General features: G+C 68.1%; 58 protein-coding genes and 2 pseudogenes (1 of these 60 only partly in view). 44 read left to right on the forward strand and 16 right to left on the reverse strand.

Annotated elements, in window-relative coordinates; translation table 11 throughout:
* The 3 genes and pseudogenes from G531_RS26230 to G531_RS0118310 form a co-directional block, all read left to right on the forward strand.
* Positions 1-258, forward strand: a pseudogene (locus G531_RS26230) (2-oxoacid:ferredoxin oxidoreductase subunit beta); the annotation flags it as partial.
* Positions 255-1,025, forward strand: a complete 771-nt coding sequence (locus G531_RS0118305; RefSeq protein ID WP_026928334.1) for an SDR family NAD(P)-dependent oxidoreductase — start codon at positions 255-257, stop codon at positions 1,023-1,025. The pseudogene G531_RS26230 and the gene G531_RS0118305, both read left to right, overlap by 4 nt.
* A gap of 64 nt (positions 1,026-1,089) precedes the next feature.
* The gene (locus G531_RS0118310; RefSeq protein WP_026928335.1) at positions 1,090-1,698 is read left to right on the forward strand and encodes an SDR family NAD(P)-dependent oxidoreductase; all 609 of its coding nucleotides are present in this window, start codon (positions 1,090-1,092) and stop codon (positions 1,696-1,698) included.
* 82 nt (positions 1,699-1,780) lie between these two features.
* Here the strand turns inward: G531_RS0118310 and G531_RS0118315 are convergent, their stop codons facing one another.
* The gene (locus G531_RS0118315) at positions 1,781-2,719 is read right to left on the reverse strand and encodes an alpha/beta hydrolase (RefSeq protein WP_026928336.1); all 939 of its coding nucleotides are present in this window, start codon (positions 2,717-2,719) and stop codon (positions 1,781-1,783) included.
* A 189-nt stretch (positions 2,720-2,908) separates the two neighbouring features.
* On the opposite strand from G531_RS0118315, the gene G531_RS0118320 reads away from it, so the two are divergent.
* Genes G531_RS0118320 through G531_RS0118330 form a run of 3 tightly spaced genes read left to right on the forward strand, consistent with a single transcriptional unit; the run spans position 2,909 to position 6,360 of the window.
* Positions 2,909-4,531: a flavin-containing monooxygenase gene (locus G531_RS0118320; RefSeq protein ID WP_026928337.1), complete on the forward strand. Its 1,623-nt coding sequence runs from the start codon at positions 2,909-2,911 to the stop codon at positions 4,529-4,531.
* A 53-nt stretch (positions 4,532-4,584) separates the two neighbouring features.
* The gene (locus G531_RS0118325; protein ID WP_026928338.1) at positions 4,585-4,881 is read left to right on the forward strand and encodes an EthD family reductase; all 297 of its coding nucleotides are present in this window, start codon (positions 4,585-4,587) and stop codon (positions 4,879-4,881) included.
* Between the two features lie 30 nt (positions 4,882-4,911).
* Positions 4,912-6,360, forward strand: coding sequence for an aldehyde dehydrogenase (locus G531_RS0118330; RefSeq protein ID WP_026928339.1), 1,449 nt, complete (start codon positions 4,912-4,914; stop codon positions 6,358-6,360).
* 159 nt (positions 6,361-6,519) lie between these two features.
* Here G531_RS0118330 and G531_RS0118335 read toward each other — a convergent pair whose 3' ends face one another.
* Both G531_RS0118335 and G531_RS0118340 read right to left on the reverse strand, forming a co-directional pair.
* The gene (locus G531_RS0118335) at positions 6,520-7,734 is read right to left on the reverse strand and encodes a M15 family metallopeptidase (protein ID WP_026928340.1); all 1,215 of its coding nucleotides are present in this window, start codon (positions 7,732-7,734) and stop codon (positions 6,520-6,522) included.
* A 164-nt stretch (positions 7,735-7,898) separates the two neighbouring features.
* Entirely contained in the window at positions 7,899-9,017 is a 1,119-nt protein-coding gene (locus G531_RS0118340; protein ID WP_026928341.1) for an NDMA-dependent alcohol dehydrogenase, read from the reverse strand.
* A 185-nt stretch (positions 9,018-9,202) separates the two neighbouring features.
* Between G531_RS0118340 and G531_RS0118345 the strand changes: the two genes are divergently transcribed.
* The 3 genes from G531_RS0118345 (at position 9,203) to G531_RS0118355 (ending at position 12,607) form a co-directional block, all read left to right on the forward strand.
* On the forward strand, positions 9,203-10,693 hold the full coding sequence (locus G531_RS0118345) for an aldehyde dehydrogenase family protein (RefSeq protein WP_026928342.1): 1,491 nt from the start codon (positions 9,203-9,205) through the stop codon (positions 10,691-10,693).
* Positions 10,694-10,778: 85 nt separating this feature from the next.
* Positions 10,779-11,540: an SDR family NAD(P)-dependent oxidoreductase gene (locus G531_RS0118350; protein WP_026928343.1), complete on the forward strand. Its 762-nt coding sequence runs from the start codon at positions 10,779-10,781 to the stop codon at positions 11,538-11,540.
* A 32-nt stretch (positions 11,541-11,572) separates the two neighbouring features.
* Positions 11,573-12,607 carry an LLM class flavin-dependent oxidoreductase gene (locus G531_RS0118355; protein ID WP_026928344.1) on the forward strand — a complete coding sequence of 345 codons (1,035 nt, stop codon included), beginning with the start codon at positions 11,573-11,575 and terminating at the stop codon, positions 12,605-12,607.
* Positions 12,608-12,716: 109 nt separating this feature from the next.
* Here the strand turns inward: G531_RS0118355 and G531_RS0118360 are convergent, their stop codons facing one another.
* Genes G531_RS0118360 through G531_RS0118375 form a run of 4 tightly spaced genes read right to left on the reverse strand, consistent with a single transcriptional unit; the run spans position 12,717 to position 17,192 of the window.
* Entirely contained in the window at positions 12,717-13,451 is a 735-nt protein-coding gene (locus tag G531_RS0118360; RefSeq protein ID WP_026928345.1) for an SDR family NAD(P)-dependent oxidoreductase, read from the reverse strand.
* 51 nt (positions 13,452-13,502) lie between these two features.
* Positions 13,503-14,741: an MFS transporter gene (locus G531_RS0118365; RefSeq protein ID WP_026928346.1), complete on the reverse strand. Its 1,239-nt coding sequence runs from the start codon at positions 14,739-14,741 to the stop codon at positions 13,503-13,505.
* Positions 14,738-15,922, reverse strand: coding sequence for an NAD(P)/FAD-dependent oxidoreductase (locus G531_RS23905; protein ID WP_211221907.1), 1,185 nt, complete (start codon positions 15,920-15,922; stop codon positions 14,738-14,740). The genes G531_RS0118365 and G531_RS23905 overlap by 4 nt, the downstream gene beginning before the upstream one ends.
* 10 nt (positions 15,923-15,932) lie before the next feature.
* Positions 15,933-17,192, reverse strand: a complete 1,260-nt coding sequence (locus G531_RS0118375; RefSeq protein ID WP_035759769.1) for a cytochrome P450 — start codon at positions 17,190-17,192, stop codon at positions 15,933-15,935.
* Positions 17,193-17,354: 162 nt separating this feature from the next.
* On the opposite strand from G531_RS0118375, the gene G531_RS0118380 reads away from it, so the two are divergent.
* Positions 17,355-17,549: a ferredoxin gene (locus G531_RS0118380; RefSeq protein ID WP_026928348.1), complete on the forward strand. Its 195-nt coding sequence runs from the start codon at positions 17,355-17,357 to the stop codon at positions 17,547-17,549.
* Between the two features lie 339 nt (positions 17,550-17,888).
* Here the strand turns inward: G531_RS0118380 and G531_RS0118385 are convergent, their stop codons facing one another.
* Both G531_RS0118385 and G531_RS0118390 read right to left on the reverse strand, forming a co-directional pair.
* Complete coding sequence (locus G531_RS0118385) at positions 17,889-18,371, reverse strand: MaoC family dehydratase (protein WP_026928349.1); 483 nt, start codon at positions 18,369-18,371, stop codon at positions 17,889-17,891.
* Between the two features lie 27 nt (positions 18,372-18,398).
* The gene (locus tag G531_RS0118390; protein ID WP_026928350.1) at positions 18,399-19,292 is read right to left on the reverse strand and encodes an HpcH/HpaI aldolase/citrate lyase family protein; all 894 of its coding nucleotides are present in this window, start codon (positions 19,290-19,292) and stop codon (positions 18,399-18,401) included.
* Positions 19,293-19,637: 345 nt separating this feature from the next.
* Between G531_RS0118390 and G531_RS23910 the strand changes: the two are divergent.
* The 21 genes and pseudogenes from G531_RS23910 (at position 19,638) to G531_RS0118495 (ending at position 41,594) form a co-directional block, all read left to right on the forward strand.
* Positions 19,638-20,516, forward strand: a pseudogene (locus G531_RS23910) (amidohydrolase family protein).
* 207 nt (positions 20,517-20,723) lie between these two features.
* Positions 20,724-21,593, forward strand: a complete 870-nt coding sequence (locus G531_RS23915) for an SMP-30/gluconolactonase/LRE family protein (RefSeq protein ID WP_081684263.1) — start codon at positions 20,724-20,726, stop codon at positions 21,591-21,593.
* An 82-nt stretch (positions 21,594-21,675) separates the two neighbouring features.
* Positions 21,676-22,503, forward strand: coding sequence for an enoyl-CoA hydratase/isomerase family protein (locus G531_RS0118405; RefSeq protein WP_026928351.1), 828 nt, complete (start codon positions 21,676-21,678; stop codon positions 22,501-22,503).
* Positions 22,503-24,152, forward strand: coding sequence for an AMP-binding protein (locus tag G531_RS0118410; RefSeq protein WP_026928352.1), 1,650 nt, complete (start codon positions 22,503-22,505; stop codon positions 24,150-24,152). The genes G531_RS0118405 and G531_RS0118410 overlap by 1 nt, the downstream gene beginning before the upstream one ends.
* A 9-nt stretch (positions 24,153-24,161) precedes the next feature.
* Positions 24,162-25,286, forward strand: coding sequence for an acyl-CoA dehydrogenase family protein (locus G531_RS0118415; RefSeq protein ID WP_026928353.1), 1,125 nt, complete (start codon positions 24,162-24,164; stop codon positions 25,284-25,286).
* Complete coding sequence (locus G531_RS0118420; protein ID WP_026928354.1) at positions 25,286-26,038, forward strand: SDR family NAD(P)-dependent oxidoreductase; 753 nt, start codon at positions 25,286-25,288, stop codon at positions 26,036-26,038. Before G531_RS0118415 ends, G531_RS0118420 begins: the two co-directional genes overlap by 1 nt.
* A complete protein-coding gene (locus tag G531_RS0118425; RefSeq protein WP_211221908.1) occupies positions 26,035-26,850 on the forward strand; it encodes an amidohydrolase family protein in 816 nt (271 codons plus the stop codon). Before G531_RS0118420 ends, G531_RS0118425 begins: the two co-directional genes overlap by 4 nt.
* A 46-nt stretch (positions 26,851-26,896) precedes the next feature.
* Positions 26,897-27,664: an SDR family NAD(P)-dependent oxidoreductase gene (locus G531_RS0118430; RefSeq protein ID WP_026928356.1), complete on the forward strand. Its 768-nt coding sequence runs from the start codon at positions 26,897-26,899 to the stop codon at positions 27,662-27,664.
* 26 nt (positions 27,665-27,690) lie between these two features.
* Positions 27,691-28,851 carry an acyl-CoA dehydrogenase family protein gene (locus tag G531_RS0118435; protein WP_026928357.1) on the forward strand — a complete coding sequence of 387 codons (1,161 nt, stop codon included), beginning with the start codon at positions 27,691-27,693 and terminating at the stop codon, positions 28,849-28,851.
* 29 nt (positions 28,852-28,880) lie between these two features.
* Positions 28,881-30,077: a CaiB/BaiF CoA transferase family protein gene (locus tag G531_RS0118440; RefSeq protein ID WP_035759774.1), complete on the forward strand. Its 1,197-nt coding sequence runs from the start codon at positions 28,881-28,883 to the stop codon at positions 30,075-30,077.
* Between the two features lie 14 nt (positions 30,078-30,091).
* Positions 30,092-30,826, forward strand: a complete 735-nt coding sequence (locus G531_RS0118445; RefSeq protein WP_026928359.1) for a FadR/GntR family transcriptional regulator — start codon at positions 30,092-30,094, stop codon at positions 30,824-30,826.
* 252 nt (positions 30,827-31,078) lie between these two features.
* Positions 31,079-32,779 carry an FAD-dependent oxidoreductase gene (locus tag G531_RS0118450; protein WP_026928360.1) on the forward strand — a complete coding sequence of 567 codons (1,701 nt, stop codon included), beginning with the start codon at positions 31,079-31,081 and terminating at the stop codon, positions 32,777-32,779.
* Between the two features lie 158 nt (positions 32,780-32,937).
* Positions 32,938-34,113 carry an ABC transporter substrate-binding protein gene (locus tag G531_RS0118455; RefSeq protein ID WP_026928361.1) on the forward strand — a complete coding sequence of 392 codons (1,176 nt, stop codon included), beginning with the start codon at positions 32,938-32,940 and terminating at the stop codon, positions 34,111-34,113.
* A 32-nt stretch (positions 34,114-34,145) separates the two neighbouring features.
* Positions 34,146-35,030, forward strand: coding sequence for a branched-chain amino acid ABC transporter permease (locus tag G531_RS0118460; RefSeq protein ID WP_026928362.1), 885 nt, complete (start codon positions 34,146-34,148; stop codon positions 35,028-35,030).
* Positions 35,027-36,010: a branched-chain amino acid ABC transporter permease gene (locus G531_RS23920; RefSeq protein WP_051215708.1), complete on the forward strand. Its 984-nt coding sequence runs from the start codon at positions 35,027-35,029 to the stop codon at positions 36,008-36,010. The genes G531_RS0118460 and G531_RS23920 overlap by 4 nt, the downstream gene beginning before the upstream one ends.
* Positions 36,007-36,741: an ABC transporter ATP-binding protein gene (locus G531_RS0118470; protein WP_026928363.1), complete on the forward strand. Its 735-nt coding sequence runs from the start codon at positions 36,007-36,009 to the stop codon at positions 36,739-36,741. Before G531_RS23920 ends, G531_RS0118470 begins: the two co-directional genes overlap by 4 nt.
* Positions 36,734-37,546: an ABC transporter ATP-binding protein gene (locus tag G531_RS23925; protein WP_081684264.1), complete on the forward strand. Its 813-nt coding sequence runs from the start codon at positions 36,734-36,736 to the stop codon at positions 37,544-37,546. The genes G531_RS0118470 and G531_RS23925 overlap by 8 nt, the downstream gene beginning before the upstream one ends.
* Before the next feature lie 79 nt (positions 37,547-37,625).
* The gene (locus tag G531_RS0118480) at positions 37,626-38,807 is read left to right on the forward strand and encodes an ABC transporter substrate-binding protein (protein WP_026928364.1); all 1,182 of its coding nucleotides are present in this window, start codon (positions 37,626-37,628) and stop codon (positions 38,805-38,807) included.
* Between the two features lie 4 nt (positions 38,808-38,811).
* Positions 38,812-39,318: a nuclear transport factor 2 family protein gene (locus G531_RS0118485; protein WP_026928365.1), complete on the forward strand. Its 507-nt coding sequence runs from the start codon at positions 38,812-38,814 to the stop codon at positions 39,316-39,318.
* Positions 39,319-39,379: 61 nt separating this feature from the next.
* Positions 39,380-39,979, forward strand: a complete 600-nt coding sequence (locus G531_RS0118490; protein ID WP_035759777.1) for a nuclear transport factor 2 family protein — start codon at positions 39,380-39,382, stop codon at positions 39,977-39,979.
* Positions 39,972-41,594, forward strand: a complete 1,623-nt coding sequence (locus tag G531_RS0118495) for an FAD-dependent oxidoreductase (RefSeq protein ID WP_026928367.1) — start codon at positions 39,972-39,974, stop codon at positions 41,592-41,594. The genes G531_RS0118490 and G531_RS0118495 overlap by 8 nt, the downstream gene beginning before the upstream one ends.
* Before the next feature lie 98 nt (positions 41,595-41,692).
* Here G531_RS0118495 and G531_RS0118500 read toward each other — a convergent pair whose 3' ends face one another.
* The 4 genes from G531_RS0118500 to G531_RS25875 all read right to left on the reverse strand — a co-directional run bounded on the left by G531_RS0118500 (position 41,693) and on the right by G531_RS25875 (position 43,173).
* Positions 41,693-41,953, reverse strand: coding sequence for a hypothetical protein (locus G531_RS0118500; RefSeq protein ID WP_026928368.1), 261 nt, complete (start codon positions 41,951-41,953; stop codon positions 41,693-41,695).
* Between the two features lie 240 nt (positions 41,954-42,193).
* Positions 42,194-42,565, reverse strand: coding sequence for a hypothetical protein (locus G531_RS0118505; RefSeq protein WP_026928369.1), 372 nt, complete (start codon positions 42,563-42,565; stop codon positions 42,194-42,196).
* A gap of 16 nt (positions 42,566-42,581) precedes the next feature.
* Positions 42,582-42,983 (reverse strand): DoxX family protein, encoded by a 402-nt coding sequence (locus G531_RS23930; RefSeq protein ID WP_035759781.1) that lies wholly within the window; start codon positions 42,981-42,983, stop codon positions 42,582-42,584.
* Positions 42,984-43,023: 40 nt separating this feature from the next.
* Positions 43,024-43,173 (reverse strand): DUF2200 family protein, encoded by a 150-nt coding sequence (locus G531_RS25875; protein ID WP_345917488.1) that lies wholly within the window; start codon positions 43,171-43,173, stop codon positions 43,024-43,026.
* Positions 43,174-43,256: 83 nt separating this feature from the next.
* Here G531_RS25875 and G531_RS0118520 point away from each other — a divergent pair, with 83 nt between their 5' ends.
* From G531_RS0118520 to G531_RS0118545, 6 genes are read left to right on the forward strand one after another with little or no spacing between them, the layout of a single operon-like run.
* On the forward strand, positions 43,257-43,661 hold the full coding sequence (locus G531_RS0118520) for a nuclear transport factor 2 family protein (RefSeq protein ID WP_035759784.1): 405 nt from the start codon (positions 43,257-43,259) through the stop codon (positions 43,659-43,661).
* A gap of 27 nt (positions 43,662-43,688) precedes the next feature.
* Positions 43,689-45,254, forward strand: coding sequence for an AMP-binding protein (locus G531_RS0118525; RefSeq protein ID WP_035759787.1), 1,566 nt, complete (start codon positions 43,689-43,691; stop codon positions 45,252-45,254).
* Positions 45,247-45,714 carry a hypothetical protein gene (locus G531_RS0118530; protein WP_051215709.1) on the forward strand — a complete coding sequence of 156 codons (468 nt, stop codon included), beginning with the start codon at positions 45,247-45,249 and terminating at the stop codon, positions 45,712-45,714. Before G531_RS0118525 ends, G531_RS0118530 begins: the two co-directional genes overlap by 8 nt.
* Positions 45,711-46,130: a MaoC family dehydratase gene (locus tag G531_RS0118535; protein ID WP_026928373.1), complete on the forward strand. Its 420-nt coding sequence runs from the start codon at positions 45,711-45,713 to the stop codon at positions 46,128-46,130. The genes G531_RS0118530 and G531_RS0118535 overlap by 4 nt, the downstream gene beginning before the upstream one ends.
* Positions 46,127-46,591: an acyl-CoA thioesterase gene (locus tag G531_RS0118540; RefSeq protein WP_051215710.1), complete on the forward strand. Its 465-nt coding sequence runs from the start codon at positions 46,127-46,129 to the stop codon at positions 46,589-46,591. Before G531_RS0118535 ends, G531_RS0118540 begins: the two co-directional genes overlap by 4 nt.
* A gap of 1 nt (position 46,592) precedes the next feature.
* Complete coding sequence (locus G531_RS0118545) at positions 46,593-47,186, forward strand: nuclear transport factor 2 family protein (RefSeq protein ID WP_051215711.1); 594 nt, start codon at positions 46,593-46,595, stop codon at positions 47,184-47,186.
* Between the two features lie 204 nt (positions 47,187-47,390).
* Here the strand turns inward: G531_RS0118545 and G531_RS0118550 are convergent, their stop codons facing one another.
* Both G531_RS0118550 and G531_RS0118555 read right to left on the reverse strand, forming a co-directional pair.
* A complete protein-coding gene (locus G531_RS0118550; RefSeq protein ID WP_026928376.1) occupies positions 47,391-48,026 on the reverse strand; it encodes a DUF305 domain-containing protein in 636 nt (211 codons plus the stop codon).
* On the reverse strand, positions 48,023-48,646 hold the full coding sequence (locus G531_RS0118555) for a thioredoxin-like domain-containing protein (RefSeq protein ID WP_026928377.1): 624 nt from the start codon (positions 48,644-48,646) through the stop codon (positions 48,023-48,025). The genes G531_RS0118550 and G531_RS0118555 overlap by 4 nt, the downstream gene beginning before the upstream one ends.
* A gap of 77 nt (positions 48,647-48,723) precedes the next feature.
* Between G531_RS0118555 and G531_RS23935 the strand changes: the two genes are divergently transcribed.
* The 7 genes from G531_RS23935 (at position 48,724) to G531_RS0118590 (ending at position 55,456) form a co-directional block, all read left to right on the forward strand.
* Positions 48,724-49,839 carry a PucR family transcriptional regulator gene (locus G531_RS23935; protein ID WP_051215712.1) on the forward strand — a complete coding sequence of 372 codons (1,116 nt, stop codon included), beginning with the start codon at positions 48,724-48,726 and terminating at the stop codon, positions 49,837-49,839.
* 187 nt (positions 49,840-50,026) lie between these two features.
* Entirely contained in the window at positions 50,027-50,749 is a 723-nt protein-coding gene (locus G531_RS0118565; RefSeq protein ID WP_026928378.1) for a CoA transferase subunit A, read from the forward strand.
* A 1-nt stretch (position 50,750) separates the two neighbouring features.
* Complete coding sequence (locus tag G531_RS0118570) at positions 50,751-51,392, forward strand: CoA transferase subunit B (RefSeq protein ID WP_026928379.1); 642 nt, start codon at positions 50,751-50,753, stop codon at positions 51,390-51,392.
* Between the two features lie 18 nt (positions 51,393-51,410).
* A complete protein-coding gene (locus G531_RS0118575; RefSeq protein WP_026928380.1) occupies positions 51,411-52,172 on the forward strand; it encodes a 3-hydroxybutyrate dehydrogenase in 762 nt (253 codons plus the stop codon).
* 159 nt (positions 52,173-52,331) lie between these two features.
* Positions 52,332-53,876 (forward strand): AMP-binding protein, encoded by a 1,545-nt coding sequence (locus G531_RS23940; RefSeq protein WP_051215713.1) that lies wholly within the window; start codon positions 52,332-52,334, stop codon positions 53,874-53,876.
* Entirely contained in the window at positions 53,869-54,636 is a 768-nt protein-coding gene (locus G531_RS23945; protein WP_051215714.1) for an enoyl-CoA hydratase/isomerase family protein, read from the forward strand. Before G531_RS23940 ends, G531_RS23945 begins: the two co-directional genes overlap by 8 nt.
* 85 nt (positions 54,637-54,721) lie before the next feature.
* Entirely contained in the window at positions 54,722-55,456 is a 735-nt protein-coding gene (locus G531_RS0118590; RefSeq protein WP_035759791.1) for a FadR/GntR family transcriptional regulator, read from the forward strand.
* A 12-nt stretch (positions 55,457-55,468) separates the two neighbouring features.
* On the opposite strand, the gene G531_RS23950 is transcribed toward G531_RS0118590, so the two are convergent.
* A protein-coding gene (locus tag G531_RS23950) for a GNAT family N-acetyltransferase (protein ID WP_051215715.1) crosses the window boundary here: on the reverse strand, positions 55,469-55,758 show its 3' portion. The gene runs 247 nt beyond the window's last position; only the last 290 of its 537 coding nucleotides appear in the window; its start codon lies off the right edge, out of view — the gene reads right to left on this strand; its stop codon occupies positions 55,469-55,471.

A 55,758-nucleotide genomic window follows, 5' to 3' on the forward strand; every position in this document is an offset into this window, starting at 1 on the left:
GTCGCCGAGGTCGGCGCCGAGGCGGTGCTGGTCCATGATGCGCACAACCCGGACCCGGCGTACGCGTTCGCGTTGTCCCGGCTGACCGATGCCGGGGTCCTGCGCCGGGCCCCGATCGGGATCTTCCGGGACGTGGACCGGCCCGCCTACGACGACCTCGCTCGCGCGCAGGTCCGTGCCGCCCAGGGCGAGACCCCCGTCACCGATGCCGACCTCCAGGCCCTGATCAACGGCAACGACACCTGGACCCTGGCATGACCGGGCTGCTCGAGGGCCGCGTCGCCGTCGTCACCGGAGGTGCCAGCGGCATGGGCCGGGCCACCGTCGAGCTGTTCGCGCAGGAGGGGGCGGCAGTGGCCGTACTTGATGTGGCCGACGAGCTGGGGCAGGAGACGGTGGGCGCGGTCACCGCAGCGGGCGGACGCGCGATCTACGTGCCCACCGATGTCACCGGCAGCGCCTCGGTGGCCAGGGCGGTCGCCGACGTACTGGACGCGTTCGGGAGTCTGGATATCGCGGTGAACAACGCTGCCGTCATGCCGGACGATCTGCCCGTGCACGACATGGACGAGGAAGTGTTCCGCCGGATCGTGTCGGTCGACCTGGTCGGGGTTGCGGTCTGCCTGAAGCACGAGGTCAGGCAGCTGCTGGCCCAGGGGACCGGGGGCGCGATCGTCAATATCGGGTCCACCCGGTCGCGCAGGGCTTCCGGCCTGGCCCCGGCGTACAGTGCGGCCAAGTACGGGGTGATCGGCCTCACCGAATCGGCGGCCCAGCAGTACGGATCGGCCGGCCTGCGCATCAACGCGGTCCTGCCCGGGGTGGTCAATACTCCCATGGTGGCCGCTCGACGCGCTGTGTCCGGCGACTCCGACGCGCAGTACCTCGCCCGGGTCGGCGGCGTCATGCCACGCATCGGTGACCCCATCGAGGTAGCCCGCGCCACCCTCTGGCTCTGCTCCGATCAGGCCTCGTACGTCACCGGTCACTCCCTCGTGGCAGATGGCGGCTACCTCGTCAAATGAAATGGCGCCGGCGCCTGTTGCGCGGGGCCACTGACGCACCACAACACCGAACCGGGAGCTCGCCATGGGGCGATTGCAGGACAAAGTATCGATTCTCACCGGCGCCGGATCAGGCTTGGGCCGGGCCGGCGCGGAGATCTTCGCCCGGGAGGGTGCCCTGGTCGGCTGCGTGGATCTCGACGGTGCGGCGGCCGAACAGACTGCGGCAACGATCGTGGCCGGCGGGGGAAGGGCGATCGGCCTCCGGGCCGATGTCACCGACTCGGGCGCAGTCGCTCGTGCGTTCGATCGTGTCCGCAGCGCCTTCGGCCCCATCGAGGTGCTGTTCTGCAACGCCGGGATCGCGGGTGCGGGCTCGGCGACGGAGATCACGGAAGAGTTGTGGGACCGGGTCATCGCCGTGGACCTGAAGAGTGTCTGGTTGTGCGCCCGCCAGGCGATGCCGGACATGCTGGAGCGGGGCGCCGGAAGCATCATCAACACCGCCAGCGTGGGCGGCCTGGTGGGCGTCGGACGCATCCTCCCGTACGCGGCCGCGAAGGGTGGCGTGATCGCCATGACCAGACAAATGGCCGTCGACTTCGGCCACCTGGCCCTGTTTCTGGCCAGCGATGAAGCCAGTTGGATCACCGGAGTCGCCATCCCGGTCGACGGCGGCTACACCGCAGCCTGATCGGCCGGAGAGACCGATCGGGCCCTGTCACCGTGCGGTGACAGGGCCCGACCCAGCGGTGCGATCGGCCGACCGCGGGCGGTCAGGCGGTCTGCTTCGCGGTGGCCTTCTTCACCGCAGCGACAAACAGGTCCATCCCGGTGGCCGCGCCCGGCAGCACGTTCGGGAAGGTGAAGAAGCCGTGCATCTGCCCCTCGACCAGGTGTTCCTCGGTGAGTACGCCGCTGTCGCGCAGCTTGGCGGCGTACGCCTGCCCCTCGTCGCGCAGCACATCGTGCTCGGCGATCAGGACCAGGGCCGGCGCCGTACCGGTGGGATCACCCTGCAGCGGGGAGGCGTCGGGGTTGGCCCGCTCCATCTCGTCGGGGGCGTACAGGTCCCAGAACAGCACCATCGATTCCTTGTTGAGCATCAGCGCATTGGCCGGGTCGTTGTAGGTGGCGGTGGCGAAGTCGGCATCGGTGACCGGGTAGATCAGACCCTGCAGCGCGAGCTGCGGGCCACCCTCCTTGACTGCGCGCTGGGCCACGATCGCCGACAGGTTGCCGCCGGCGGAGTCGCCGGCCACGATCAGCTTCGCGTTCTCCCCCGCCAGGTCGGCCTGGTTCGCCACGACCCACTGCAGGGCGGTCCACGCGTCCTCGGCGGCGGTGGGGTAGCGGTACTCCGGTGCCTTGCGGTACTCGACCAGCACCGTGGTCGCGCCGGTCCGGTCGGTGATCTGGCGGCACAGGGTGTCGAACCCGTCGAGGTCCCCGATCACCCAACCACCACCGTGGTAGTAGACGATGATCGTGTCGGTCTCGCCCTTGGGCTTGAAGACCCGGACGGGGAAGGACTCGTGGTCGGCGGTCGGGATGCTGATGGTGTCGACCGAGCCGACCTCGGGGCCCGCTCCGAACAGCGGGGTCAGGCCTCCGTTCATCTCACGCATCTGCTCGGGGGTCATCTCGTGGAGTGCGGGCCCACCCTGCTCGGCGGCAGCGGCGAGGAATCCAGCGGTTGCTTCGTCAAGAGCCATGTCAAACCTCATTGTTCAGGCGCCGTCACCGGCGCTGGCCTATTAAGAACAATCATAGGCATCAATCGGATGATCTGCCAGAGGTTGCTGACATTCGATGGTAACTATGCCTATGATTACTAGAGAGACCTCGTCGAAGCGGTCGCCCCCGACCGTCGAGGTCCGACAACACTCAATGAGGAGCGTTCTATGTCGAAGGAAAACTCGAACTCCGCCGAGCTGGATGTACTGATCGTCGGCGCCGGATTCTCCGGTCTGTACCTACTGCACAAACTTCGCGGCGACGGCTACAACGTGCGTGCCGTCGAGGCCGGACCCGAGGTGGGCGGGACCTGGTTCTGGAACCGCTATCCCGGCGCGCGATGTGATGTGGAGAGCGTGGACTACTCGTACTCCTGGGATCCGGAAATGGATCAAACCTATGAATGGACCGAGAAGTATCCCGCTCAGGCCGACATCCTGAAGTACTTGAAGGCGGTCGCGGACAAGAACGACCTGCGCAAGGACATCGACTTCAACACCCGCGTCACCCAGATGACCTGGGACGAGCAGACCAAGCGGTGGACCTCGACCACCGACACCGGCCGGAGCATCACCTCCCAGTACGTGATGATGGCGGTCGGCTGCCTCAGCGTCCCGAAGGAGCCCAGCGATCTGCCGAACTTCGACCGATTCACCGGCGAGGTCCTGCGTACCTGGAACTGGCCCGAGGACGCCGACCTCACCGGCAAGAAGGTCGCGGTGATCGGCACCGGGTCCACCGGTGCCCAGGTGATCCCCGCCCTGGCCGAGATCGTGGACAGCCTGCTGGTCATCCAGCGCACCCCGAACTTCGTCATCCCGACCCGGAACCGGCCGCTGAACGACGGCGAGCTCGACGAGATCCGCGCCGACTACCCCGATCGCCGGCGCCGCAACCGCGCCCACCCCGCGGGCGTGTTCCGGTCGGACAACCCGAAGAACGCGATGGAGGTGGACGCCCAGGAGCGCCACGACACCTTCCAGGAGCGCTGGGAGGGCGGTGGCATCAACTTCCTCGGTGCCTTCGCCGACCTGATGTTCAACAAGGAGGCCAACGACGCAGTCTGCGAATTCGTCCACGAGAAGATCGACGAGACCGTCACCGACCCGGCCGTGGCCGACCTGCTGAAGCCGCGCTCGTACCCGATGGGGGCCAAGCGTCCGGTGATCGCGACCGATTACTACGAGACCTTCAACAAGCCGAACGTCACCCTGGCTGACGTGCGGACGAATGCGCTGGCGACCTTCACCGAGACCGGCGTCGAGTTCGTCGACGGCAGCACCTACGACTTCGACGTGCTCGTGCTGGCGACCGGCTTCGACTCCTTCACCGGGGCGTTCACCCAGATCGACATCACCGGCCGGGACGGGCGCAAGCTCGCCGAGGAATGGACGCACCAGGGTCCGGCCACCTACCTGGGGCTGTCGACCGCCGGATTCCCGAACATGGTGCTGGTCGCCAATGTCGGCAGCCCGTCGGTGCTGGCGAACATGATCACCGCGATCGAGCAGCACGTCGAGTGGGTGTCGCACATGCTCGCCGACCAGAAGGCGAACGGGCGTACCACCATCGAGGCGGAGCCGATCGCGCAGAAGCAGTGGGTCGAGACCGTCGAGGCCATCGCCAACATGACCCTGTGGCCCCAGGGCGATTCCGGCTCCTGGTACCGCGGAGCCAATATCCCCGGCAAGCCGCAGCTGTTCATGCCGTACGCCGGCGGCGTCGTCGAGTACGAGAAGGCCATCGACGCCACCCGGGAGAACAACTACTCCGGCTTCGTCACCGCCTGAAACCCGTCACCTCACCACTTCCACATCACGGCCCGCACCCGAAAGGACCGCCCATGTTCCGCATTGTCGTCACCTACAACCACCCCGAGAACACCGATGCCTTCCTCGAGCACTACCGCACCTCGCATGCGGTGAAGGCCGGGAAGATGCCCAACCTGGCCGGCTACACCTGGGGCCAGTGCGAGAGCCTGGATGGCTCCCGGCCCGAGCACTTCCTGGTCGCGGTCATGGACTACGAGTCCAAGGAGGCCGCCGGCGCCTCACTCGGCTCGCCCGAGGGGCAGGCTGCTACCGCCGACATGGCGGACCTGCCGCATGCCGGTTTCACCATGAACTCCTACGCCTACTGAACCAGCCCGCGCAGCAGAGAGAACAGAGCAATGACTGACGTAGAACAGATCCGCAGCTTCGACAAGCTGTTCATCGGTGGCGAGTGGGTCGAACCCGCCACGGACAAGAAGATCGAGGTCGTCTCTCCGATCAACGGCAAGGTGATCGCCACCGTGCCCGATGCCCAGCCCGAGGACATGGATCGGGCGGTCGCCGCGGCCCGCAAGGCTTTCGACGAGGGCCCCTGGCCCCACCTGAGCCCGGAAGAGCGCGCCGGATACCTGCGCCGGATCGGCGATGAGGTGAAGAAGCGGATGCCCGACATGGCAGCCGCCTTCACCGTGGAGATCGGCGCCCCGCAGATGATTGCCGACGCCTTCCACGACAACGCCCGCAAGATGTGGGAGGACTCCTCCACTCTGTACCAGCGGTTCACCTTCGAGGAGGAGCGCTCCTGGGAGGGCGGCAAGGGCAAGCTGGTCCGGGAGCCCGTCGGCGTCTGCGCGATTATCATCCCGTGGAACGGTCCGGTCGCGACCGGATCGCTGAAGATCGGGCCGGCCCTGGCCGCCGGCTGCACCGTGGTCTTCAAGCCGGCCCCCGAGGGTCCGGTCAGCGTGATGATGCTGGCCGAGGCGTTCGACGCGGCCGGCCTGCCCCCGGGCGTGATCAATGTCCTGCCGGGCGGACGCGAAGCGGGTCAGCATCTGATCTCCAACCCCGACGTGGACAAGGTCTCGTTCACCGGTTCCACCGCGGCCGGCCGCAAGATCATGGAATCGGTCGCTGGTCGGATCGGCCGGGTCAGCCTGGAACTGGGCGGCAAGTCGGCCGCGATCGTGACCGAGGACGCCGACCTGGAGAAGACGCTCGGCTCGGTGGTGTTCGCCGGGTTGGGCAACTCCGGCCAGGTCTGTGCCGCGCTGACTCGCGTCCTGGTGCCGCGCAGCCGGCAGGAGGAGTTCGTCACCGCGATGAAGGCCGCCTACGAGGGGATCAAGGTCGGGGACCCGCGCGAAGAGGGTGTCCTGCTCGGACCCCTGGCCGCCAAGCGGCAGCAGGATCGCGTGCTGGACTACATCGAGGTCGGCAAGAGCGAGGGTGCTCGCCTGGTCACCGGCGGCGGTGTGCCGAAGGGGTTCGAGGAGGGCGCCTTCGTCGAGCCGACGCTGTTCGCCGATGTGACCCGGGACATGCGGATCGCCAAGGAGGAGATCTTCGGCCCGGTGATCGTGGTCATGCCCTACGACACCATCGAGGAGGCCATCGACATCGCCAATGCCACCGAGTACGGCCTCTCGGGGGCCGTGTTCGCCGGCAGTGATGAAGAGGCCGAGAAGATCGCTCGGAAGATCCGGACCGGCCAGATCGGCATCAACAACTGGCAGATGGTGGTCACCGAACCCTTCGGCGGCTACAAGCAGTCCGGCCTGGGCCGCGAGGGCAATGTCGAGGGTCTGAGCGCCTTCGTCGAGAACAAGCTGATCATGACTCCCTGAGAGCGGGACAGAGCCGGGGCCGGTCACCGTTGCGGTGGCCGGCCCCGGTCCTTGGCGAGGTGCGGCCGGAAAGGTGGTCGGATCCTGCCGCCAGTGGGTCCCACAGAGCCGGATGGGACCCGTTTCGGGCTTCTGGTGGCAGGATCGGACCACATCCCGTCAGTGTCCGGTCCGGGCCAACTTCCCACCCGGCCCGGTGTTCTTCGCCGGGATCTCCCCCCCGCTCGGCGCAGGGGCCGGCGGGTCGGCCGGCAGATCGCCCTTGGCATCCGAGCCGTCGACGCCGCGGTCCCTGGGCTCCGGATCCGCCGGCGCGGACTGACTCGACGGCGACCGGGACGGGTCGGGCACCGCGGTCCCGGGTCCGGGCTGGTTCGAGACCGGGCTGCTCGGAGCCGGGGTCCAGGGATTCGAGACGGGCGACTCGGCCGCAAGCGTGGGCCGCTCACCCGTCCGGTGCGCGGTTGCCGTCGGCGCCGTCGAGGGCTCGGCGGGCCCGGTGGGGCCGGCGCTGGTACTCGGCTTCGCGGTTGCGGTGGGCTTGATCGTCACCGTCGGTCGGGTGCTCGGCCTTGCGGTGCTGGTCGACTTGGCGGTGGTGCTGGGCTTGGCGGTGATCGGGGTTTTCGCCGTGCTGCTGGGCTTCCCGGTGCTGCTGGGCTCTGCGGTGATCGAGGGTTTCGCCGTGCTGCTGGGTTTCGCGGTCGTGCTGGGCTTCGCGGTGCTGCTGGGCTTCGCGGGGGTCGGGCTCGGTTGCCGGGGGCTCACGCTGCGCGTGGGTGTCGATTTGTCCGAACTGTTCAGCGTGGCCAGGTTCTGCGCGACGGAGTCCACCGAGCCGATGTACTCGAAGTGCATCGCATCGGGTCGGCTGGAGTACCGACCACCCCAGTAGAAGCCGTGCGTCTCCCACATCGCCACCACGGTGGGCGGGATGTCGGAGACGAACGTGCTGCCCATCGGGTTGCGATTCCAGTTCAGGTCGACAGCCAGCCCGCGGGAATGGTTCGACGGCTTGTCCGAGCCGCGAATCGGACGACAGTCGAAGCCGCCGGTCTGGGCCGGGTCCAGGGCGTACCCCATCGCCTCGGTGCGGATCAGCAACGCGCTGACCAGGGGCGCGAGCGCCTTGCGTACGCCGGCCCGGTCGCCGGTGTTCGACGTTGCCATCACGATGTCGGTGGGGCAATTCGGCCAGGCCTTGTTACCCCAGCTGGCGTGCTCGGCATTGGAGGAGTGCGGGTTCTTGCCGTAGTCGCTGAGCCGGTAGTTCTTCGCGGCCGCGGTGTCGATCAGCCCGGGAGCGGCGACGACGCCGAGGGTCAGCGCCGCAGCGGCAACGCCGCCGATCGCCAGGGTGCGCAGCTTCTTCACGGGGACTCCGTAGGTTCGGGGTGGGGGTGCGCACTGAACGTAACGGCGTCACCGGGGCGACCGCCTCTCCCGGCGGCGGGAAGCTTCCGCCGGAAGTATCCCCCGGGAACGCGACTGCGCCCCCGGCCGGAGCCGGGGGCGCGGATCGCTGGGGGGGGGGGAGCTCAGAACTCGGTGATGACGCCGCGGATGTTCAGTCCGTCGCGCATGTCCTGCACCGCTTGATTCAGGTCGGTCAGCTTGTAGGTCTGGGTGATCAGCTCGTCGAGCTTCATCTCCCCGCGCTGGTAGAGGCCGAGGATCAGCGGCATGTCGAACGGCGCGTTGGTCGAGCCGTACAGGGTGCCCTGCAGCCGCTTGCCCGACATGGCGAAGGTGAACAGGTCGAAGTCGAGGTTCTGCAGGCCCACCTTGGCCGCGGAGGTGAGCACCAGGGTGCCGCCGCGTACGGTCATGTCACCGGCGGGCTGGAGCAGCTTCGGATCGGCCACACCCATGGTGATGATGACCACATCGGCGCCCTGGCCGTTGGTGAGCTCGTCGACGATCTTTCGCGCCTCGTCCTCGTTGCTCGCGGTGTGGGTGGCGCCGAAGTCTTTGGCCCAGTCACGCTTGCGCTGGACGGGGTCGACCGCGACGATCGCCCGAGCGTGCCGCTGCCGGGCGCCCTGGACCGCGTTCATACCGACGCCGCCGACGCCGAAGACCACCACGACCTGGCCCATCTGGACGTTGCCGGCGTAGATCGCCGAGCCCCAGCCGGTGGGAACACCGCAGCCGATCAGGGCGGCCTTGTCCAGCGGGATCTCCTTGGGGATCTTGACCGCGGCCTCGACCGGTACGGTCACGTAGGGGGCGAAGGTGCCCAGGTAGGAGAACTGGCCGACACCCATGCCCCGGGCGTGTACGCGGTGGGTGCCGTCGGGCTGGACACCGCCGAGCGTACCGGCGCCCAGCACACACATGTTGGCCTTGCCCTGGATGCACATGTAGCACTTGCCGCACGAGGGCAGGAAGGAGAGGGCGACGTGGTCGCCGACCTGGACGGTGGTGACCGAATCGTCGACCTTGGTCACCACGCCGGCGCCCTCGTGACCCCCGATGATCGGGGCCCAGTTCAGCGGGATGTCACCGGTGTCGACGTGGTCGTCGGAGTGGCACAGGCCCGACGCGGCGATCTCGACCTGGATCTCACCGCGTTTCGGGTCGTCCAGCTCGACTTCCTCGATGGTCCATCCGGAGTTGGTTCCGGGCTCAAAAATCAGGGCACCTGGGATCTTCATTGATTCCTCCTTGGGTGGATGCAGACAACGCCGTCTACGTTCGAATCATAATCATAGTAACCCTGGATTAGTCCACCCCTCGAAGCAAGGTCGCGGATTCTGTCGCCGGCATTGCTCTTCGGGTCGCAATCTAGTATAACGATTACTATCTACTTCAACGTTGAAGGTACCGAGGGGACAACCTGATGACTGAAACCAGGACCAAGAGCACCTACTTCGACGGCCAGTGGCATGAGGGCCAGGGGGCCCCCTACGAGTCGAAGAGTCCGTCGCGCGTGGAAACGATCGGCACCACCATTACCAGCAGCATCGAGCAGGTCGATGAGGCGGTCGCGTCGGCCAAGCAGGCCTTCCGCTCGAAGGAATGGCGCGCCTGGACGCCGCAGATGCGCTCGGACGTGCTGATCCGCCTCGCTGAGCGGCTCGAGGAGGAACTCGAACCGTTGGCCCGGACCATGGCCGACGAGGTCGGTACGCCGATCGGCGCCTGCCGCGGGATGCAGGTCGGCGGCCCGATCGAGGTGTTTCGCTGGTACGCCGAGATGGCCCTCAAGGGTCCGCGCGGCGGCTACGAACAGGCGCTGCCGCTGTACTACAAGCCGGTCGCCTCGGCGTCGATCCTGCGCTACGAGCCGGTCGGCGTGGTGGCCTGCCTCCCGGCGTACAACTATCCGCTGAACCTGCTCGCGTGGAAGCTCGGCGGCGCTATCGCCTCCGGCTGCACCGTGGTGGCGCTGCCCTCCCCGCAGGGCCTGTGGACCACCCTGAAGGTGTTCGACATCCTGGACGAGCTCGGACTGCCCGACGGTGTGGTCAACCTGGTCACCGGCGGCCCCGAGATCGGCATCCACCTGACCTCGCACCAGGACATCGACATGGCCTCCTTCACCGGCTCCGACGGCGTCGGCGCGCTGGTGATGGCCCAGGCCGCGACCGGATCGCTGTCGAAGTCGGTCCTGGAGCTCGGCGGCAAGAGCCCGAACATCATCCTCCCCGACGCCGACCTGAAGGCCGTCGTGGGCGCCTCCATCCTGCGCTTCGCCCGCAACGCCGGCCAGGGCTGCGCCGCCTGGAGCCGGGTGCTGGTCCCGGCGGACAAGAAGGACGAGTTCCTCCAGCTCGCCGACGAGTTCATCGACACCGTCAAGGTCGGCGATCCGCAGCAGGAGGACACCATCGTCGGCCCGGTCATCTCCGAGACTCACCGCGCCAAGGTCGAGGGCCTGGTCCAGGCCTCCCTGGACAAGGGGGCGCGCTGGGGCGCCGGTGGCGGCCGGGTGGACGGCCTGGACACCGGCTGGTACCTGAAGCCGGGCATCCTGGCAGACGTCGCCGAGGACGACCCGATCAGCGACACCGAGCTGTTCGCCCCGATCGGCATCCTGCAGACCTACGAAACCGTCGACGAGGCGATCGAGATCGCCAACGACACCGTCTACGGCCTGGCGGCGAATGTGTTCGGGCCGCTGGACCAGGCGATGGAGGTCGCCAAGGAGATCCGCTCGGGCACCGTCACCATCAACGGCGGCGCCGGGATGCGCCCGGACGCTCCCTGGGGCGGCCCCGGCCGCAGTGGCGTGGGCCGCGAACTGGGCGAGGACGGCTTCGCCGAGTTCTTCGAGGTCAAGCACATCCAGTACCCGCTGGCCGGCATCACCCGCCCGCCGGGCACCTGATCCCGCCCCCGGCCGCGGCGCCGGGACCTCTCGGCGCCGCGATCGGCCGTACGCCAGCCACTCACATCACAGATCGGAAACCACCATGTTGCTCGAGAACAGGATCGCCCTGATCACCGCCGCCGGCTCGGGGATGGGCCAGGCCGCGGCCAAACTCTTCGCCAAGGAGGGCGCCCACGTCATCGTCGTGGACGTGAACGAGGACGCGACCAACCAGACCGTCGCCGATATCAAGGCCGCCGGCGGCTCCGCCCAGGGTGAGGTCGTCGACGTCCGCGACCTCGACGCCCTGAAGGCGCTGGCCGACAAGGTCGCCGCCGAGCACGGCAAACTCGACGTGCTCTACAACAACGTCGGAATCCCCGGCGCCGCCGGGATGGACCTCACCCTGGAGGAATGGAACCTCGCCACCGAGATCAACATCCGCGGCTCGTTCTTCCTCTCGGGGTACCTGACCGACCTGCTGAAGAAGTCCGGCAACGCGTCGGTGATCTGGGCCAGCTCCACCTCCGGTCTGGTCGGCTCCCCGTTCAGTCCGATGTACTCCTTCCACAAGGGCGGCGTGATCGCCCTGGTCCGCTCGATGGCGCTGGCGCTGGCCGCCGACGGCGTACGCGTCAACGGCATCGCCCCCGGCACCACCGAGACCCCGGGCCTGCCCGCCTTCTTCCGGGCCAGCGAGGAGGAGACCAAGAAGCGGATGGAGGCCTTCGTGGCGACGATCCCGATGGGACGGGCCGCGCAGCCGTCGGAAATGGCGTCGGTGGCGCTGTTCCTCGCCTCGGACATGGCAAGCTTCGTCACCGGCGTGACGATCCCGGTCGATGGCGGGATGACCGCCAAGTAGGTGCCGGGCGGCGTACGTTCAAAGGAGAACAGATGGATTTCGGCATCCTGATGGGCGACCAGCCCGTCAACGTTTCGGCCACCGAGCACCTCGACCTGATGCTGCGCAAGGTGGAGGCCGCCCAGGCCGCCGGCTTCAAGTACCTCACGATCGGGCAGCACTTCGTCTATGACGGGTTCCGCTGGTTCCAGCCGATCCCGCTGCTGGCCCGGCTGGCTGCCGAACTCGACGATGACGTGAAACTGGGCACCACGGTCCTGATCGGTCCGCTGCACAACCCGGTGATCCTGGCCGAGGAACTGGCCACGCTCGATGTGATCACCCGCGGGCGGCTGGTGATCGGGATCGGCACCGGCTACATGACCAACGAGTACGAGACACTCGGTGCCGACTTCAGCAAGCGCTACGACATGCTCGAGGAGCAGATCGCGCTGATGACCCAGTTGTGGACCCAGGACCGGGTGACCTTCGAGGGGCAGTTCTGGACGGTCCGGGATCAGGCCACCCACCTTCGCCCGGTGCAGCAGCCGCGGCCGCCGATCTGGCTGGGCGCGATGAAGAAGCTCGGGGTCAAGCGCGCGGCCCGGCACGGCGACGTGTGGACCATCACCCCGCAGCAGACGCTGGATCAGGTCGAGGATCTGATCGGGATCTACGTCACCGAGCGGCAGAAGCGCGGGCTGCCGCTGAACAAGCTACCGCTGCGCCGGGAACTGCACCTGGGCACCGACGCCGACGACGCCCTCCAGAAGTTCGCCGCGGTGGCCAGGGTCAAGTACGTCTCCTACGCCGACAAGGGCATGCAGCTGCTGGACAAGGAGCGCGTCGACGCGGAGTTCCTGGAGAACGTCAAGGATCACGTGCTGCTCGGCAACCCCGATCAGGTGCGCCAGGAGATCAGCGACATCGCCGCGCGGCTGCCGATCGGGCCCCTGCTGGTGCGTCCGCACTGGCCGGGGATGGATGCCGAGCAGACCGCGGCGTACCTGAGCGAGGTGGGACGCGAGATCGTCCGGCCGCTGCAGGACCTGGAATCGGTGGCGATGGAGCAGTTCATCGCGAGTTGATTCCGGAACCGGGGTGGGCGCACCGGCCTTCCGCGTTTGCCCCGAAACTGAACCGGCCCCCGGCTTGCTGCCGGGGGCCGTTTCGGTGGATCGCGTCGTGCGGCGTCGCTCAGGCGTGCGCGGCGAGGCCGGCGGCATGCCAGCCCCCGTCGACCTGGATGACCACCCCGGAGACGAAGCTGGCGTCCGGGCCGGCCAGGAAGCTGACCACCGAGGCCATCTCGGACGGTTCGGCGAGTCGACCCAACGGGGAATGCGAGGTGTAGGTGTCCTCGGTCGCCCGGCCGGCGTCGATCATCGACTGCATCATCTCGGTCCGGGTGGAGCCCGGCGCGATCGCGTTCACCCGAATCCCGGCCGGACCCCATTCGGTCGCCAGGGACCGGACCAGCCCGTTCACCCCCGACTTCGTGGCACAGTACGCCGCGCGCTCGGCAAAGCCGCGAACCGCCGAGATCGACGACAGCAGCACCACTGAGGACCCGGCCGCCATGTGCCCCCGGGCCGTCCGGGTTCCGGTGAAGACGCCGGTGAGATTGACCGACACGGTGAGTTCCCACTCGGCCAGGTCCTGTTCGGTGGAGGCGGCCGGCCGGATCACCCCGGCATTGGCGACGAAGGTGGTCAGCGGATCGGTGCCGCGGACCTGGGTACAGGCGCGGTCGATCAGCGCATCGTCGCGGACATCGCCGGGAAACACCTCGATCCCGGGTCCGGCCAGGGCGGCGAGCGCCTCGGCATTCTGATCGACCACGCCGACCCGGTACCCGTCGGCGACGAACCGCTCGACGATGGCCCGGCCGATGCCCTGGGCGCCTCCGGTGATGACTGCAGATGGCGACATTGCTTTCTCCATTCGTGAGGATCCCGTCCGGGACCGGTCGTTGCTGGGTGGTCAACCGACGACGCGGCGCCGGGGATTCAGAAAGGGCACCAGGAGCCCGAAGAGTACGGCGGCGCCGAGCAGGATGGCGTACCCGGGGACGAACGAGCCGGTCAGGTCGCGGGTGAGTCCGATCAGGAAGGGGCCACCGGCGCCCAGCAGGTACGACACCAGCAGCGACATCGCATTGAGCCGGCCGGCCTCGTGCTGGCTGCCGGTGGTGTCGGTGACCACGATCAGCACCAGCGTGGACGCGCCGCCGATGCCGAAGCCCATCAGCAGCATCGCCGGGAGGGCCAGCTCGTGCATGTTGATCAGCAGCAGGATGAACCCGATGGTCGGGGTCAGCGCACACAGCCCCAACAGGGGCCGCCGGTCGGTGGTGAAGTCGGCGATGATCGGCAGCCCGATCATCGAGGTCACCTGGACGAACTGAAAAGCCAGGAAGAGCCCGGCGGCCTCGGTCGCGGAGTACCCGACCGACAGCATGCTCGGCGCGATCCACGCCACACAGCTGAAGCCCAGCAGATACACCAGCATGGCGATCAGCGTGACCAGTTGGGCGGTGCGGTCGGTCCAGGGCAGGCCGCCCTTCTTCAGGCCCTCCTCGAGGGTGGGCAGCGCGTCCGGCTCACCCGCCGGAGGGGTTGTCGCGGACTCGGGGAGTGCCTGGAGCGGCCGGATGAGCAGTAGCCAGCCGGCTGCCACCACAAGCGCGAAGAAGCCCCACACCGCCAGGGCAAAGCGCCACCCGGCGGCATCGGCGAGCGGGGCGGTGATCGCGGCCGCGATCGCGACGCTCATCGCCATGGACAGGCTGAAGATGCCGGTCGCGGTCCCGCGGATCCGCCGCAGGCCGTGCGCGATGAACCCGGGCATAAGCGCCGTGGCAGCCCCCATCCCGGCTCCGGTGAGAGCGGCGGTCACGTACAACACCCACGCACCGTCGGTCCACAGCCGCAGGATGCTGCCGACCGCGAGGAACATCAGCGCGGCGAAGATCGCCCATTCGGGCGTGAACCTCGTGGCGAGTTGATGGCCCAGCGGGGCACAGACCCCCATCACGATCAGGCTGATCGACGAGAGGAGACTCATCCCGGTCGCGGTCAGTCCCAGATCGGCGACCAGGTGGTCGAACAGGACCGGGGCCGCGCCGAGGACCGAGCGCAGATTGAGCCCGATCCCGACCACGATCACCAGCAGGATCCAGTACGGGATCCGCCGCGTGCTCGTGGTGGCCGGCGAGGTCATGCGACCGGCTGTTGCAGGGGCCCGCCGACCGCCTTGCGGTGCTTCACCAGGTCCTTCGGCAGATCGACGCCGAGCCAGGCGGTGAGGTTGTCCTCGGCATTGAACCAGCGCACCGCGCTCAGCTCGCCGTCGACCTCGTCGATCTCGATCCGATCAGCCGGGCCGCGATGGCCGACGTACTGCAGCTTGTGTCCGAACTGGTCGGACCAGAAGTACGGCACCGGGTCGTACACGGCGGCGTTCTCCGGATCGAGCAGGGCCTCGGCCATCAGCATCCCGGCCGTGCTCGCCTCGTCCCAGTGCTCCAGCGACAGCCGGCCGCCGGCCCGCGCGGAATCCCGGGAGGCGATGTCGCCGAGGGCGACAATCCCGGGCGCGGCGATCAGCCGGTCATCGACCACCACCCCGCGCTGCAGGGTGAGGCCCGAACCCTCGAGCCAGCCGGTGTCCGGGCGTACGCCGACCCCGGTGACGACCACATCGGCCGCGAGCACCGTGCCGTCGGCGAGCAGCACCTGCGCGCCCCGGTCGGAGTCGCTGGGGTCGATCCGGGAGACCGCGGTGTCGACCCGCAGGTCGATACCGTCCCACCAGCCGCGGAGCCGGTCGGCGATCTCGCTGCCGAGGGCCTGGGCGAGCGGAGCCGGACCGGCCTCGAGGCAGGTGACCCGGCAGCCGTGTTCCCGGGCGACGGTGGCCACCTCGGCCCCGATCCAGGAACCCCCGATGATCACCACGCGGGCGCCGTCGACCAGCCGGTCGCGCAGCACGAGGGCGTCCTCGATGGTCCGCAGCACGAGCTGCTCCCCGTCCCCGGGCAGCCGGATCGGTGTCGCGCCGGTGGCGATCACCAGTGCGTCGAAGGACTCGGTGCTCTCCCCGTCCGGGCCCCGAGTGGTCAGCTGCCGGGCGGCCGCGTCCAGTCCGGTGGCCCGAGTGTTCAGGCGTACCTCCAGATCGAGTTTGGCCGGGTCGAACGGCAGCGCGGTGGAGTCCTTCTTGCCGCGGAGCACGTCCTTGGACAGTGGGGGTCGGTCGTACGGCAGGTGCGGCTCCCCACCGATCAGTACCAGCCGGCCGGTGAAGCCCTTGCGGCGCAGGGTGGTGCAGGCCCGCATCCCGGCCAGGCCGGCCCCGACGACGATGAACGTACGCCGGTCCGGTGCATCCTGGTCGCTCACGATGCCTCCTTCACTCAGCGTCGGCGAACAGCGGCGTGTCATTGAGCCGCGTGCCCGGGGTGAAGGTTACCGGGATCGAATGGTAGCCGGCATTGGTGCCCTGGTCGGGGTAGGTCACGACCTTGTCCAGGTCCACGACGTAGTCGCCCATCCGGCCGAGCACCTGGCGCAGCATCTCGCGGGCCATCGCCTTGCCGAGGTGGGAGCCGGCGCACCGATGGATCCCCAGGCCGAAGGACACGTGGCGGTTCGGCCAGCGGGTGATGTCGACGGTGTCGGGGTTCTCGAACTGCTCCGGGTCCCGGTTGGCCGAGGCCCAGGCCAGCAGGGCGCGGTCGCCCTTGCGGACCGGGCAGCCCTGGAAGTCGGCGTCCTGCATGATCGTGCGGGCCAGCGCCTGGGTGGGGGAGAAGACCCGCAGGAACTCCTCGGTGGCGACGTCGACCAGCTCCGGGTTGTCGATGAGCCGCTGTCGATCCTCCGGGTTCTGGTAGAGCCAGACCAGAGCCTGGGTGACCAGCGAGGCCGTGGTGCCGACGCCGCCGGAGATCACCAGCTCCAGGATCGAGTAGACCTCGTCGTCGGTCATGTCGCGGCCGTCGACCGGGGTCTTGATGAAGTGCGAGGTGGCATCGTCGGTCGGGTCGGCCCGCCGCTTGGCGATGTGCTCGCGGACGGTGTTCGAGACCCACGGCACGGCCACCTCGGCGGCGTGCCGGTACTCCGCCGAGCCGGGCGCGGCCGAGACGAGCGTGTGCATCGCGTTGACGTAGTTCTGATACTTCGCGGCATCCAGCCCGAGCCAGTGCACGGTCACCGCGGCGGGCACCCCGGCGACGAAGGCCAGGTCGGCCTCGCCGGACTCGATGATCTCGTCGATGAAGCCGGTGACGTAGTGCTTGATCACGCTGTCGAGCTTCTTCACCGCCGCGGGCGCGGTGACCTGGTTGACGGCCTTGCGGAACGGGCGGAAGTCCGGCGGATCCAGCTCGATCGGGATGTGGAAGGCGGTCGGTGCCTTCGGGATGGTGACCGAGAGGCCCTCGCCGCCGTACTCGTCGTGGCGGGCGGAGGAGAACAGGTCGTCATTGCGAGATGCCTCGAAGACGGACTTGTAGTTGGACAGGACCCAGTAGCCGCCGTAGGACTCGGTCCATGCGACCGGGGATTCCGACCGAAGCTTGCTGTAGGCACCCACCGTGTCGGCGGCGTGCTCGGGCGAATGATGATCGAAGTGGATCACGGGGCAACGGGACTGCTGCTCAGACATCATTGTCTCCTTCCCTGGACGCTTTCTATGATAATAGTTATATCATCTGGGTGGTCAAGAGGTGTACGCCTTTCGACGATCCGGATCCCGGTGATCCGGGGCCGTGCCCCACGATGGGGCACGACCGATACGCGTGAGACGACACGGAGCAAAGGAGCCCCCATGAAAGTCATCGCCGATCTCGACAAGTGCCAGGGCCATGGCGTCTGCAACATGTCCTGCCCCGAGGTGTTCGACCTCGCCGAGGAGGACGGTCACGTGATGGTCAAGTACGACGTGATTCCCGTCGAACTCGAGGAGGGCGCGCGCCTGGGCGTGGATTCCTGCCCCGAACTGGCGCTGTCGATCGAGGAGTGATCCGCCCGGTCGTAGGCGGAAATGAACGAACCGGGTCACCTGCCCCGGATGATCGTGGTCTGATCATCCCGGTGCTGGTGGCCCGGCGGGCGGCGTACCAACGGTGACGTGCCCGGGCTCGCGCGTCGTTTTCGATGTAGCAGAACGCGTTGCGGGCCGCTGAAGTGTGCGCTGACTGAGCCGCGCCGAGATTTGCTGCATCGAAAACGACGGTCTGGCCTCGATACCTCGCGCGTGACCCGTGTTGCCACGGAAGTCACGCGCAAGGTTCGCAGCGCCGGGACAGATTGCGCTGCGTCGGCACACCCGCGGGACTCAGGCCGGCGCGGCCCGGGCTGGTCAGCCGGCCGTGGCGGCCGCGGCGTCCTCGGTGGGCCGCTTCAGCATCAGCCCGGCCCGATGGGCGATGTGCACGACCTCGCCCCGTTGATTGATGCCCAGGTGCTCGAAGAAGACAATGCCCGCGTTCGGCCACTTCTTGGATTCCCGCTTGTCCTGGATGGTGGTCTCCGCGCGCAGGGTGTCCCCGTGGAAGACCGGCTTGGGGAAGTCGAACTTGGTGTACCCGAGGTTCCCGATGGTGGTGCCCAGGGTGAGGTCGTTGACGATCATGCCGCCGATCAGGCCGGCGGTGTACAACGAGGGCACGATGCGCTGCTTGAACGGGCTGTTCGCCTTCATGTACTCCTCATCCAGGTGCAGCGCGGCCGGATTCATCGTCAGTGAGGTGTACAAGATGTTGTCGGTCTCGGTGACGGTCCGGCTCCAGGCGTGCTTGAAATGCTGCCCGGGCTCGAACTCCTCGTACCACATACCGGCCATGGTGTCTCCTAGGGAATCGTGCGGAACTCAGATGCCGCCGTTGAGAGCGGCGAGGCGGTCGACGGCGGCCAGCCAGTCGGTCGCCTTGTCGGCGTGGGCCTTGTCGACGTGGATGTCGCCGTACATGACTGCACCGTCACCGCGGGCCTCGGCCTCCTGGTAGGTCGACAGCAGGCCCCGGTAGAAGTCGATCTGCGCGGCATCGGGGGTGTACGCCGCATTCACCACCGACACGTGCGTGGGATGCAGCACGACCTGGCCCCGGAAGCCCATCTTCCGGTTGTTCTCGGTGAACGTACGCAACCCATCCAGGTCGCGGATCCGCTCCCACAGCGCGGTGAGCGGGTGCTTGCCGGCGGCCTTGGTGGCGAGCATGATCTTGGTCCGGTGGAACAGCGACTCGGTGCCCTCGGGGGACCATTCGAAGCCCACCGCCTTGGCGATGTCGGCGTGTTCGGCGGTGGGGCCGATCATCGCGCCGACCCGGTCGGAGGCCGCCGCGATCTCCTCACAGTTCTGGATGCCGTGGATGGTCTCGATCGGGACGATGTACTCCAGCCCGGAGACCCCTGCCTGGGCCTCGAAATGATCGAGCAGGTCGTCGTAGCGGTAGACGTCGCGGGCGGAGTCGATTTTCGGGACGAACAGGCCGGTCAGGCCGGGAACGACCGCCTTCTCGAGGTCGACCCCGGTGAGCCGGGTGGCCCACGAGTTGGTCCGCACGAACAGGCCCAGCCTGGGATACTTCTGCGCCATCTCGGTGATCGCCGCTGCCAGACCCTCGCGGGCCGCGGTCTTAAGCTGCGGCGGCACGGAATCCTCCAGGTCCAGGCACACGGCGTCGGCGCCGGCCTCGGCGGCCGTGGCGATCCAGCCGGTCTTGTGGGCGGGGACGAACAGGATGGTGCGATAGGGCAACATGCGGGCTCCTGCGGAGAGGTGGGAGAGGGGTCAGTGGCTGCGGGGCAGCCCGAGGGAGAGATCACCGACGCAGCTGTGGGACGGCATTGTCACAGTTCGGGCTCCATCATCTCCGGGACGGCTCCGCCGCACGTCTCGTGCCGGTCCGCCTTGGCGGGGTCGTACCTGCTCGCGCTTTGCTCGCACCGCCAAGCTAAATGATGATTATCATTAGAGTCAATAGCCAGGGCGGTCGGTGAACCGGGCACCTGATGAGGCCAGCGGTGCCGAGTCGCGCTCGATGCAGACCGCGAGACCCCGCCCGGGGGGGCATCGGCCGGCCGGGCAGAAGGTGGTGGACCGATGATGCTCGACAGCCATATCCATCTGTGGGACCTGACCCGGCGACCGATCCCGTGGCTCGATCCGGTCAGGCAGGCAGCGATCGATCGGTCGTTCCTGCCGGAGCACTACGTAGCCGAAGCGGACCGGGCGGGGGTCGGGGCGGCGTTCGTGGTCCAGGCGCTCAACGTAGCCGAGGAGACCGAGGACTGCCTGGCCCACGCCGCGGCCCAGCCCCGGTTGCGCGGGGTGGTCGGGTGGGTGGACCTGCGCGCCCCCGGCTGGCGCGACGATCTTGCTCGCCTGCGGGAGGGGCCGGGCGGGACGAAGCTGGTGGGGATCCGGCACCAGGCGCAGGAGGAGGTCGATCCGGCGGCCTGGTTCGCGCATCCGCTGGTCACCGCCGGCGTGCGCGGGTTGGGCGAACTGGGGCTGCCGTTCGACGTGATGGCCCGCGTGGGCCAACTGGCCGTGGTTGAGCGCTTGATCGCCGCGGCCGAGACGACGGTCTGCGTGCTCAACCATGCGGGCAAGCCACCCATCAGCGACGGCTGGGGCAGTCGGCCGATGCAGGCCTGGCGGGACGCGCTGACCTGAATCGCCCGGCTGCCGAACGCCCGGATCAAGCTGTCCGGGTTGACCACGTTGGCCGGGCCCACCTGGCGGCCGGGGGACCTGACTCCGGTGGTCGAGGTCCTGCTCGAGCAGTTCGGCGTGGGTCGGGTCATCTGGGGCACCGACTGGCCGGTCTCGGCCACCGCCGGCGACTACCCCAGCACGGTCGCGGCGTTGCGGGACGTGACGGCCGGCCTCAGCCCGACCGAGTTCGAGGCTGTCTTCGCCGGGAACGCGCAGCAGACCTACGCGTCGCAACCTCGAACGGGGTGGGCGTCCCGATCCTGACTCCAGTCGCCCCTGAAGGGGCGGATTCGATCGATTTCGAGCGTCTGGAGTCAAGATCGGGACAACTCGGGCGGTGCCCGGTTCGGGCGACCCCGACCACGAGCAAATTAGTACGAATCATAGGAATCCTTGCCATGGTCTGGCCCCGTGGTTAGGGTGCCAGGACAGGCAGGGCAGAGCTGCCCCGACACAGATCTCGGGAGGTCGATGAGGATGCGACTCACCGCCCGCGACTGGGTGCCGGTCGGTCCGGCCCGACATCTGCTCGCCGAGGGCCCGCACTGGCGGCCGGACACCGGCACCCTGGCCTACGTCGACCTGCCCGCCCGGACCATCCACACCGGCACCGGCCTCCTCGAACTGCCGCGCCGGGTCAGCTTCGCGATCCCCACGCGGACCGGCTGGGTCGCCGGGCAGGAAACCGAGATCGCCGTCCTCGACGGCGACCGGATCACCCGGACACTTCAGCTGCCGGGGCTCACCTCGCCCGCGGTGCTCAACGATGCCAAGTGCGATCCGGAACGGAATCTGTGGGTCGGCAGTTACGATCCCTCCGGAAACCGGGCCGGGGCCCTCTATCGCCTGGGGCCCGGCGGAACGCAGGTCATCGTGACCGGAGCCGGGGCTTCCAACGGTCTCGCCTGCACCGCCGAGGGGAGCACCGTGCTCTGGATCGACACCCCGACCCGGCAGATCCATGCCCTCACCCTCGACGGTTGGTCCGGCCCGCTGCGCTCCCGCCGCGTCTGGTGCGACCTCCGGCACGAGCCCGGCCTGCCCGACGGAATGGCGCTGGACGCCGAGGGCCATGCGTGGGTCGCCCTGTTCGGCGGCGGCCGGGTGTTGCGGATCGACCCGGTGGGGCGCATCGTCGGGCGGTTTCCAACCCCGGTGACCCACCCGACCAGTCTCGCCTTCGGTGGGTCCGACCTGCGCACCCTCTACCTCACGACCTCCCGGCACCGCCTCACCGCAGCGGAGGTGGTGGCCCAGCCGCTGGCCGGTGCGGTGCTGGCCGCGGTCCCCGGCGTCCCGGGCCTGCCGGTCGCATCGGCCGACGCTCACAAACTGCCCTGATCCTTCCTATCCGTTGACACCAGTTCGTCATAATCCTTATAATCATTTCCATGATAGCGAGACGGAATCGCTGGGAGGATCAATGACGGGATCCGCACCCGAGCACACCGAGGTGCCGGCGATCAAGGTGGAACGCCGCGATGACGTGGTCTGGGTACGCCTCCAGCGCCCCGAACGAATGAACGCGTACGACCTGGCGATGGCCCGGGACATGATCGCGGGCATCGAGGACGCCGACGACGCGTACGCCGTGGTGATCACCGGCACCGGCCGGGCGTTCTGTGCCGGCGGCGCGCTCGGTCAGCTCGAGGACCCCGACCCCCGCCAACTGCGCCAGCTGTTCACCACCTCGCACAAACTGGTCAACGCGATCCGCTCCTGCCCGCGTCCGGTGATCGCCGCGGTCAACGGCGTCGCCGCCGGCGGCGGCAACGAACTCGTTGTGGCCTGTGACTTCGCGATCGCCGCCCGCTCGGCCACCTTCGGCCAGACCGGCCCCAAGGTCGGTTCCGCTCCCGTGCTGGGGGGCACCAACTTCCTCGGCCCGGTCCTCGGGGACAAGCGCGGCAAGGAGATGGCGATGATGTGCCGGCGCTACTCCGCCGAGCAGGCCCTGGAGATCGGGATGGTCAACGAGGTCGTCGACGACGCCGACCTGGTCGCCGCGGTCGACCGTTGGGTCGGCGAGATCAAGCGGCTCAGTCCGCGCTACCTGGAGATCGCCAAGGCGAGCACCAATGTCTGGTGGAACCTGGCCCAGGACAACATGCACCAGGCGCTGGCCACCCTGATCCAGGCCATCGGCAGCGACGACATGACCGAGGGCGCCGCCGCCTTCCTGGAGAAGCGCCGCCCCGAGTTCACCCCGCCTTTCACCCGGCCCGTGTCTTCCGAAAGGAACGAGTCCTGATGGCTCAGCGTTTCTATACCGACCTCACGCCCACCTTTGCCGACCGGACGCAGTGGGCCCTGCCCACGGTGCTGCGCCACTACGCGCAGACCACCCCGGACGCGATCTACCTGGACTGCCCGGAGGAGAACGCCACCTGGACCTACGCCGCCGTGCTGCGCGAGGCCGAACTGGTCGGCCGCTCCCTGCTGGCCGCCGGCGCGGTCAAGGGCGACCGAGTGGTCATCATGGGCGCGAACTCCTCCCGCTTCATCCGTACCTGGCTCGGTACCGCGGTCTCCGGCACCGTCGAGGTCCCGATCAACACCGCCTACGAGCACGACTTCCTGGCCCACCAGGTGCGTACGGTCGCCGCCCGATTCGCGGTCATCGACGACGTGCACGCCGCCAAGTTCCTCGCCGTCGCCGAGGCCGCCTCGACCATCGAGAAGTTCTGGATCATCGACACCGGCAGCGCCCCGCAGGCCGCCGCGAGCCTGCGCGCCCACGGCTGGGAGGTCGCCGACTGGGACGACCTGCTCACCGAGCACCCCGGCGACCTGCCCGAGGTCCGTCACAGCGACCTCGCCTCGGTGTTCTTCACCTCCGGCACCACCGGCCCGTCCAAGGGCGTCGCGATGCCGCACGCCCAGATGTACTTCTTCGGTGATGAATGTGTCTCGCTGACCCGGCTGACCAGCGCCGACGCCTGGCTGACCGTCACTCCGCTGTTCCACGGCAACGCCCAGTTCATGGCCTGCTATCCGGCCCTGATCGCCGGCGCCCGCGCGGTGGTGCGGACCAAATTCTCCGCCTCCCGCTGGATCGACCACATCCGCGACTCCAAGGTCACCGTGACCAACTTCATCGGCGTGATGATGGACTTCCTGTCCAAGCAGGAGCCCCGCGCCAACGACCTGGACAATCAACTGCGTGCCGTCTTCGCCGCCCCGACCGCGGCCAGCCTGGTGCCGATGTTCAAGCAGCGCTACGGCATTGAGGCCTTCGTCGAGGTCTTCGGCCTGACCGAGACCTCCGCCCCGATCATCTCCCCGTACGGGGAGGACCGCCCCGCCGGCGCCGCCGGGCTGGCCTGCGACGAGTTCTTCGACGTACGCCTGGTCGACCCCGACACCGATGAGGAGGTCGGCGTCGGCGAGATCGGCGAGCTCGTGGTCCGCCCGCGCTTCCCGTTCCTGTGCTCGAACGGCTACTTCAACATGCCGGAGAAGACCGTCGAGGCCTGGCGCAATCTCTGGTTCCACACCGGCGACGCGCTGCGTCGCGACGAGGACGGCTGGTTCTACTTCGTCGACCGGTTCAAGGACGCGCTGCGCCGCCGCGGAGAGAACATCTCCTCCTACGAGGTGGAGACCGCGTTGCTGTCCCACCCGGCGGTGACCGAGACCGCGGTGATCGCCGTCCCGGCCGATTCCGAGGCCGGCGAGGACGAGGTGATGGCGTATCTGATCACCAGTGCGAACGTCACCGCCGAGCAGGTCTGGGAGCACGCCGCCGCCCGGATCCCCGCCTTCGCGGTGCCGCGCTACCTGCGCTTCGTCGACGCGATGCCGAAGACGCCGAGTCAGCGGGTGCAGAAGGCCGAACTGCGCAAGCTCGGCGTCACCCCCGACACCCACGACCGCACCGCGCTCGCGCAGCAGGCCTGAGGAGCAGCCATGGAGATCAGTGCCGCCCACCGGGCGATCCAGGAGGAGGCCCGCCGCGTCGCCGACCGGTTCCGCGATGTCGCCGCCGAGGCCGATGAGGCCACCGAACCCCACCGCGGGATGCAGGCCGCCCTGGCCGAGTCCGGGCTGGCCGGGCTGGTGGTGCCGCAGGCGTACGGGGGCCGCCAGGACGGGGTCGACACGCTCGCGGTCACCCTGGTCCGGGAGATCCTGATGGGCGTCAGCGCCCACCTGGATACCCAGTTCTGCATGCAGGGGATCGGCGCGATGTCGCTGGTCCGTGGCGGTACCGAGGAGATCAAGCAGCACTGGCTGCCCAAAGTCGCCACGATGGAGGTCTTCGCCGGGCTGGCGTTGACCGAGGATGAGGCCGGCTCCGACCTGAAGAACGTCTCCACGACCATGGTCCAGCAGGGCGATGAGTTGGTGATCAACGGCAAGAAGTCGTGGATCTCCAACGGTCGCTGGGCCGGGTTCTGGTCGACGCTGGTCAAGGAGGGCGACGGCTACTCGATGGTGCTCATCCCCTCGGATGCCCCCGGCGTCAGCGTCACCGACACCCCGACGATCATCGCCCCGCACCTGCTCGGCGACATCACCCTGACCGATGTCCGGCTCCCGGTCTCGCACCGGCTCGGCGCCCCGGGCAAGGCCTGGTCGCTGGTGTTCGCCACCCTCGGCTCCTTCCGGGTCTCGGTGGCCGGTGCCGCGGTCGGCGTCGCCCAGGCCGCGCTCGACGAGGCGGTGCGCTACACCACGGCCCGCAAGCAGTTCGGCCGGCCACTGATCGAGATCGGTGCCGTCGGCCAGTTGCTCGCCCGCTCCTGGGCCGAGCTGGAGGCCGCGCGCCAGTTCACCTACCACGCCGCCGAGCAGGCCGCGAAGGATCCGCGGGCCGCGCTCGACCTGTCCTCGATGGCCAAGGTGGTCGCGACCGAGACCGCCGGCCGGGTCGCCGACAACTGCCTGCAGACGATGGGCCGCGCCGGCCTGATCCGCGACTCGATCGTCGAGCGCGCGTACCGCGAAACCCGGCCGATGCGGGTCTATGAGGGCGGCACCGAAGTCGTCCTCGACTCGCTGGCCAAGGTCCTGGCGAAGGGAGCCAACTGATGTCGACGGGGGTACTCGAAGGAAAGGTGGCCCTGGTCACCGGCGCCTCGCGTGGCCTGGGGGCCGCGATCGCCCGGGGGTACGCCGCGGCCGGCGCGACGGTGATCTGTGCCGCCCGCAGTGTCGACCAGCTGGCCGATGTGGTGGCGAGCGACCCGGCGCGGCTGTCCGCGCTGGAACTCGACGTCGCCGCCCCGGACTCGCTGCAGCCGGCCATCGACCGGATCGTGGCTGAGCACGGCAGGATCGACATCCTGGTCAACAACGCCGGTGTCGCCCCGGCCGGTGACTTCCTGGTGCACGACCCCGACGTGTGGCGGCGGACCCTCGAGATCAACGTGATCGCGCCGATGCTGCTGGCCCAGGCCGCCGGGAACCACATGGTCGCCACCGGTGGCGGCAAGATCATCAACATCGCCTCGACCACCGGCGTACGCGGGAAGCCCGGGCTGGTGGCGTACAGCACCTCCAAGGGAGCGGTGATGCGCTTCACCGAATCCCTGGCTGCCGAATGGGCCCGGCACAACATCCAGGTCAACACCATCGCTCCCGGCGCGTTCAGCACCGAGGCGCAGAAGGCCGTCACCGACGACCCGGACCTGCTGCACAAGCGGGTCCGGCGGATCCCGGCCAAGCGGATGGGGGACCCGACCGAGATCGTCCCCCTGGCGGTCCTGCTGGCCTCGGCCGGCTCCGATTTCATCACCGGTTCGACCTACGTCATCGACGGCGGAGAGGCAGGAAAACTGTGAGCAGCATCATTTTCGACGCGCACTGTCACGTCTGGCCCGACAAGATCGCCGCCAAGGCCCTCGCCGGCCGGGTCTCGTTCATGGAAGCCGGCTTCGACGGCACGGTCAGCGGCCTCGAGACCAGCCTCGAGCGCTGCGGGATCGACAAGACCGTCGTGATGGGCATCGCCGACCACGCCCGGCACGTCCACCGCACCAACGAGTTCATCGGTGCCCTCAACTCCGCGCGGATGATCCCGTTCGGCACCGTGCACCCCGAACTGAGCGTCGAGGAGAACCTCGACAGCCTGCGCCGCAACAACGTGGTCGGGGTGAAACTGCACCCGCTGTTCCAGAAGTTCCGCCTCGACGACGAACGGATCTGGGCGCTGCTGGAGGCCTTCGGTGACGAGATCCCGGTGATCGCGCACGTCGGCAAGGGCGGTACGCCGGAGACCGACGAGCTCGCCACCCCGCAGATGATCGCCGACATCGCCGACAACTTCCCCGAACTGCGCCTGGTCGCCACCCACTTCGGCGGGTTCCATCGCTTCGACGAGGCCAACGAACTCGTCGTCGGCAAGAACGTCGTACTGGAGACCAGCTGGCCACCCACGCTCAGCGACCTGCAGAAGGAGCGCGTGGTCGAGACCATCCGCCGCCACGGCGTGCACCGGGTCGTGTTCGGCTCCGACTGGCCGATGTCTGATCCGGCGGTCGAAATGGACGTGGTCCGCAACCTCGGGCTCACCACCGAGGAAGTCGACGGGATCCTCGGGGAGAACCTGAACCGGTGGATCAACGGCGAAAACATCAAGGCCGCGCAGGCCTGAGGCCCCGGCACCCGACCAGTTCCGCACCAACGCAGGAGAACCAGACATGCAGATCAAGGACAAGTCATTCGTGGTCACCGGAGGCGCCTCGGGCCTCGGCCTGGCCTCGGCCAAGGCCCTGCTGGAGCAGGGCGGCAAGGTCGTCCTGCTCGACCTGCCCGGCTCCGCGGGGGCCGACGTGGCCGCCGAACTGGGGGCCAACGCCCGCTTCGCCCCGGCCGATGTGACCGATCCGGCCGCGGTCGCCGCCGCCCTGGACGTGGCCGAGGAACTCGGTGAGTTCCGCGGCGTGGTGCACTGCGCCGGCCGCGGCGGCACCATGCGGATCGTCGACAAGGCGGGCAACCCGGGATCGCTGGAGTTCTTCGAGATGGTCGTCAAGGTGAACCTGGTCGGGTCGTTCAACGTGCTCAGTCAGGCCGCCGCGCGCCTGGCCAAGCAGGAACCGCTGGACTCCGAGCGCGGCGTGGTGGTGCTCACCTCCTCGGCGGCCGGGTACGAGGGCCGGATCGGGCAGACCCCGTACGCCTCCTCCAAGGCCGGCATCATCGGGATGACCCTGGTCGCCGCCCGCGACCTGGCCAGCAAGGGCGTACGCGTGTGCACCATCGCCCCGGGCGTGATGGACACCCCGATCCTGGCCAACGTGCCGGAGCAGGCCCGCGCGACGCTGGCCGACCCGATCCCGCATCCGCGCCGGCTGGGTCGCCCCGAGGAGTTCGGGATGCTGGCCCGCCAGATCGTGGAGAACCCGTACCTCAACGGCGAAGTGATCCGCCTCGACGGCGCGCTGCGGATGACCCCGCGCGACTGACCCGGCGTACGAGAAGAGAGAACGACATGGACTTCAACGTCGACGAGACCCACGAGGACATCCGCAAGGCCGTCCGGGACATGATGAAGCCCTTCGATGACGACTACTGGATGCGTCAGGACACCGCCGGGGAGTTCCCGTGGGAGTTCTACCACGCGGTCGCGAAGGCGGGCTGGCTCGGGTTGAACATTCCCGAGGAGTACGGCGGGGCCGGCCTGGGCGTGACCGAGGCCTCCATCGTGGAGCAGGAGATCTCCGCGGCCGGGGCCGGGATGAGCGGCTGCTCCGCGGTGCACATCAACATCTTCGGGTTCGAGCCGATGATCAAGCACGGCTCGGAACAGATGAAGCAGAAATACCTGCCGCGCGCCGCCGCCGGGGACCTGCACGTGGCCTTCGCGGTCACCGAACCCGATGCCGGCACCGACACGCTCAACCTGAAGACCCAGGCGACCAAGGTCGACGGCGGCTGGCGGATCAGCGGACAGAAGGTGTTCATCTCCAAGGCCCAGGAGGCCGAACGGATGTTCCTGCTGTGCCGCACCTCCCCACGCGAGGGCAAGGCCCACCGCGGGCTCAGCCTGATGTTCGCGACGATGGATCCCGAGGCGGTCACCATCCGGGAGATCCCGAAGATGGGCCGTTCGGCGGTGGACACCAACGAACTGTTCATCGACAACCTGTTCGTCGCCGACGAGGACGTGATCGGCAACGTGGGGGAGGGCTTCAAGGTGATCCTGACCGGCCTGAACGCCGAACGGGTCGTCGCCGCGAATGCCGCCCTGGGGCTGGGCTACGCGTCCCTGCGTCGGGCCACCGAGTACGCCAAACAAAGGGTCGTCTTCGGCCGACCCATCGGGCAGAACCAACTCATCTCCGGGCAGCTCGCCGACGCCAAGATCCGGCTCGACGCGGCGAACCTGGTCTGCCAGCAGGCGGCCTGGCTGGTCGACAACGGCAAGCCCTGCGGCAAGGAGGCGAACATGTCGAAATTCCTCGCCTCCGAGGCCGGCTTCAACGCCGCCGATGTCGCGATCAACGTGCACGGCGGCTACGGGTACGCCAAGGAGTACCACGTGGAACGCTACTTCCGCGAGGCTCGGCTGAACCGGATCGCCCCGATCAGCCAGGAGATGGTCCTCAACTACATGGCCGAGCATGTCCTCGGCCTGCCGCGCAGTTACTGACGCGCCGGGACAGGCAGGAACGGAACACTATGAACAAGGCACCCCTGAACGGGATCCGGGTTCTCGAACTCGGATCAATGTACGCCGCACCCACGTCCGCACGGATGCTGCTGGACTTCGGCGCCGAGGTGATCAAGGTCGAGGACCCCACCCACGGGGACATGGCCCGCCAATGGCAGCCGCAGCACAACGGCGCCTCGATCGGCTTCGCCCGGCTGAACGCCGGCAAGAAGTCGGTCGCCATCGATCTGCGCACCGACGCCGGTCGGGACGTGGTGCTGAAACTCGTCGCCCGGGTCGATGTGGTCGTCGAATCTTTCCGGCCCGGGCGGCTGGAGCAGTGGGGGCTCGGCTACGAGGCCCTGCAGCAGGTCAACCCGAACATCATCCTGACCCGGGTGAGCGGTTTCGGGCAGACCGGACCCTACAAGGCGCGACCCGGCTTCGGCACCATCGCCGAGGCGCTGTCCGGCTTCGCCTTCCTGAACGGCTGGCCGGAGACCCCGCCGACCGCGCCGCCGTTCGGGTTCGCCGATTCGATTGCCGGGATCTCCGCGGCGTACGGGACAGCCATGGCGCTGTTCGCCCGCGAGCGCGGGGAGGGCGGCCGGGAGGTGGACGTCGCGCTGTACGAGCCGCTGATGTTCATCCTCGGGGACGCGGTGCTGCGATACACCGTCGACGGCTTCATCTCCCAGCGGGTGGGCAACTCCTCGGGAGCGGCGTCCCCGCGGGGCATCTACCAGGCCGGGGACGGAGCGTGGATGTCGATCGCGGCCTCGGCGCAGAACATCGCGATGCGCCTGTTCGACGCGATGGGCCGCCCCGACATGAAGACCGATCCGCGCTACGCCACCAACGCCGCCCGGATGCAGCACAACGACGAGGTCCAGCAGATCGTGCGGGACTGGGTCGCCTCGATGCCGCGGGCCCAGGTGCTGCAGATCCTGGAGGACTACGAGGTCGTCGGTTCGGCGGTCAACGACTCCTCCGACATCGCCGACGACCCGCACTTCAACCTGCGTACGCTCCAGGACCTGACCAGCGACGCATTCACCGGAAAGGTGCCCGGCCCGGTGTTGCACATGAGCGGATCCGACAATCCTGCGTATGATTTCGTCCCACAGGTCGGAGAACACAGCCATGAGGTGCTGACCACTGTTGCCGGCCTGACCGCAGACGAGTACGACCAGTTGGCTGCTGCGGGTGTGGTTCCCGCAGCATGACCCGAGGAGCATCGATGAGCCTCCATGCGAGTCGACCGCAGAAGACCGCCCTGATCCTGTCCCGGCGGATCGTGGAGGACATCCGGCGCAACGACTATCACATCGGTGACCGGCTGCCCCCGGAACGGATCATGCTCGAGGACTACCAGGTGGGACGGGGCACCCTGCGCGAGGCGCTGCGGTTCCTGGAACTGCAGAACGTCATCTCGCTGAAGCCCGGCCCCGGTGGCGGTCCGACGGTGGAGAAACCGGACGCCTCGACCCTGGCCGCGGCGATGCTGTTGCTGCTGCAGTTCGAGGGGGCGACGTTCTCCTCCATCGTCGAGGCGCGGATGGATCTGGAGCCGCTGTTCGCCCGGCTGTCCTCCCAGCGGCTGACCGACGAGGGGCTGGACGCGCTCGCGGCCTCGGTCGACCAGATGCGGGAGAACATCAACGACCACCAGATCTTCCTGCACACGAACCGGGAATTCCACGACATGCTGGCGTGGGGGTCCCAGAATCCGGTCTACGGGTTCCTGCTCGACGCGATGATGGGGATCCTCGACGGGACATCGATGGGGGTGGACTACCCGCTGCGCCGGCGCGAGGCGGCGCTGGCATCGCACACCCAGATCCTGGAGGCGATCATGCGACGCGACGCCGACGCTTCCTGGGAGGCGATGAATGAACACATCGGCCAGGGCATGACCTACTTCCAGAAGAAGTACCCCGAGGTAATGACGCAAACGATCACCTGGGGGCCGTGAAAGCACAGCACAGACTCACGTAGTGGTCCGATCCTGACTCCAGACGCTGCCAGCTCGTCGATTTCGGCTGATTGCGGGCATCTGGAGGCAGGATCGGACCACTTGTGGCGTCAGCGGCCAGCCGGCTCGGCATCCAACGCTGTATCGATGATATTCATCCCAAGGAATCTTCTCGGACACTTCCCAACGCTCGGCTAAATCATTATCATCATTATCAACGCTTTGATCTGCCGAGGAAGTCAGGAGCAAGCTGTGGGTGTCACTGTGGATACCGCTGCCGGAGAAAAAGTCATCGTGGTCGGAGCCGGGCTCTCGGGTCTGGCCACCGCCATCGGATCAGCCCTGCAGGGGCTGCCGGTCGTCGTGCTGGAGGCTGCCGAGCTGGTCGGCGGGGCGGCGGCCTACTCCGGCGGCCAGATCTGGTGCGGCAACAATCACGTCGCGCAGCGCGAGGGGTACGGCCCGGATTCGCTGGAGCTGACCGAGACCTACTTCACCGAGGTCGCCGAGGAATCCCACCCCGAGGTGCTCGACCGGGCCGCCCTGAAGCGCTGGGTGCAGCAGTCGCCCGAGGCGATCAAGTACTGGGAGGACAACGGAGCCATCCGCTGGACCGTGATCCCGGGGCTGGCTGATTACCACAACGAGGCCAAGGGGGCGCTCGGTGAGGGCCGCTACCTGACCAACGAACTCATCGACGGCTCCGAACTCGGCGAATGGCGCCAGAAGCTGCGCTACAGCCCCTACTTCCCGGTCGGCAAGACCTACGCCGATCTGCTCGGCAAGGGCCGGCGGGCCACGTATGTCGACGAGGAGGGGGAGAAGGAAGCCACCAAACACGGCCACGTCGGCCTGCCCGCCTTCGGGATCGCCGATGGCTCGCATCCCACCGAGAACCAGGGCGAGGACGACCCGCTCACCTACGGCACCGGCGTGGTCGCCAGCTTCCTGAACCGAGCCATCCGGGAGCAGAACATCGAGATCCGCACCGGGTCCCCGGTGACCGAACTGCTCCAGGAGAACGGCCGCGTGATCGGGGCCCGCACCGCCGCTGGGGACGAGTTCCGTGGCCCGGTGGTGCTGTGCACCAGCACCTACGACTGGGATCCCGATCTGGTCCGTGAGGTCCTCGGTCTGGAGCCGGAGGACTGGGGCTCGGTCGCTCCGGAGAGCGTGGCCGGCGACGGCATCAAGCTGGCCCAGCAGGTGGGCGGCCAGTTGTTCAAGATCCCCCCGACCGCGACGCCCATCCTGCCGGGCTGGAGGTCCCAGGTGGGTACCGGTTACGGCTACGGCCCCGAGTACGCCATGCCGCACTGCATGATCGTCGACCGGACCGGCCAGCGCTACTGCAATGACTCGTTCTGGCCCGACATCGTCAAGAAGACGCTGAACCCCGACGACAAGCACCTGCCGTTCTTCCTGATCTGGGACGAGCAGCACCGCATGAAGTACGGCCTGGCCGCGACGCCGCCCGGGGGCGAGTACCCGGAGGGCTGGGTGGTCAGTGCCGACACCCTGGCCGAACTGGGCGACAAGCTCGGCATCGACGGGAACCGCCTGACCGACACTGCCAAGGTGTTCTCCGCCAACGCCGCCCGGGGCGAGGATCCCGACTTCGGCCGCGGCACCGTCACCTACGTCAACAAGTTCGCCGGTGACCCGAACAACAAGCCCAGCCCGGTGCTCGGCACGATCGAGAAGGGGCCCTTCCACGGCATCCGACTCAAGTTCGTGGGTACGGGAATCGGGACCAGCGGCGTACACATCGACGGGGACGGGCACGTGCTCGACGCCGATCGGCAGCCCATCCCGGGCCTGTACGCCGCCGGCTCCGTGGCCGCGCTGACCCATACCGGGACGGCGTACAACTCCGGCCTCGCGCTCGGGCGAGGCATCACCCTGGCGTACCTGATCAGCCACGAGTTGGGCGGACACCCCATCCCCGCCTGACCGACCACACCGCCTCCGGCCCGACGACCACGGTCGCGAGGCGGCCGGGTCCGGGGTCCTGCGACCCGGACCGGTATCCCGGGTGCCCGGCCGATCCGGCATCCGGCGCAGAAACCGCGCCCCCGCCCGTCGGGCGGGGGGTTGGGGAGGAACATCCAATGAAGAACCAGAAAATCGGCCGGATCGTCGCGGCCGCCCTGACCATCGGGACGATGGCGTTGGTGACCGCCTGTGGTGGCGGCAGCAGCACCAGTTCCGCGTCCACCGCCGCCGGCGGTGGCGCCATCGCTCAGGAGATCAAGCTCGGCGCGGTGCACGACCTCACCGGTCCGGTCGCCTACGCCGGGGTCGGTGCCAAGAACGGCGCCGAGATCGCGATTCAGGAGATCAACGACTCGGCCTTCCTGGGCCAGGGCGTCAAGGTGAGCATCGACGAGGTCGACTCCGCCTTCGAGATCGAACGAGCCACCTCCGAGATGACCAAGATGATGGGCAACAAGGACATCGTGGCGATCATCGGCCCCGCCGCCTCGCAGCAGGCCGCCGCGGTCGCGCCGCTGGTCGAGCGGCAGAAGGTGCCGACCGTCTTCACCCAGGCCGGCTCCTCCGGCGTGGTGATCGGCGACTACACCTTCCGGGGCACGGCGCCGATGGAGACCTACTATCACCGCGCCGCGGAATGGATGAAGGCCCAGGGCCTGACCGACACCGTGATCGTCTACAACGCGCAGTTCCCGACGTTTGCACAGTTGGCCGACACCCATTTCCCGCCCCTGGCCCAGCAGAACGGGATCACCATCAGCAACAAGATCGCCGTGCAGACCAATACCCAGGACTTCACCGGCCCGGCGCAGCAGATCGCCCAGGCCAACCCGAAGGCGGTCAACGTCCTGCTGAATGCCGCGCAGTCGGTCACCTTCCTGAACCAGCTGCGGCAGGCCGGCTACACCGGTCAGGCGGTGGCGACCTCGGTGCAGGGCGCGGGAAACATCGCTCCGGCCGGGGACGCGGCGAAGGGACTGGTCTATCCGACCGACTTCTCCTACGCCCAGACCGATCCGAAGGCAGTCGCGTTCGCCAAGGCGTACCAAGCCAAGTTCAACAAGTTGCCGGACAACTACGCCGCCGAGGGTTACGACTCGATCTGGTGGATCGCCCGGGGGATCAAGGCCTCCGGTGACTCCAGCCGCCAGGGCATTCAGAAGGGCCTCAAGCAGGTCGCCGGCGAGGGGTTCGAAGGGGCGATGGGCAAGCTGACCTTCGAGGGCAACGACATGCGTGTCCCGGGCGTGATGATCAAGTGGGACGGCACCGCCGAAACCCTGGCCCCGTGACCGACCACCACAGCTGAGCGAGGGGACTCCCCGTGCAAGACGTCTTGAATGCGGCCCAACTCGGGTCTGTCTACCTATTGTTCGCGCTGGGCATGGCTCTTGCGTGGGGAACCATCGGCATCCTGAACTTCGCCCATGGCGCGACGTTCATGTTCAGCGCGTTCGTCGCGCACCTGGTGTCGCAGGCATTCGCCCTGCCGCTGCCGCTGGCCCTGCTCATCTCGGTGCTCACCGGGGCCTTGATCTCGGTCGCCACCCAGGTTTTCGCGTTCCAACCGATCATCCACAGGTCGCGGAACATCACCACCGCGGAAACCCGGATTCTGATCGGGGGCATCGGAGTGGCCTCCATCCCGCTGGCGATCGCGCAGCGGATGACCCACTCCGCCCCGTTCGGGATCAACACCACCTATCAGGACGTGGTGTGGGACCTGGGCCTGTTCCGGCTCAGCTCGACCAGCCTGATCGTGCTGATCGCCGGCATCGGTCTCGGCCTCGGGATCATCTTCTGGCTGCGCCGCTCCAAGCAGGGCCTGGCCCTGCGCGCCATCGGCGTGGACTCCGAGACCGCCGCCGGGATGGGCATCAACCAGTTCTTCCTGTCCATCGGCACCATGGCGGTCGCCGGTGGCCTGGCGGGCCTGGCCGGCGCGCTGCTGACCATCCAGCTCCGCGCCATCGCCCCCGAGACCGGCGACCAACTGATCATCAAGGCCTTCGCGATCATCGTGCTCGGGGGACTCGGGTCGATGACCGGCGCCTTCATCGGTTCGTTCATCCTGGCCACCGTCGAAACCCTCGTACTCAAGGCCAACCTCGGCAGCTGGGTCGACGCGGTGTCGTTCGGGCTGATCTTCATCGTCCTGCTGCTGCGCCCGCAGGGCATCCTCGGCCGCAAGGAGGTACGCCGAACATGATCGATTGGTACAACTCGAACTCGGTGCTGCTGCAGACCACGCTCACCACCCTGCTGCTCGCCCTCAGCATTCAGGTCTCGATGCGGGTGGGCGTGTTCTCCTTCGCCGGCATCGGCGCCTTCGGGATCGGCGGCTACCTGGCTGCGATCGGGATGACCAAGTGGCAGCTGGAGACCATCCCCGCGATCGCGATCGGCGCCCTTGCCGGGGCGGTCGTCGTCTTCCTGCTGGGGCTGCTGATCGGCAAACTCACCGGCCTCTATCTGGGCATGGCGACCATCGCCTTCACCCTGATCGTGGCGGTGCTGGCCATCAACGGCGGCGAACTGACCGGCGGGGCCTCCGGCATCTTCGGTGCGCTGGGTGACATCACCCTGGAAGGGGTGGCCCTGGTCGTCCTGGTGGTGGTCGCGCTGCTGACCTTCACCGAACTGGGCAGCCTCGGACGCCAGCTCGACACGGTCCGCGAAGACCCCGAACTGGCCAACTCCCTGGGCATCTCGGTGACCCGGTACCGCCGCATCTCCTTCGCCGTCAGCGGGCTGATCGGCGGGTTGGCCGGCGGCATCACCACCCTGACCCGGTCCACCATCACCCCGGAGGAGGTCAACTTCCATCTCGTGGTGCTCGCACTGACCGTCATCGTGGTCGGCGGCTCGGGCTCCTGGGTCGGGGCCCTGATCGGCTCGATCATCTTCGTCTGGCTGCCGACCTGGCTGGATTTCGTGTCCGAGTGGGAGGAACTCATCTACGGCGTCCTGGTCACTCTCGCGGCGATCTTCCTGCCCAAGGGGATTCTCGGCGTGATCCGGGACCTGATCCACCGCTGGCAGAGCAGCAGAGCCAAGAAGGCTGCCGGCGTGATCGGTCCGGACCAGGACCCGCACTCGATCAGCATCGCCGAGACGGCCCTCCCGGCCGGGGTGGGCGGGCGTACGCCGAACCGCCGGCCGGCGAGCACCACCAAGGAGGAGTCATGAGTACGCCGTTGCTGGAGGTCCGTGACCTTGCCGTGCACTTCGGCGGCGTGAAGGCGGTCGACGGAATCTCCCTCAGCCTGCAGGAGGGCAGCATCTACGGTGTGCTCGGGCCCAACGGCTCGGGCAAGTCCACGCTGCTCGGGGCGATCACCCGACTCACCCCCGCCACCCGCGGGGACATCCTCTTCGAGGGTCGCTCGTACGCGAATGTGTCGGCCTCCCGGGTGCACCATCTCGGGGTCGGGCGTACGTTCCAGACCGTCCGGCTGCTGGAGGACCGGACCGTCCGCGACAACGTCCTGCTCGGGGCCGACACCACCCGGAAGTCCCGGGCCGAGATCGCCGAACGGGCCGATTACGTGATGGAGCTGGTCCGGATCCACACCATCCAGAAGGTCCGACCCAGCGAGCTGTCGTACGGCATGCAGCGCCGGGTGGAGTTCGCCCGGGCCATCGTCAGCGATCCGAAGATCCTGCTGCTGGACGAGCCGACCGCGGGCATGAACACCAACGAGCGGCAGGAGATCACCGCAGTGATGCGGCTGCTGCAGACCGAGGGACTGACCCAGTTCATCATCGAGCACGACGTCGCCATGATGGTCGACGTCTGCGACTACATGTACGCGATGAACTTCGGGAAGCTCATCGCCGAGGGAAAGCCGGACGAGGTCGTCCGCGACGAGCTGGTCCAGGAAGCGTACTTGGGGAAGCGGGCGAAGAAGCATGCTTGAAGTCACCGACCTGCACGTCAGCTACGGACCGGTCCACGCGGTGCACGGGGTCTCGATGTCGGCCACCGCGGGCCGGATCACCCTGGTGCTGGGCGCCAACGGCGCCGGCAAGACGACCAGCCTGCGCGCGATCACCGGATTCCTCCGCGACGCCAAGGGATCGGTCACCATCAACGGCAAACAGATCCTGGGCAAGTTCCCGCACGTGGTCGTCAAACACGGCCTGTCCCTGGTGCCCGAGGGGCGCAAGATCTTCTTCCCACTGACCGTCGAGGAGAATCTGCGGGTCGGCGGTTACACCGCCTCGAAGGCCCACAACGCGCAGATGATGGCGAAGATCTATGAGCTCTTCCCGATCCTGTACGAGCGCCGCGACGGGGCCGCCGGGCTGCTGTCCGGCGGCGAACAGCAGATGCTCGCCTTCGGCCGGGCGCTGATGTCGGATCCCGAAGTGATCCTGATGGACGAACCGTCCATGGGGCTCGCCCCGAGCATGGTGATGCGGGTGATGGAGCAGGTACGCGCCATCGCCGACTCCGGCATCGGGGTGCTGATGGTGGAACAGAACGCCGACGCCGGCCTCGGGATCGCCGACGACGTGGTCGTGGTAAGCCGCGGCGAGAGCGTGTGGTCGGGCACCGCCGAGGTGGCCCAGTCCGACAAGGCCGTGGTGCACGCCTTCCTCGGGGAATCGGCGCTCGCCGAAACCCCGGCCGACATCGGCGCGGCAGACCGCGGCGAAACCGGTCTGGCCGAGGCGCTCAACGCGGCCGAGGACGACGCGTCCGCCGACCGCACCAACTGAGGTACCCGCGGCTGCCCATCGGGTGGTCGCGCCCGTATTCGGGACCCCGCCGCGGGCGGGCAACAGGAAGGAAGAGTCAATGGTGACTGTCCATCGTCGAACCCTCTTCGGCGGAGCTCTCGCGCTGGGCGGCCTGGGGGTGCTCGGGCTGGCCGGCTGTGCCAACGGCAGCAGCTCTGCCCAGGCGGGATCGGCTGCTATCGCCAAAACCATCAAGATCACCGCGGTGGAGGATCTCACCGGCGCCCAGGCCTTCGCCGGTGTGGGCTCGGCCCGGGGCAGCGAGCTGGCCATCGAGGAGATCAACGCCTCCGGCTTTCTCGGGGCCGGGGTTCAGCTCGTCTTCGACAAACGCGATCCCGCCGGGGAGATCGAACGCGCCACCAGCGAGGTGACCAAGGCCATCGCCGACAAGGAGACGATGGTGCTGATCGGCCCGGCCACGGGGCAGCAGGCCGCCGCGGTGGCCCCCCTGGCCGAGCGCGGCAAGGTGCCGATCGTGTTCACCCAGGCCGGGGCCGAAGGGGTGGTCATCGGGGACTACACCTTCCGGGCCACCGCACCCATGTACACCTACTACGAGACGGCGGTGGAGTACCTGGCCGAGAACAACGTCCGGACCGCCTCGATCCTGTACAACGCAACCTTCTCCACGCTGGCCGAACTGGGCACCAAACACATTCCGGAGATGGCCGCCAAGCACGGCATCACGATCGTCAGCAGCGTCCCGGTGCAGTCCTCGACGCAGGACTTCACCACCCCGACCCAGCAGATCACCGCCGCGAGCCCGGACGCCGTGTTCATCCCGATTCTGAACAACCAGGCCGCGACCGCCCTGAAGCAGTTCAAGCAGGCCGGCTACCGGGGGAAGTTCATGGGCAATACCGCCCAGGCCGGCGGGAACATGAAGGAGGCCGGGCAGGACGCCGTCGGCATCTACTACCCGGTCGACTTCTCCGCCGGTCAGACCGACGAGGCAGCGAAGAAGTTCACCGCCGCGTTCCAGGCGAAGTTCGGTGAGCTGCCCAAGGCGTACGGCGCCGAGGGCTATGACGCCATCTGGTGGATCGCTCGGGGGATCAAGGCCTCCGGGGACTCGTCGCGGGAGGGCATCCGCAAGGGCCTCGCCCAGATCGCCGGCCAGGGCTTCGACGGCGCCATGGGCGCCATCACCTTCGCCGGCAACGACATGCGCGTGCCGGGCAAGGTCGTCCAGTGGGACGGGGAGAAGGAAACCGTTGTCAAGATCCAGGGGCAGTGAATCGATGAGCACCGAAACCGGCCCGGCCGATCTCGTCGGCCAGGACGAACTCAACCAACTCGTGCTCCAGCACGAAGCCGAGCAATTGCTGTACGCCTACCAGGACCGCGTCGACCACAAGGATCTGACCGGACTGGCCGAGGTGTTCCACCCCGACGCGGTGCTGGAGCGCCAGGACGGACCACGCACCGGCCGGGACGCGGTGATCGACCTCTACCGCGCCTTCGCCGACTCCGATGTGACGAACGCCCAGCACAACGGCTACAACGTCCGGGTCAGCGAGACCGACACCGCGGGTGTGCTGCGGGTCGACTCCTGCTTCCTGGCGATCACCACCCACGCGTCCGGCGGCGCCCGGTACGTGTGGGGCCGGTATCGCGACGACATGGTCCACCACGAGGGCCGCTGGGTCTACCTGGTCAAACGCATCCTGATCGGCCGGACCCTGCTGATCGCCGAGGACCAGCTCGCCCCGCTGGCGCGGGATTCGTTCGGCGCCATGACCGACTGAGCAGCGACCGACTGAGCAGCGACCGCCCGACCACTCATCCGCACTTTCAAGGAGATCTCCGATGACCAACACCGAATTTAGCGACACCGACCTGACCCGGCTGGCAGCCCGGCTGCAGCGGGTCGAGGACCGCCTCGCGATCCAGGACCTCGTCCAGCTGTACGGCTATGTGATGGACGAGCGCGATCTGTCCGGGCTGCCGCAACTGTTCACCGCCGATGCCGAACTGCACTCCGAGGACGGAGTGTTCAACGCGATCGGGCTGGACACCATCACCGAGACCTACGGTGGTCGCTACGACCAGCTCGGAGCCACCTACCACTGGGCGAACGCGGTGATCACCCGATTCGACGCTGCCGACCCGGATGTGGCGTACGGACTGGTCAATGGCGGCGCCGAGGTGGTCCGCAACGGCGAGACGATGAAGGTCGCGCTGCGCTACAAGGACACCTACCGGCGTACCCCCGAGGGCTGGCGGTTCGCGATCCGCACCATGTCGTACGCCTATTACATCCGCGAGGACGAGTACATCGAAGGGATGAAGGGAGCCGACCGCAACCGCTGTTACGGCGACCGGCGCGAGGCGGACTGGCCGGCGGTGCTGCACAACGGTGAGCTGGACTGGCTGCGCGCCTACTACCGGCAGGCCGGCGATGAGTGATTCCGCGCCCGAGGTCGACGTGATCGTGCTCGGCACCGGATGCGCCGGGCTGATCACCGCGCTGGCGGCCGCCGATGCCGGGGCGAGCGTGGCGGTCTACGAGAAGGGCGCCAAGCTGGGTGGGACCACGGCGCTGAGCAGCGGGGTGGCCTGGCTGCCGGCGAACAAGTACCAGGCCGATCACCGGGTGAGCGACTCGATCGCCGACGGGCGGGCGTACCTGACGGCTCTGTCGAACGGGATGATCCTGCCGGAGTTCACCGAGGCCTTCCTGGAATCGGTGAACCCGATGCTGGAGTGGGCCGAGCAGCGTACGCCCCTGCGGATGCGGTTGGTCCCGGGATACCCCGACTACCATCCGGAGTTTTCGGGCGGGAAACCCGGGGGCGGCCGGTCGACCGAGCCGGAGCTGTTCTGCTTCGATCAACTGGGCGAGTGGAAGGATCGATTCCTCGGGTTCCGGCGCCCGATGGCAGTCGGGGAAACCCCGGTCGGCGGCGGCACCGGCTTTCTGACGCCGGAGGAGGAGGCCGAACGGACCTCCCAGAACCTGGAAGGACTGGGCCGGGCGCTGCTGGGTGCCCTGCTCAAGGGTCTGCTCGACCGGGGTGTCGAGCCGCAGCTGGAACGGGCCGCCATCCGGCTGATCACCGAGCAGGGCCGGGTGGTCGGGGTGCGGTTCGCCGACGGTACGCAGGCCCGGGCCCGGCGCGGCGTCGTCCTGGCCACGGGCGGATTCGAGCGGGACCCGGAACTGGTTACCGCCTTCCTGCGCGGCCCGGTCTCGCACCTGACCGGTGCGGTGACCAACACCGGCGACGGGCTCAAGATGGCGATGCAGGTCGGCGCCAAACTCGGCGTGATGCGGGAGGCCTGGTGGGTTCCGGTCGTCGCCGAGCCCGGCGACGAGGACACCCAGTACGCGTTGCACGGCGTCCAATTGGTCCAGCGGGAACGGACCCTGCCGCGGACCATCATGGTCAACGGCGACGGGCGGCGCTTCACCAACGAGGCGGCCAACTACAACGCCCTCGGCGGGGCCTTCCACGAGTTCCATCCGACCCATTTCCGGTACGAGAACCAGCCCTGCTGGACCGTGTTCGACCAGGGCTTCGTCGACGAGTACGGCGGCTTCGGAGTCCCCGCAGGCGGCGAGATGCCGGCCTGGGTCACCCGGGCGGATTCGCTCGCCGAACTCGCCGGCGCTCTCGGTCTGCCCGCGGAACAACTTGCCGCGACGGTGCAGCGGTGGAACGACCTGTCGGCCCGGGGCCACGACGACGACTTCGGCCGCGGCGACTCGGCCTTCGACGGCTGGTGCGGGGACCGGCGGCACTATCCGGGGCCGCTGGCGACCCTGGGCCCGATCGACCGAGGGCCCTTCTACGCCGCGCCGCTGTACTCCAGCACGCTGGGCACCAAGGGCGGGCCGCGGACGACCGTCGACTGCGAGGTTCTCGATGTCGAAGGCAGTGTCATCGAGGGCCTGTGGGCGGTCGGCAACGCGATGGCCGCGCCCACCGGGATGGTCTACGGCGGCGCCGGCGGAACCCTGGGCCCGGCGATGGTCTTCGGCTACCGGTGCGGGCGCGCTGTCGCCGGGGCTCCGGCCTGACCCAACACCGCGCCGGCTGAATCGCACCGCACCGCCCGGTAGACATGACGCAGCCCCGGACCACGATCCTTCCGACGGGTCCGGGGCTGCGGCGTGGCTCAGCGCTTGGTGGTGGTCTTCCGCGCGGTGCTCTTGCGGGCAGTGGTCCGCTTGGCCCCGGTCGTCTTCTTCCGGGTGGTGGACTTCTTCGCCGCCGGCGGGGTGAACGCGTCCACCCAGGCATCGACCCAGGCATTGGTCAGCTGCTTCTGGGCCCGCTTCTGCGTCGCCCGGGTCTGCGCGGTGGCATGGGCGCGGGCAGTGTTGGCGGCGGTGTTCCAGGCGCTCAGGTAGGCGCTCATCCAGGGATTCTTGGCCATCGGGTGCTCCATTCTCGGCGCGTGAGTACCAGTGAGTAACCGCTACCAGAGTAGCGGGTGCCACCGGAAATCGCCGCTTCGGCAGCCGCCGTACCAATAGTCGGCTCTCGATCGGGTCGCCTTGGCGGTCATCGTGAGCGGAACGTCGTTCTCGATGTTCCAAACCTCGAACAACGCTCCCCAAAGTGCCGCTGACTGGATGCTCGGCGAATCTGCTACATCCAAAACGACGGTGTTCGCCTACCGTCCGATCAGATCCCGCAGGGTGCGTGGCCCCAGCACGGTCACCGCGGGCACGCGAGCGATCAGGCCGCGATCGGCACTGGCCAGCGTCACCTCGTCCCCCGCGTACGCCCGGCAGCGGACGACGATCTCGTCATCACCCGAGCCGGCGGCATGGACGGTGTGGACCCGGCCCTCGGTGCCGACCGGTACGCCGGCACGCGCCCGGCCCTCCAGCACGAGCTCGATCAGGTCCCACCCTGCGTCCCCCGCGGGCGGTGCCGCGACCAGCGCCGCGTGCAGCCGGGCCGCGGCGCCGGGTCGGTCGCGCCACCAGCCGTCGGGCCGGGACCCGATGACATTGGCGGCGTCGACCACCAGCACACGCATCCCGGTACCCGCGGGCTCAGTCGTCGGACTTCTTGGCCTTGCCGGTGGCCACGACGTAGAGCAGCCCCCCGATGCTCGACAGGTTCTTGAAGAATTGGCCCTTGTGCTGGGCGGCCACGCCGGGGTCGTCGTAGGTCCAGAATGCATGCCCGGCCAGGGTGGTCGGGATCAACGAGCAGATCAGCGCGGCGGCGGACAGCCGCGGCAGGATCCCCAGGGCCAGGGTGGCGCCCGCACCGACCATCACCCCACCGTTGACCCGGACCAACAGCTCGGCCTGCTTGTCGTCCAGATCGATGCCAATGCTCTGGGCGGACTTCTGGACCATGCCCGGGCGGCCACCCGGGTCCTTGACAGCGCTCAGGCCGCCGGTGATGAAGACCCCGCTGAGCAGACTGCGGGCGATGAACTTGATCATGGGTTTCTCCCTGGTTGGTTTCCCGGCCGATTCTGCCCCCTCAGCCGCGCAGGATCGAGTTCATCTTCTTTCCCCGGGCGAGTTCGTCGATCAGCTTGTCGAGCCGGCGGATCCGCTGCATCAGGGGGTTCTCGATCTCTTCGCCCCGGTACCCGCAGATGACGCCGGGGATCAGGACCCACCGACCCACCATTTCACTCTGGACACCGCAGCCAATCAATGCGCATAATAAGCACCAATCGAATCCCTTTTCACCGTCGCAAAGGATTGACCATGGCTGACTCCGCCGACCTCCTCGCCTTCATCAACACCTACTCCTGGTCCTACGACGCCCCCGATCTGGAGCTGATGGACACCCTGTTCGCCGACGACGCCGTGTTCAGTCTGCGGATCGCCGGCGGCGACCTGATCTCCTTCGATGGTCGCCCCGCGATCATGGACCTGATGCGCAACTCGCTGGCCGCGCAGACCGATCAGCGCCGCCACATCAACACCAACTTCGTGCATCTCGGCACCGAGAACAACATCCACTCCACCCGGCACTACCTCACCCTGGTGGGGACCGAAAATGGCGAGATCAACCTGCTGTCCGCCGGTGTCTACAGCGCCGAGATCCGCGAGACCGAGGGCACCCTCAAAATCGGCAAACTGCACCTCGATCTGGACAAGGCCTACTGAGTCCGCACCCAGCGCAAGGATCGCGTGATGCAAGGCATTCTCAACCAGGGCCTCATCCCCGCGAAGTGGGCCGCCCTGACCCCCGACAAGATGGCGGTCTACGACGCGCCGAAGGACACCCGGACGAGCTGGCGTCAACTCGACTCGATGGTCCGCCGGCTCGCCAACGGCCTGCGCGCCCTGGGGCTGCAGACCGGCGACCGGGTGGCGATGCTGTCGCGCAACTGCGTGGAGTACCAGGCGCTCTACTTCGCCGCCGGGCGCGCCGGCCTGGTCACCCAGCCGCTGAACTGGCGCCTGTCGACCCAGCCGCTGGCCGACATCCTCAACGACGCCGCCCCCAAGGCGTTCATCGGGGAGATGGAGTTCGCCGCCGTCCAGGCCGAACTGCAGAACCTGGTCGACATCCCGAACTGGCTCCAGTTCGGCGACGGCTCCGACGGCACCCTGAACGATCTGATCGAGCGGTCCAGCGATGCGGAGCCCAGCTGGGCGGACCGGGTCGACGAGGACGACCCGTTCTTCCTGCTCTACACCGGGGGCACCACCGGCAACTCCAAAGGCGCGATGCACACCCACCGCAGCGCGGCGTACGGAATGCTGAACCAGACCGTCGCCGAACGGATCGTGCCCAGCGACGTCTACATGCTGACCGGGCAGATGTACCACATCCCGGTGGTGCTCTCGATGAACTACCTCAAGCACGGCTGCCCGCTGGTGCTGATGAACTTCGCGCCGAAGACGGCACTGGAACTGATCGAGCAGGAGAAGGTCTCGGCCTTCCTCGGCGTCACTACGATGCTCAACTGGATGATGGCGGAAGAGAACTTCTCCTCCTACGACCTGTCCAGCCTGCGCAACATTCAGTACGGCGGCGGACCGATGCCGTCCAACATCGTCCGCAAGGCCCTCGATTCGTTCCCGTGCACCCTGATCCAGGGGTACGGCCAGACCGAGGGCACCACGATGTGCTTCCTGTCCCAGGAGGACCACATCAACGCCATCAACGGGATCCACCCCGAACGCCTGCAGTCCTGCGGCCGCGAGGGGTTCATCACCCGCGTGCGCGTAGTCGATCCGGGAGGCAATCAGGTCCCGATGGACGGCAAGACCCCCGGCGAGATCATCGTCCGTTCCCCGGCCAACATGACCGGCTACCTGAACCTGCCCGAGGTCACCAAGAACACGCTGCGGGACGGGTGGATGTGGACCGGCGACGTCGCGACGATGGACTCCGAGGGGTACGTGTTCATCGTCGACCGGGCCAAGGACATGATCATCTCCGGCGGGGAGAACATCTACTCCATCCAGGTCGAGGACGCGATCGGCTCCCACCCCGATGTCGTCGAGTGCGCCGTGATCGGCGTACCGGACGAGGAATGGGGGGAGACGGTCAAGGGCTTCGTGGTGCTGAAGAAGGGCTCGGCGGCGACCGAGACCGACATCATCGAGCAGGCGAAGACCCGACTCGCCAGCTACCAGAAGCCGCGGTCGATCGAGTTCGTCACCGAGTTGCCGAAGGCGCCCACCGGCAAGATCCTCAAGCGCGAGCTGCGCAAGCCCTATTGGGAGAATCAGGACCGGAATGTCTGAGCCCGCGACCGGCGCCGGCCCCGGCTCGCTGGAGCACGCGCGCACCCAGATCGGGCGCGCGTTCCCCGGCGGCGAGTACACCATCGAGCCCTACCAGGCCTGGCTGTTCGCCGACGCGGTGCTGGCCGACCCGGCCGATCCGCAGCCGCACCCGGTCTTCGCCTGGTGGGCCTCGGTCAGCGCCAAGGGGGTCAGTTGGGACGAGTTCTTCGCCTGGTTCGGTGCCGGCGCCGAGGACGGTCCGATGTTCGGCGAACACGAGACCACCCTGTACGCCCCGCTGCGCACCAACGTGGCGTACGCGGTGACTGGGGAGGTGACCTCGGTGGACCGCAAACAGGGCCGAAAGGCCGGGGCCTTCGACATCGTCGGTTACCGCTTCGAGCTGCACGAGCGGGACTCCGGCGTCCACGTCGCCTCCTGTTGGAACTCGATCGTCTTCCCTCGGAGGAACGCATGACCGTGGCTGTGGGAGACCGGATTCCACCGTTCGAGGTGGCCGAGGTCAGCGCCGAGAAGATGAAGACGATCGCCGCCCTGCTCGGCGACCCGAACCCGATCCACTGGGATCTGGACGCGGTCGCCGCGCTCGGGATGGGGGACCGCCCGATCAATCAGGGCCCGCTCAACATGGGCTACGTGATCAATATGCTCGCCGCCTGGGCCGGGGGGCGGGACCGAGTCCGGCGCTTCCGGGTCCGGTTCCGGGGCAACGTGCTGGGCGGGGATCACCTGATCGCCAGCGGCGTCGTCATCGACGTCCGCACCGAGGACGGAGTCCGCCTGGCCGAGTGCGAGGTCTCCCTCGACGTGGTCGACGGGGCCCAGGTGCTGTCGGGCACCGCGACCGTGCAACTGCCCGAGGAGGCATCATGACCCAGACCCGAACCGATCCCCAGCCGGTGTTCAGCGACGACGAACGCGCCGGCCGGCTCAGCTTCCGGCTCGCCTACGGCGACTGCGACGTGGTCGGCATCGCCTACTTCGGCATCTACCTGCGCTGGATGGAGCGCTGCTACTCCACCTTCCTGTACGCCAACGGCATCCGCTCCGGGGAGATGCAGGCCGATCTCGGCATCGTCACCGTCGGCGTCAGCTCCGGGACGGAGTACCTGGACACCGTCGTCGTCTACGACGAACTGGAGTGCCGGGCGGTCCGCAACCGGATCGGGTCCAGCTCCTACCAGGTCGGTTTCGAGTTCACCCGGAACGGGCAACTGGTCACCACCGGGCAGATGACCTTCGCCTGCCGGAACCCGATGGACTTCGGAAAGGCTGAGATCCCGGCCCGGCTGCGGGAGCTGATCGAGAGCCTGCCCGAACCGACGGGTCGCTGAGGTGGCCGAGCCGAGTCGGGGGGACGACCCGATCCGAATCCCGACCGACGCGGTCACCGCGCTCACGATCCCGGACCCGGCCGGGCTCGCCGACCGGGAGGCGATCCGAAGTCTGGCGATCGTCTACGCCCGGGCGGTCGACGACCACGACCCCGAAACTGTGGCGGGGTTGTTCACCGAGGACGCCACCTTCGACAACATGGGCCGGGTCGCCCGGGGCCGCGACCAGGTGTTGGCGCAGTTGACCGCCTCAATGCGCGGGTTCCGGATGATGCTGCACACTCCGGACACCCATGTCATCGAACTGAACGGGGCCGGTGCGGCCCGCGGCTGGGCCACCGGGCACGCCGAACTGGTCACCCGGCGCACGACGGTCCTGGCGGCCTATCGCTATCTCGACGGGTACGCCCGGGTCGGGAAACGCTGGTGTTTCACCGCTCGGACCGTGCGGTTCATGTACGCCATCCCCACCGAGGACTACCCCTCGGCGATGTCGCGGGTCGACCGGATCCGGTTTCCGCGTTCGGAGCCGGGCTCGGCGGCCTACCCGGAGCAGTTGGGGACCTGGCAGGCCCTCCACCCCGAAACCCGGTGAGGTCGTCCACCGGGCGATCCCCTGTCTGCGATGCGGTGGTCCGATCCTGACTCCAGAAGCCTCGAATCGGCTCCGGGCCGCGCATTTCGGGCAACCAGTGGCAGGATCGGACCACACTCCGCCCGAGCCGACCGCTCCTATGGTCACGAACGCCGATGGCCCCGTCCGGAGACGGGGCCATCGGCGTTTTAGATCTTTCGGGTGTCAGCCGCGCTTGGCGCGCAGGTCCTTGAGCAGCTGGAGTTCGGCGGTCTGGGCGTAATCGATCGCGCCGGCCAGGGTGCGCACCTCGGCCCGCTCGGCATGGGCGACCGCGTACTTCGCCATGTCCACCGCACCCTCGTGGTGCACGATCATCAGATCGAGGAACTGCTTCTCCGCCTCCACGCCCGAAGCGGCGCGCAACTGCGCCATTTGCTCCGGGGTGGCCATGCCCATCGCGGCCATCGCCTGGGCCTCGGTCTGGTGCTCGTGGCCATGGCCCATCCAGGCCATCATCGGCCGAGAACTGTTCTGGCTCAGCCCCCAGGCCGCGAGCCAGCCGTACATCTGACCCGCCTGATGCGCCTGGCCGTTGATGATGTCATAGCTGAGCGACTGCAGCTCGGGATCCTCGGTCCTGTCCCGGATGAGGAACGACAGCTCCACCGCCTGCCGATGGTGGGTCTGCATGTCCCGAGCGAAACCGGCATCGACCCCTTCGGGATCCACCTGGGAGCCGGCACGGCCCGCCAGAAAGCCGCCACCGGCCAGGGCTACCGCCACCAGGACCGCCAGCACGACGACCCCGAGCCGCAGGCCGGGGGTCGCCGAAGATCGTTCCGCAGGATCCGAACTCACGCCAGCTTCCCGGGGGCATCGACGGCGCCGGTGCAGGCCGCGCCCGGCTCCGGAGTCTGCGGGCCGAGGCGGTACTCCTGGATGAAGGTCTGCAGGCGCGGGTCATCAACGCCGTCCAGCTTCAGCTGGTACCCCCAGGCCGAGGCGATCACCGGGGCATCGATCCCCGGGTAGGGGGAGACGACCATGTAGGTGCTCGGTACCGCGGCGCGCAGCCGCTCGACCTGATCGGCGGGCAGATCGGGCCGGTAGGTGACCCAGACCGCACCGTGCTCCAGCGCATGGACGGCGTTCTCATTGGGGACCGGCTGGTCGTAGATCCCGCAGTTCAGCCACGCGGAGCGATGGGCCCCGCCCACCGGCGGGGTCTGCGGATAGTTGACGGTCTGTTCGGTGTGTTGTCCCGCGGGGATGTTGTCGAACTTTTGCACCGCACTCATATCGGCCACCGGCCGGTTGCCGACCGTGCGGACGATCGCCACGGTCGCGCCGGTGATGACCAGGGCCGCGACCACGATGACCGACGACCAGACGATCAGGCGATTGCGCTTCTGCTTGCGGGCGGCCGCGAGCTGTTGTTCGCGCAGCTGTTGACGACGAGATTTTCCGGGGAGAGCCATGACCCCAGCCTAATTGAAACGTCAAACATTTCGAAAAGGCGGAACATTGTGCGCACGCAGCCGCTTACAGTACGGCTATGGCTGAGCTGTCCGCGGTGCTGGCCGCGCTGGAGGAATCCCTGCCGGCGCTGGCCGAGGCCACCGCCCGGCAGATCTTCGCCGAACTCACCACCTATGCCCGCGTCGAGCCCGCGGCCCTGGAATCCGCGGTCGCCCGCAACCTGCAGACCTCGCTGATCGCCCTGCGGGAGGGCCGCGTCCCGGCGCCCGGCTCCCTGTACGGCGCCAGCCAGACCGCCCTGGAGCGGTACGCCACCGGTCTGCCCATCGAGGATGTGGTCCGTGGCTTCCGGATCTCCATCTCGATGATCCATGAGCGCTTCGTCGATCTCGGCATCGCGATGGAACTGCCCGCCGGGGAGGTGGTGGCCGGTTCGAAGATTCTGTGGGGGGTGGGGGATTCCTTCACCACCCGGATCATCACCAGCTACCACGATCTCCAGGTCGATGCCGCCCTGCGCGACGCCCGGCACCGGGCCACCGTGGTCCGTGCGCTGCTCGCGGGTCGGCTGCCCGAGGAGGCGGTCCTGTCCGGGATCAACCTGCACACCCCGTACGCGGTGATCCGCTGCGAACCCGCCGAAACCGCCGCCGAGCCGATCCGGCGTACGCTCGAACGCACCGGCTCCAGCTTCCAGGCCAAGGCGCTGGTGGCGGTCGATGGCACCGCAGTGATCGGGGTGGTGGCGCAGCGCCCGGCCCCGCTCGGAATTCCCGTCGGCATGGGGCCCTTTGTCGGAGTCGACGAACTCGCCCGATCGGACCGGATCGCCGGCGAGGCCCTCGGCCTCGCTCAGCGGCTCGGTCGCACCGGTGTCCAGTCGGTCCACGAACTCGGCTGGCGGCTGGCGGCGGTGTCGCGGCCGGATGCCTGGGTGTACTACGCCGACCGCTTCCTGGTCCCGCTGGCCGCCGAGGAGAACTTCGCCGACGAGATCCTGGCCGCAGTCCGCGCCTGGTTGCACCACGGGCAGAGCGCGCAGCGGGCCGCCGACCGATTGGTGGTCCACGTCAACACCGTGCGCTACCGGCTGCGCCGATTCACCGAACTGACCGGGGCGAACCTGAGCGATCCGGACGACCTGATCGGCATCCAGTGGGTGCTCGAACTCGGCGACCCCCGCACCGCCTGACCCCACGGATCGTAGAACCGACCCCGCGAATTGTAGAAATCTACAACGCCTGGCGAAAAGAAGTGTCCGAACATCTCTCGACCCGGCCCCGTCGGAGGCCTAGCGTGTGAGGCGTTGCACACCGCTGTCCACACCAGTCCGCTGCTGTGCGCCAGTTCTGTATCCAATGAAGAATCCAGGAGGGCCGATGACCAAAGTCATCGATGACATCGCGCCCGTACTGATCGACACCCTCAAAGACGGCATGACGCTTGCCGTCGGAGGCTTCGGTCTGTCCGGCGTCCCGACCGACCTGATCAACGCGGTCCGCGACTCGGGGGTGAAGAACCTCACCATCGTGTCGAACAATCTCGGCACCGACGGCAAGGGCCTGGGCATCCTGCTGGAGACCAAGCAGATCTCCAAGGTCCTGGCCAGCTACGTCGGCGAGAACAAGCTGTTCATGAAGCAGTACATCGACGGCGAGCTCGATGTCGAGTTCGTCCCCCAGGGGACCCTGGCCGAGCGGATGCGCGCCGGCGGCGCGGGCATCCCGGGCTTCTACACCCGCACCGGAGTGGGCACCCTGGTGGCCGAGGGCAAGCCGACCGCGGAGTTCGACGGTGAGACCTACGTGCTGGAGCGCGGGATCGTGGCCGACATCGCCCTGGTCCATGCGCACACCTCCGACACCGACGGCAACCTGCGCTACCGGCGTACCGCCCGCAACTTCAACCCGCCGGCGGCCATGTCCGGGCGGATCACCTTCGCCGAGGCCGAGCACATCGTCGAGGTCGGTGAACTCGACCCCGACGACATCCACACTCCCGGCGTGTTCGTGCATCACCTGAGCCGCGCCACCGCCGCCAAGGAGATCGAGCAGCGCACCGTACGCCCGCGCCCCGGCGCGACCACCGGACAGGAGGCCTGAGATGGCCTGGACCCGCGACGAAATGGCGGCCATCGCCGCCTCCGAACTGCATGACGGCGACTACGTCAACCTCGGCATCGGCATGCCCACCCTGGTCGCCAACAACCTCCCCGAAGGGGTGAAGGTGGTCCTGCAGAGCGAGAACGGCATCCTCGGAATGGGCCCGTTCCCCTACGAGGGCGACGAGGACCCCGACCTGATCAATGCCGGCAAGCAGACGGTCACCCTGCTCCCGGGGGCGGCGATCTTCGACTCCGCAACCAGTTTCGCGATGATCCGCGGCGGCAAGATGGCCGCCGCGATCCTCGGCGCGATGCAGGTGGCCGGCAACGGTGACCTGGCCAACTGGCAGATCCCCGGCAAGCTGGTCAAGGGCATGGGCGGCGCGATGGACCTGGTCGCCGGGACGCGCCGGGTCATCGTGATGACCGACCATGTCGCCAAGGACGGTTCCTACAAGATCGTCGAAGAATGCTCGCTGCCGCTGACCGGCGTCGGCGTCGTCGATCGGATCATCACCGACCTGTGCGTGTTCGATGTGACCGCCGACGGTCTGGTGCTGCGCCAGCTCGCCCCCGGGGTGACCGAGGACGAGATCCGGGAGAAGACCGAGCCGACCTTCACCGTCGACCTGGCCGCCTGAACCGAAGGAGAGAACGCCATGAGCCTGTACGAAAACTTCCACCAGGGCCGTCGCGCCATGGTCACCGGTGCCGCGTCCGGGATCGGCCGGGCCACCGCGGTGGCGCTGGCCGGCACCGGCGCCCATGTGCTGGCCGTCGATGTCAACGCCGAGGGGCTGGAGTCCCTGGCCGCCGAGGTGCCGGGCATCGAGGCGGTGCCCTGTGACCTGTCCGACGTTGCCGCGATCCAGGAGCTGCCGAAGGACGTCGACATCCTGGTCAACAACGCCGGGATGCAGACCGTGAGCCCGATCGAGGAGTTCCCCGTGGAACGCTTCGAGCTGATCATGCGCGTGATGCTGCACGCCCCGTGGTACCTGATCCGCAACGCGATCCCGCACATGTACGACAAGGCCTGGGGCCGCATCGTCAACCTCTCCTCCGCGCACGGTCTGCGCGCCTCGGAGTTCAAGTCGGCCTACGTCACCGCCAAGCACGGCCTCGAGGGCCTGTCGAAGGTCGCCGCGCTGGAGGGAGCTCCGCACGGGGTGACCTCGGTGACGGTGAACCCGGCGTACGTGCGCACCCCGCTGGTGGAGAAGCAGATCGCCGATCAGGCGGCCACGCACAAGATCTCCGAGGACGAGGTCGTCCAGAAGATCATGCTCGACCGGGTCCATGTGAAGCGCCTGGTCGAGCCGGAGGAGGTCGGCGAACTGGTGGTCTTCCTCACCGGTCCGGCCTCGGCGTCGATGAGCGGTACCTCCTACCCGATCGACGGGGCCTGGACCGCGTACTGATCGCCGCATCACCGAGATCCAGTTGCGGGCGCACCTCACCGGGTGCGCCCGCACGCGTTGTTCGGGTCGAGTTCGTCCCGGTCGAGCAGAGACTCTTATAATCCTGCGCAGAAATAGGTAGGGTGAGGGCGTTCACTGGCAACGACGCCCGAGGAGACGATGTTGACGCGCCCCACCCCCGCCATCGGCGATTGGCTCGCCGACCTCGCTGCTCGGCCGGTTCAGTCCACGCTCACCATCGAGCAGGAGACCACCACCACCGCCGACCTTGATCGGGCTGCCTCCCGCGTCGCATCCGCGCTGCTCGCCGCCGGGCTTCGGCCGGGGGACCGGGTGGCCGTCCTCGGGCAGGCCAGCGTCGGCTTCCTGCAACTGTGGTTCGGCATCGCCCGCGCCGGGCTGATCGAGGTGCCGCTCAACCCCGCCGCGGGACCGTACCTGTTGCGCTACTACCTGCAGCAGTCCGGTGCCTGCGCGATCTTCTGTGATGCCGCGTACGCCCCGGCGGTCCGGGAAGCAGCAGCCGAGCTGCCCGAGGTGCGCCGGATCATCGTGATCGACGGGTCCGGGGAGGATTCCCTGGCGGCGTACGCAACCCATCGGCTCGACCCGCTCCCCGAGGTGGACCCCACCGGCACCGCGGTGCTCCTCTACACCTCCGGCACCACCGGGGCGCCGAAGGGAGCCCTGCTGTCGCACCGGGCCAATGTGAACCTGGCCCGCTACAACGTGCGGTTGATGGACTACACCAGCGCGGACACGCTGTACGCGGTCTTCCCGCTGTATCACTCCAATGCCCGCTTCTGCAGTGTGATGTCGGCGATGGAGGCCGGCGCCGACCTGCTGCTGCACCGTCGATTCACCGCATCCGGCTTCTGGGACATCACCCGGGCGCACGACATCACCGCGTTCAACTATCAGGGCGCGATGATGAGCATTCTGTTCAAACAGCCCGAGCGCGCCGATGATCGCGACAATCCGGTCCGGGTCGGGTTCGGGGCCCCCTGTCCGGTGGAGATCTTCGAACCGTTCGAGGAACGCTTCGGCGTCGCCCTGACCGAGATCTACGGCAGTACCGAGACCTCCCTGGTCTGCGACATGCCGCCCGCCCGGCGCCGGATCGGGACCTGCGGCACCGAGACCGAGCTGTACCAGCTGCGGATCGTCGACGCGGAGGACAACGAGGTGCCCGCCGGTACGCCCGGCGAGATCGTCGCCCGGCCCAAGAATCCCGGCTGGATGTTCGACGGCTACCACGCCAATGCCGCGGCGACCGCCGAGGCCTGGCGCAATCTCTGGTTCCACACCGGCGACCGCGGCCAGGTCGACCCCGACGGCTACCTGACCTTCCTGGACCGGATGAAGGACACCATCCGCCGCCGCGGGGAGAACATCTCCTCCTGGGAGATCGAGCGAATCGTCGCCGAACATCCCGCGGTGGGCCAGGTCGGGGCGTACGGGGTGCGCTCGGAACTGTCCGAGGAGGACGTGATGATCGCGGTGGTCGCCGCGCCCGGGGCCGAGGTGCGTCCCGAGGAGATCATCGCGCACTGTACGCAGGGCCTGACCCGCTTCGCGATCCCGCGCTACATCCGGATGATGGACGCGCTGCCCCTGACCCCGAGCCAGCGGATCGAGAAGTACAAACTGCGTGCCGACGGGGTCACCGCCGACACCTGGGACCGGGAGGCCGCCGATGTCTGAGTGGAAGCGATTCGCCGTCGAGCGCCGCAATGACGGCGTGACAATCATCACGATGACCCGACCGGAAAAACTGAACGCGATGGATCAACTCTGGTTCGCCGAACTGACCGCGCTGATGAACGGGCTGGGGAGCGAGCAGGATCCGACCCGCGTGGCGGTGCTGACCGGGCAGGGGCGGGCGTTCTCCGCCGGCGGCGACATCGACATGTTCCACGACCTGGCCGGGGACGTCAGCCGGGTCCGGCCGCACCTGCGTCGGGTCTACGACGCCTTCCACGCCGTCGAGCGCTGCGCGGTGCCGGTGATCGCGGCGGTGAACGGGATCGCCTATGGCGGCGGAACCGAGCTGACCATGGCCTGCGATATGGCTCTGGCTGGGGAAAATGCTCGCTTCTGCTGCAAGGAGGCGGCCGTCGGGCTGATGCCCGGATACGGGATCGTACGCGGGGCGGAGGTGATCGGGCGGCCCTGGACGCGCTACCTCGCGCTCAGCGGGCGCATCATCGATGCCGCGACCGCGGAACGGATCGGCCTGGTCCAGCACACCGTCCCCGATGCGGACCTGCTGCCGGCCGCGCTGACCCTGGCCGAAGAGGTTGCCGCCCACCCCTCCCTGGCGGTCCGCGTGGGCAAGGCGTACCTGAATCGGGGCACCCACGACGGCTTCGATGAGTCGGTGGAGGCCATCGCCCTGCTGTTCGGCACCACGGAACATGCCGAGGCGGTGGCCGCTTTCCGGGCCCGCCGCGCGGGAAACTGATTTCGGGCAGGCAAGGTACACCCCCTACCCTGAGAACGATCTGCAGGGTCAAGTATCCTGCGCACCCAATCCTCTAGGAGGCACCGTGGCACCCGGTCGGCGTCCCGAAAAAACCGCGACCATCGTGGCCCGTCGCATCGTTGAGGATATCCACGTCAACAATCGGCAACCCGGTGACCACCTGCCGCCCGAGAAGGACATGCTCGAGCGCTACCAGGTCGGCCGCGGCACCCTGCGCGAGGCCCTGCGCTTCCTGGAGCTGCAGAACGTCCTGGCCATTCGCCCCGGCCCCGGCGGCGGGCCGGTGGTGCTGCAGCCGGAGGCGGGAGCACTGGGGGTGTCGTTGTTGTTGCTGCTGCAGTTCGACCGCGCGCCGTACGCCATGCTGCTCGAGGCCCGGGCGACGCTGGAACCGGTGCTGGTGGAGATCGCGGCCCAACGCGCCACCCCGGAGAACATCGCGGAGTTGGAGGCGATCGTCTTGCGCAGTCGGGAACTGGTCAACGACCCCACCGGCTTCGGCCAGTCCAACAAGGAGTTCCACGAACAGTTGGCCACCAGCACCCAGAACTCGGTGTATCGCTACTTCCTGTCCGCCCTGCTGGAGGTGCTCGACGAGCGCACCGTGCCCAACGCGTACACCCCCGAGACCATCGAGAAGGTGCTGACCTTCAACGAGGCCATCCTCGAGGCCTTCCGCGCCAAGGACGGCACCCGCGCCGCCGAGCTCACCCGGGCCCACCTCAACGGCTACGTACGCGACCTCGACGAGCGATTCCCGGACTTCCAGAGCCGACCGATCAACTGGGTCGGCCGCTGACCGACCCCCGGCTCAGCCGAGCGTGGGCGGTTCCTCGCCCTCCTCGGGCAGCGCCACCCCGGGCAGTGCACGCTCCATCCAGAGCACGTCGATCCAGCGGCCGAACTTGCGGCCGGCCTGGTTCCACTCACCGCATTCGGTGAATCCGAAGTCCTGGTGCAGTCGGATCGAGGGGGCGTGCGGCAGCGCGATACACGCGTACGCCCGGTGCACCCGGCCCTGCAGGACCCGGAACAACTCCTGGTACAGCGCCCGGCCCAGCCCCCGACCGATTGATTCGGGGGAGGTGTACACCGAGGTCT

The sequence above is a fragment of the Granulicoccus phenolivorans DSM 17626 = NBRC 107789 = JCM 15570 genome (assembly GCF_000423085.1).
GTDB lineage: Bacteria > Actinomycetota > Actinomycetes > Propionibacteriales > Propionibacteriaceae > Granulicoccus > Granulicoccus phenolivorans.

Bases quoted from the DNA above. Each gene is read 5' to 3' on its own strand.
- G531_RS0118305 (WP_026928334.1), top strand. From the start codon at position 255: ATGACCGGGCTGCTCGAGGGCCGCGTCGCCGTCGTCACCGGAGGTGCC.
- G531_RS0118310 (WP_026928335.1), top strand. From the start codon at position 1,090: ATGGGGCGATTGCAGGACAAAGTATCGATTCTCACCGGCGCCGGATCA.
- G531_RS0118315 (WP_026928336.1), bottom strand. From the start codon at position 2,719: ATGGCTCTTGACGAAGCAACCGCTGGATTCCTCGCCGCTGCCGCCGAG.
- G531_RS0118320 (WP_026928337.1), top strand. From the start codon at position 2,909: ATGTCGAAGGAAAACTCGAACTCCGCCGAGCTGGATGTACTGATCGTC.
- G531_RS0118325 (WP_026928338.1), top strand. From the start codon at position 4,585: ATGTTCCGCATTGTCGTCACCTACAACCACCCCGAGAACACCGATGCC.
- G531_RS0118330 (WP_026928339.1), top strand. From the start codon at position 4,912: ATGACTGACGTAGAACAGATCCGCAGCTTCGACAAGCTGTTCATCGGT.
- G531_RS0118340 (WP_026928341.1), bottom strand. From the start codon at position 9,017: ATGAAGATCCCAGGTGCCCTGATTTTTGAGCCCGGAACCAACTCCGGA.
- G531_RS0118345 (WP_026928342.1), top strand. From the start codon at position 9,203: ATGACTGAAACCAGGACCAAGAGCACCTACTTCGACGGCCAGTGGCAT.
- G531_RS0118350 (WP_026928343.1), top strand. From the start codon at position 10,779: ATGTTGCTCGAGAACAGGATCGCCCTGATCACCGCCGCCGGCTCGGGG.
- G531_RS0118355 (WP_026928344.1), top strand. From the start codon at position 11,573: ATGGATTTCGGCATCCTGATGGGCGACCAGCCCGTCAACGTTTCGGCC.
- G531_RS0118360 (WP_026928345.1), bottom strand. From the start codon at position 13,451: ATGTCGCCATCTGCAGTCATCACCGGAGGCGCCCAGGGCATCGGCCGG.
- G531_RS0118365 (WP_026928346.1), bottom strand. From the start codon at position 14,741: ATGACCTCGCCGGCCACCACGAGCACGCGGCGGATCCCGTACTGGATC.
- G531_RS0118375 (WP_035759769.1), bottom strand. From the start codon at position 17,192: ATGTCTGAGCAGCAGTCCCGTTGCCCCGTGATCCACTTCGATCATCAT.
- G531_RS0118380 (WP_026928348.1), top strand. From the start codon at position 17,355: ATGAAAGTCATCGCCGATCTCGACAAGTGCCAGGGCCATGGCGTCTGC.
- G531_RS0118385 (WP_026928349.1), bottom strand. From the start codon at position 18,371: ATGGCCGGTATGTGGTACGAGGAGTTCGAGCCCGGGCAGCATTTCAAG.
- G531_RS0118390 (WP_026928350.1), bottom strand. From the start codon at position 19,292: ATGTTGCCCTATCGCACCATCCTGTTCGTCCCCGCCCACAAGACCGGC.
- G531_RS23915 (WP_081684263.1), top strand. From the start codon at position 20,724: ATGAGGATGCGACTCACCGCCCGCGACTGGGTGCCGGTCGGTCCGGCC.
- G531_RS0118405 (WP_026928351.1), top strand. From the start codon at position 21,676: ATGACGGGATCCGCACCCGAGCACACCGAGGTGCCGGCGATCAAGGTG.
- G531_RS0118410 (WP_026928352.1), top strand. From the start codon at position 22,503: ATGGCTCAGCGTTTCTATACCGACCTCACGCCCACCTTTGCCGACCGG.
- G531_RS0118415 (WP_026928353.1), top strand. From the start codon at position 24,162: ATGGAGATCAGTGCCGCCCACCGGGCGATCCAGGAGGAGGCCCGCCGC.
- G531_RS0118420 (WP_026928354.1), top strand. From the start codon at position 25,286: ATGTCGACGGGGGTACTCGAAGGAAAGGTGGCCCTGGTCACCGGCGCC.
- G531_RS0118430 (WP_026928356.1), top strand. From the start codon at position 26,897: ATGCAGATCAAGGACAAGTCATTCGTGGTCACCGGAGGCGCCTCGGGC.
- G531_RS0118435 (WP_026928357.1), top strand. From the start codon at position 27,691: ATGGACTTCAACGTCGACGAGACCCACGAGGACATCCGCAAGGCCGTC.
- G531_RS0118440 (WP_035759774.1), top strand. From the start codon at position 28,881: ATGAACAAGGCACCCCTGAACGGGATCCGGGTTCTCGAACTCGGATCA.
- G531_RS0118445 (WP_026928359.1), top strand. From the start codon at position 30,092: ATGAGCCTCCATGCGAGTCGACCGCAGAAGACCGCCCTGATCCTGTCC.
- G531_RS0118455 (WP_026928361.1), top strand. From the start codon at position 32,938: ATGAAGAACCAGAAAATCGGCCGGATCGTCGCGGCCGCCCTGACCATC.
- G531_RS23920 (WP_051215708.1), top strand. From the start codon at position 35,027: ATGATCGATTGGTACAACTCGAACTCGGTGCTGCTGCAGACCACGCTC.
- G531_RS0118470 (WP_026928363.1), top strand. From the start codon at position 36,007: ATGAGTACGCCGTTGCTGGAGGTCCGTGACCTTGCCGTGCACTTCGGC.
- G531_RS23925 (WP_081684264.1), top strand. From the start codon at position 36,734: ATGCTTGAAGTCACCGACCTGCACGTCAGCTACGGACCGGTCCACGCG.
- G531_RS0118480 (WP_026928364.1), top strand. From the start codon at position 37,626: ATGGTGACTGTCCATCGTCGAACCCTCTTCGGCGGAGCTCTCGCGCTG.
- G531_RS0118485 (WP_026928365.1), top strand. From the start codon at position 38,812: ATGAGCACCGAAACCGGCCCGGCCGATCTCGTCGGCCAGGACGAACTC.
- G531_RS0118490 (WP_035759777.1), top strand. From the start codon at position 39,380: ATGACCAACACCGAATTTAGCGACACCGACCTGACCCGGCTGGCAGCC.
- G531_RS0118495 (WP_026928367.1), top strand. From the start codon at position 39,972: ATGAGTGATTCCGCGCCCGAGGTCGACGTGATCGTGCTCGGCACCGGA.
- G531_RS0118500 (WP_026928368.1), bottom strand. From the start codon at position 41,953: ATGGCCAAGAATCCCTGGATGAGCGCCTACCTGAGCGCCTGGAACACC.
- G531_RS0118505 (WP_026928369.1), bottom strand. From the start codon at position 42,565: ATGCGTGTGCTGGTGGTCGACGCCGCCAATGTCATCGGGTCCCGGCCC.
- G531_RS23930 (WP_035759781.1), bottom strand. From the start codon at position 42,983: ATGATCAAGTTCATCGCCCGCAGTCTGCTCAGCGGGGTCTTCATCACC.
- G531_RS0118520 (WP_035759784.1), top strand. From the start codon at position 43,257: ATGGCTGACTCCGCCGACCTCCTCGCCTTCATCAACACCTACTCCTGG.
- G531_RS0118525 (WP_035759787.1), top strand. From the start codon at position 43,689: ATGCAAGGCATTCTCAACCAGGGCCTCATCCCCGCGAAGTGGGCCGCC.
- G531_RS0118530 (WP_051215709.1), top strand. From the start codon at position 45,247: ATGTCTGAGCCCGCGACCGGCGCCGGCCCCGGCTCGCTGGAGCACGCG.
- G531_RS0118535 (WP_026928373.1), top strand. From the start codon at position 45,711: ATGACCGTGGCTGTGGGAGACCGGATTCCACCGTTCGAGGTGGCCGAG.
- G531_RS0118540 (WP_051215710.1), top strand. From the start codon at position 46,127: ATGACCCAGACCCGAACCGATCCCCAGCCGGTGTTCAGCGACGACGAA.
- G531_RS0118555 (WP_026928377.1), bottom strand. From the start codon at position 48,646: ATGGCTCTCCCCGGAAAATCTCGTCGTCAACAGCTGCGCGAACAACAG.
- G531_RS23935 (WP_051215712.1), top strand. From the start codon at position 48,724: ATGGCTGAGCTGTCCGCGGTGCTGGCCGCGCTGGAGGAATCCCTGCCG.
- G531_RS0118565 (WP_026928378.1), top strand. From the start codon at position 50,027: ATGACCAAAGTCATCGATGACATCGCGCCCGTACTGATCGACACCCTC.
- G531_RS0118570 (WP_026928379.1), top strand. From the start codon at position 50,751: ATGGCCTGGACCCGCGACGAAATGGCGGCCATCGCCGCCTCCGAACTG.
- G531_RS0118575 (WP_026928380.1), top strand. From the start codon at position 51,411: ATGAGCCTGTACGAAAACTTCCACCAGGGCCGTCGCGCCATGGTCACC.
- G531_RS23940 (WP_051215713.1), top strand. From the start codon at position 52,332: ATGTTGACGCGCCCCACCCCCGCCATCGGCGATTGGCTCGCCGACCTC.
- G531_RS23945 (WP_051215714.1), top strand. From the start codon at position 53,869: ATGTCTGAGTGGAAGCGATTCGCCGTCGAGCGCCGCAATGACGGCGTG.